Source organism: Streptomyces sp. NPDC001868 (assembly GCF_040297125.1).
Lineage (GTDB): Bacteria > Actinomycetota > Actinomycetes > Streptomycetales > Streptomycetaceae > Streptomyces.
Genome location: NZ_JBEOYO010000070.1, coordinates 1 through 44,072 on the forward strand (window position 1 = coordinate 1; position 44,072 = coordinate 44,072).

Genomic DNA, 44,072 nt, shown 5'->3' on the forward strand with positions numbered 1-44,072 from the left:
GGAGCGGGATATGCCCCGGCAAGCCGGGGCATAGAGCACGAATTGCGCAAGCGCAATTCAAATTCCGGCGCAAGCGCCGGAATAGAATTCCGTAAACGGAATTCTGAAAGGAATTAAATTCGCGCAAGCGCGAATTGGGGGCACCCGCGCAAGCGCGGTCGCCGGGGCTGGCAGTAAGGGGAGGTGCATCGCGCTCGCGCCTGTGTAGGGCTTGGGATTCCCAGCCAGCACCCCCGCAACGGAGGTGACGGATCGTCGGCCTGACAGGGTGCCGGCCCGCCGCAGTGACGGGCTCCGCTGCGCTCCACCCGAACCCCTCCCCCATCCTCGAAATCGTCCACTCACGTTCACCAATACCCCGCCAACATACCCTATGAACCGTGCGCGCGGGGCGAGATTCAGCCAAGTGTCAGCCTACAGGGGGAAGCTATCGTATGGATGATGCATCACTGGTGTTGACTGTGTAGAGTCTGGGATCAGACACCACCACCCGGCTCGCCACTCACCGCGCCGGACTCTCATTCCTATTACGCGCCGCATTCCGCGAAAAGGAGAACACGGGAATGGCCGTGAAACTGCGTGAACACCAGATTGAGGCCGTAGCCGCCATTGTGCGCGGCCTCGATATCCCGCCGGGCGGCATTCCCTGGAATGGTCTGCGCGGGCAGGTGCACGCCGCGTGCGGAACGGGAAAGACCATCATCGCGGCGGCCTCCGCGAAAAGGATCGTGCTCAAGGGCCGCATTCTCGTAGTGGTGCCGACCCTGGATCTCCTGGCGCAGACCGTGAAGGCGTGGAGCGGCGCCGGGCACAAGGGGCCGGCGGTCATGGTGTGCTCGCCGCTGGACGATCCGGAGCTGTGGCACCTGGGCGTCCGGAGCACCACCAACCCCGTGCAGCTGGCGCTGTGGCACTCGACAGGGCCGGTCACCATCTACGCCACCTACGCGTCGCTGGGCGTGCTCACGGAGGCGTTCGAGGGCGCCTACGGCCAGAAGCTCGCCCCGGTGGACCTGGCGGTGGTCGATGAGGCGCACCGGACGTCCGGCTCGATGGGTAAGGCGTGGGCGGATATCCACGACCAGACGAAGATCCCGGCGCACCGCCGGCTGTACCTGACGGCGACGCCGCGGATCTGGGAGGAGCGGCTGAACCGCGAGGTCGCCGAGGGGGTGCGCGACCCGCTGCCGCGTGAGATGGCGGCCTCCATGGACGACGAGAAGGTCTTCGGGCCTGTCCTGTACAAGCTCTCGCTCGCGTCGGCCGTGTCGCGCAAGTTGCTGGCGCGGTATCAGATCATCGTCCTGGAGCTCCAGGACCCGGTCGTGACGCCCGAGCGGCTGATGGGCGAGGAGCGGCACACCGAGGAGGTCCGCGGGCAGCGCCTGGGCGCCCTCCAGGCCGCGTTGCTGCACACGATGGAGCAGCACAACCTCCAGACCTGCATCACCTTCCACCACCGGACCATAGAGGCCGCGGCGTACGCGGAGGGCCTGGAGCGTGTGGCCAAGCGGCTGCACGCTGACCAGCCGGAGAAGTACCCGGCGGAGATCTGGGCGGACTGGCTGTGCGGCGAGCACGTCCCGGAGCGCCGGCGGGACGTGCTGGGCAAGTTCGGCTCCACCGCCCGGCGGGCCGTGCTCTCGAACTGCCGCGTCCTGGGGGAGGGCGTGGACATCCGGGCCGTGGACTCGGTGGCCCTGCTGGCCCCCAAGGGCGCGCCGCACGACATCGTGCAGGCGATCGGCCGTGCGCTGCGTCAGAAGCCCGGAGAGGGAAAGCTCGCCTCTCTGATCGTGCCGGTATTCCTCCAGCCCGATGAATCGCCGGAGGATATGTTCACCTCGGGTTCGTACCGGCCTTTGGTGAAGGTATTGGAAGGTCTGCGGGCTCACGATGAAGAGGCCGTGGAATTGCTGGCGATCCCGCAGGAGCCTCAGAAGGACGTCGCGCAGCCCTCCGAATACATCGGTGCAGCGCCCGGTGGTAACGAGGAAGAAACCCGTCTGCTGCTCCGTTTTGCGGCTCCGCGTGATCCGGTGATGGTCGCGAACTGGGTCAGCTTCAACGTGATCGATACGGAGCGGCAGGACTGGGCGAGGGGCTGGGCGAAGCTCAAGGAGTTCACGGAGCGTGAGGGCCACGCGCGGGTGCCGTACGAGCACAAGGAGGGCGCGTTCCCGCTGGGGACCTGGGTCGCGGAGCAGCGCCGCGCGTACGGGGCCGGGCAGATGAACGGCCGGCGCGCGGCCCGGCTGGAGAAGCTGGGCATGGCCTGGTCCGCGACCGATGCACGGTTCCAGGAGAACCTGGCGGCGGCCCGCGTGTACTACCAGGAGCACTGGACGCTGTGCGCTCCCCGGTCGGCGGCGGCGCTGGACAAGCCGGTGGGGCAGTGGCTGTCCAACCTGCGTCGTCCCGGCGCGCTGGCCGAACACCCGGAGTGGGAGGCCGCGTTGAAGGCGATCGACGAGGACTGGAACCCGTCGTGGCCAGCTGAATGGCAGCGCCACTATGCCGCGCTGCGCGAGCTGCTGCGTGACGAGGAAGGCCCGGCGGAGGTCCTGCCCGGCTTCACCGTGCACGGCATGGACGTAGGGAAGTGGCTGGCCCGGCAGCGGAAGCCCGAGGCGTGGGCGGCCCTGGCCGACGGGCAGCGCGAGCGCCTGGAGGCCGTCGGCGTCACCCCGCTCGCCGCTCCGGCCCTGGTGGAGCCGGAGGTGTCCGCGGAGCCGTCCATGACACCCGTGAGCGCCTTCGAGAGGGGCGTTGCGGCCCTGGCGCAGTACAAGGCCCGCGAGGGCTCCGTGAAGGTCCCCAGGGGCCACGTAGAGCGGATGGAGGATGGAGCGGAGGTCAAGCTCGGAGTGTGGATCATGAACCAGAAAGGACGCCGAGCCAAACTGACCGCCGACAAACTGCAGGCGCTCGCCGCACTCGGACTCGAATGGGCAGCGGCGTAGTGCCACGGGGTGGGCCGCAAGAGGAAACTCTTGCGGCCCACCCCGTGGTCAAGCTGGGTTGCGGTCTTACGCGGGAGGCAGGCCTGGAAGCACCGTGCCGGTGTACGCGGCGAGCACGCTTCCTAGGGCTCCACTGACGACGGGAGAGTTGAGGATGCCGACGATGGATCCGCCCCAGCGCTGAAGCCTGCTGGGGTCAGGAGAGCCGTTGGCGGCCTCGGTTTCGAGACGCGTGGCGAGCTGAGTGAATTCGAGAGCGTCGTCTTCCGGCAGTTCCAGAGCAGGCGCAGCCTGGCGCAGTGCGCGGGCGAGCATGACGACCGCGGCGGGGTCGATCCCGTCCTTGTTGGTCGTGGCGTTCATGGTGAAGTCACGGCTGTTCGCGGCGATGTTGCCCGTGTTCTCCCCGATGTTGAACGTCGTGTTGCCGATGCTGTTTCGACGCTCGTACGCGCTCACGTCGCCATCGAAGTGCTCCACGCAGTCCTGCCCTTCTGCCGTGATTTCAGCCCGTACGGGCCCTGCGGTCTGACCCGTCTTGATTCCTGTGATCAGTGCCTTGGCATGGAGATAGTCGCTGGCACGGTCGATCTCCTCCGGCGTCAGTCGCCCTCCCTCGTGGAGCGAGTGCGGGGACTGAAGGACGTTCTCCACGACGGGATAGCCCGCGCCATCATTCTTCTGCTCCCACAACCAGGTCAGCAGGCCCTTGCGAGCAGTGACACTGCGCGCTCGGGGATCAGCGCGCCGGCGTTGGCGTTCTTGTACCCATTGCATTCCCCGTGGCGTCAGGTTGGCTGCTGGATCACCCATCGTGGCCCAACGATCGCTCAGCAGGCCCCAGTCCTTGCATGTCAGCAGGAGGCGGAAGGTCTGTTGCTCGTCGAGACCATGCTGTTCGCCGAAGGCGGTGATCGTCACGTACTCCGTCGAATTCGCGGCCGTCTGTTCGTGGACCCACTCCACAAGCGGCTCATGTAGGGCAACAAAGTCGATCGCCATGGACCCGCTCCTTGCTCGGTGCTGCAGAGCCCATAAGCGTAGAAGCACCCACTGACAACAGGAGCCTCATGACGGACGGGCACTGCTCCCCGTCGGCCGACGGGAGGACGCGCATCGCGGGCAGTCAGCGCGGGCTCGGGCTCACCTCCAGCCGTTCCAGAACCGCTACGACCAGGCAATGCGCGACGGCGACGCGGCCCGGTTCGCCGGGATCTGCCAGGGCAAGCACGGCCGCTGAGGACAGATCTGCGTCTTGCCCGACGGTCATGAGGGCGCGATGGAAGCACCGGACCCAGGCCCTACACGCACTGAGGTGCGATGCCCGGGGTTCTGAGCATGCGGCATGTGCGTGTAGGGCCTGGGATCTTGGGGCGCTCCCCCGGTGAACTACGTGGTGGCCGGGGCGGGTTCGGTGAGGCGGTCCAGTTGGGTCGGCGCAGACTGAGAAATCGAGCCGCGCGGTGACGGTATCTGGCGCTACGGTCCAGAAATAACGACCACACGCTGGCAGCCCGCTCTCCGACCGCGAGGCCGGGCTTCCCGTCGACCGAACAGTCCATGAAGGAGTTCCCGAGCACCTGGAACCGGGACTGCGATCATGGGTGCGGGACTCGGTGGTGACGGAGTCCCTTGTCCACCGCCTTCTATCTCCTGGCACTCCGGCTGCCCTGTTTGAGGTAACCGCGGACGATGGCCTCCTGGCCGCTGCGAGGTCGGAGGTAGACGCGCTGCTCCGCTGCCTCGATCTGAAGCCGGTTGAGGAAGCCAACCGTCTCCTCGGTGGCAATACTTATACCGGTTCGGGGCGTCCTGCCGACCAAGAGATGCTTGGGGCCGAAAGGCAACACGATCGCGGTTGAGTCGCCAATCGCAACGTTAAAGGTGGTTCTGGTTTCACTTTGCTGAATCGCCAGGGCCGGGGTGTCGCCCAGGAGGAACTCCCCGGCGGCGGGCACCAGGATCTCCAACCCTGCGCTGCTGATCATCTCCTTCGCCTTGTCGAAGGTGACCTCGATACGCGCCCGGAAGTCCGCACCGTTCTCAAAGTTCTCCAGGTGCGGGCTCAAGATCTGGTCCGCCGCCGCGGCCAGGCCCTGCGGTCCGGAAAGGTGAAGTCCGCTGCGTTGCAGTACCGCAAGGCGCAGCAGGTCGGACTTGTCTGTAAGCAGGGCGGTGCGGTGCTCGGTGTAGACCTTGGCGAAGGTGCGCTCATGGACGTAGCGGTAGTTCAGCGAGCGGACCAGGTGCAGGGCGATCAGGTCCTTCAGAGTCTGCACATGCTGCTCATGCTGGAAGACGTCGCCCCGTTCAACCGCGCGCGCGGCGTCGGGTATCTGTGTCTCGAGCTTGCCCCACACCTGTTCCAGAGAGGCGGAAGCGAAGCGTGCGAAGTACTTGACCTTGCCGCACTCGCGCGGGCTCGCCATCTTGTGCAAACGGTCGGGGTGGTCAAGGTTGAAGGGCACGAGCTTGAGCCCATGACTGCCAAAGGGAGTGGCGAAGCGCTTGAGTAGCACTTTGGAGATCACGTGCTGACCAACCACATGGCGATCGGCCTCGGGCCGGAGTTCCTCGATCCGGGCATCGATCTGCTGCGCCGCCACCAGCCACGGATTGGATGATCCCTCGTTCATACGCCCAGTGTGGCAATCAGGTCCGACAGGCGAGACGCATTTTCCGTCTGCCCTCAGCGCGTGATCGCCCGACAGCCGTAGTCGGCAACCGCGCGACGCCAGGTTCGTCCTTGATTCACGCTCAGCATCGGATCACCTCCGGCGGCTGGCGAGCGATGTAGCGGACTGCCTGCTCAGGGGTCCGCACGCTGTCCGTCAACGGTCGATCGAACTCATCTGGTCCAGGCCGCTCTCGCGCATGATCTGCCGGACGGTGTCATCCAGAGTGCTGGCCGCGCCGATCACGGTCTCCACGGCGTCGGGCAGCAGGTCCATCTCCCGGTACCAGGCGCACAGATGGTCCTCGGTGACGTGCTGGAGGTACTCGGCATCGGATTTCGTCGCGTGCCGGAGCACTGTCTCCTCGAAGGGCACGTGGAGGTAGTAGCACCGTGTGACGCCCTGGTGGGCGCGGACCAGGTCCTGGAGCATCGTGCCGTAGCGGTCGGCGTACAGGATGCCCTCCAGGACGACGTGGAAGCCGTGGTTCAGGGCGTAGCGGGCGGTGAGGTCGATCAGGCCGATGTTGGCGCCGCCGGGCCGGTCGCGTTCGCGCAGCACGATCCGGCGGAGGTTGTCCTGGGCGACGATGGCGAGGTTACGGCCGAACTTCTCGCGCAGGCCCGCCGCGACGGACGACTTGCCCGAGGCGCTGTTGCCTCGGAGCACGATCAGGCGCGTGTCGCTAATCCCCACGGTGCCGTGCGCGGTCTCAGTCACCCGCGGCTCACCTGGATGCGGTTCTCGTGGAAGTGCTCCCAGTCCATGACCAGGCGGAAGCGGCGGTGGGCCTCCAGGCGCTCCGCGTCGGCCGGCTCCTCGCCGCGCTGGACACCGGCGTCGCCGGACTTCACGAGTTCCGCGACAGCGAGCCGGACGTCGTCGACGTCCTGGCTTGTGGCTGCCGCAAACCGGTCCAGGGAGGTGAGGGTCTCTGCCGGTTCACCCAGATCGCCGACCATGAGGTCGATGAGGGTGTCAAGGAGCGGGCCGGTGCGCATCGTCCAGCGGATCCCATCGAGGCGCTCGGTGAGTTCTGGGTCCAGGGGCAGCAGGTCGCCGGGCAGCGGCAGCGCAGCGGGTATCGACCACCGGGTGCCGTCCGGCATCTCCTCACGGCGGGCCAGGCCCCACGTCAGGTACAGCTCGGACAGGCCCCGCACGGTGGTGGGCACCGGGAAGCTGGCGGTCGTCAGCATGGCGCTGAACTGCTCCCAGCGGGCCGCCTCGCATGCCTCACGGCCCTCCGGCGCGGCCTCACGCTGTCCCGGGTCGGCGGCATCGCACTGGAGTGTGTGAAGGCCCTGGGATCTCGGGGGCGTCCGACCGGTCATTTCCTCCAGGAGCCTTGGGGGTTGCGCTCGGGCATGTGGCTAGGGTGAGCGAGTCGGCTGTTCGCTGCTTGGGCGAGCCAGGTGGCCCATCGGTCGATGAACTCGTCCAGGTCCCCGATGACGAGGGGAGTGAACGGCCAGGCCACCTGGTGCATGCCAAGAGTGGGGCTGATAGCGGTACGTGACTCGTGGTGGGGATCGAGTGCGAAAGGCTTCGTGGTCTCCGCGACGGGGCGGAACGGCGTGCTCATGAAGGCCGTCTCGAACCACTGGTACTGGTCCTCCGTCTGCGCGTCGGCGTACCAGAGGGAGTGGCTCCGTCCGCCGTACCCGTGATGGTTGGCGGGGACCTTCAGCGAGAGGGTCGCGGAGGCGATGACGTCGAACGGCACTGGCGTCTCAGTAGTACGCCAGACCTCAGGGGCGGTCTCCCTCGGTCCGGACAGGGTCAGCTGGGCGTCGTTGATACGGACGGTCCACCCTCCCTGCTCGCCCTTGCGGACCTCCGCGCTCGGGGCAGCGTTCGTGAGCGTCGTGAGGAAGCTGTCGGCAATGAAGGCGAAGGAGGTCGTGGCGGCCTCGACCAGGGCCTTGCGGCGGTCGGCCTCGGTGGCATGGGCCGAAGCCCGGCGGTCGGTTTCGGCTTGGCGTGCGACCGCGCCCTGGTTGGCCTCCGCGAGCGCGGCCAGCCCGCCGGAGAGTGCGGCGGCGGGGATCTGGCCCAACCGGGCGAGCACGTTGCCGGCCGCAGGGCGCGCCTCGGGCGCCTTGTAGAGGCATTCCGTGATCAGCGCGGCCAGGAGCGGGGGTGCGGTAGTGAGCGGTGGCGGGGTTCCGTGCAGGTGCTGCTCCTGGTAGTCATGCTCGGCCGGTCCGGTGAAGGGTCTCGTGCCCTCCAAGAGCTCGTAGGCCAGAACGCCCAAGGCGTAGATGTCGGTCGCACCGGTGGCCCGTTGGAACTTCCAGACCTCGGGTGCCATGTACGGCAGGCTTCCCGCGCCCTTGTAGGTGTGCTGGGCGGTGGTCGCTTCGGCGTAGCGGGCGATGCCGAAGTCGGCCAGGCACCAGCGGCCACCGAGCAGCAGGATGTTCTCCGGCTTGAGGTCGCGGTGGACGACCTCGCGGTCCTTGAGGTCGGCGAGTGCTTCGGCGACGTCGGACAGGACGGCGACCGCCTCGTTGAGGGGCAGCTGGCCGTACTCCTGGAGGTGGGCGCGCAGGGACTTCTCGGCGCGGGGCATCACCAGCACCCACTGATCTTCGTGCTCACCGCTGTCGATGGCCGGCACCACGTTGCGGACGCCGTCCAGGTTGGTGAACAGCATCTCGCGCTCGGTACCCGGCGCCTTGGGCACGAGCTTCACCGCTGCCTTGTCGCCGGCGGTGTTCTCCGCCTCGAACACGGCGCCGAAGCCGCCATCCCCGATGCGGGCGCCGACGGCCCATTCCTCATTCAGTACCAGTCTCATGGTGCGCGTTGTCTCCATCGTCAACTGCTGTCCCGTGAGTACGGTTTCGCCCCGATTCTATAGTCTCAGCCCCCGCTGACATCGGTGATCCGTGTTGTCCCGCACGCCCCGAGTCGAGGAGCGGGATGACGCCGTGATCGCCTTGCCCACCGGGCGGGGTCCGTCAGCCAACCGATGGGCCCGGTGACGGTGTGATCGAGGCAAGACCTCAACTCTCCCTCTGAACTGCCCCGTTCACCGCGTGCCCCACCCACACCATGGACATCATGCCGACATGAACCCCGCACTCGCCGTCGACTGGACCCAGACGCGGCACCTCCCCGCCGCCGGACTCGTCCTCGCAGCCCTCGTGCTCGCCGGCGTCATCTGGTCCACCCTCTATGGCCGCGTCAAGTCAGACCGCCGACAAACCGCACGCGCAGCACTCGGCGGCGTTGCCGGCGCCACCATCTTCGTCCTCCTCTTCTGGCAAGGACCCTGGTGGTTCGATGGCCTGCACATCCGCAAGGTCGACCTCCAACCCGCCGACGGCGTAGTCATCACCGGCTTTCGCACAGGACTCGTAGCACTCGCCGCCGGACTCATCGCCAGCGTCACCCTCTACTACACCCATAAGAAACACCAGCTCGAACAACAGCAGTTCGAGCAAGCACAGAAGCAGTTTGCTGAGAACCAGGAGCAGTTCGAGACGACGCTGCGAGAGGCCCAGGAGCGTGATCAGCGGCAGGCCGAATTGACGCGAGAAGGACAAGTCACCGGACGCTACGTCGAGGCGATCAAGCTGCTGGCGGCTGAAGGAACCCACGAAAAGCTGGGCGGCATCTACAGCCTCGAACGGATCATGAACGACTCGGAGAAAGACCGAGGCACCATCGTTGAGGTACTGGCCGCCTACATCCGACAGCGGCTGGACGGAACTGCGCCCGAGAGTAACTCCATCCGGCTCATGGCCGAGGATGCTGCGGCCGCAGAGGAACGAGACGAGGTCATCGACCCCGACCAACCACCCCTACCCCTAGTGCCGCTCCCGGAAGACGTTCGAGCAGCACTCAGTGTCCTCAGCCGCAACTGGACAAAGACGGTTCCTCGCCCAGACCTGCGCAGTCTCGACTTCGCCCACTGGGACGCCAGCGAAGCGCAGCTAAGAGGAGCCCACATGCCGGGCGCCGAACTCTCCGGTGCGCAGCTAGAAGCCGCTTCACTCAACGATGCTGCCCTTCAAGGCGCGATGCTGTTCAGGACCAAGCTGATGAAAGCAGACCTCTCCGGCACCCGCCTCGATGAGGCCACCCTGTCAGAGAGCAACCTTCATAAGGCCCGGCTAGTCGGCGCGACACTCGTCGATGCCAACCTTGATGGCGCCCAGGCGGACGAAGCAGATTTCGAACGCGCTGACCTCACGGACGCCTGCCTCCGTCGCGCTTCGCTGAAAGGAGCAACGTTCCGCTTCGCAACGCTCACCGAGGCACGCCTGAGAGCAGCCCACCTGTGGAATGCCGACCTCACCTCAGCCATCGGCGCAACACTCGAACAGGTATGCGAGGCCTACATCTACAGCAGCACCAAACTGCCCGCAGACATCGCCAATCACCCCTCTGTGCAAGCCCGCATCTTGGAGTGCGAAGAAGCCAAAGCCAACCGCGAGATCCCACCAGCTTGGAAGCCACCGACCTCCACTACCAGCACGGACTGACCCCCGTACCAGGCAGCGGCTCCCGCGCAACGACGAAGGGGCGCGTCGGCGCGGCCAGGTGATTACACCGGGTGTTGCGCATCAGCGCAACACCCGCTGACCTGGGGGTATCAGGCTCCGGTCGGCGAACGATGGACATGGCCTCCATGCTGATCGCCGCATACTGCCAGCGCACCGGCATGGCCGTGGACACCCTCGCGTCGTACCTCCAGACCCGGCAGCAGCGCAGCCGGGCGGCCGGCCCAAGGGATGCGGACCGGCATGAAGTCGCCGGGATGCTCGGCACGCCGCTTCCCCCCGAAGACGACCAGGACGCGCGGAGGCGGTTCTCGTGCGGCCAGGGGTATGCGGAAGGCGGGCTGATGGCTGAGGCCGATGAGCAGCGACTGTTCACCGAGGCGTGTCTGCACGGGCTGCGGGCCCGGCTGTGTGATGACGTCGACGCACTGGACGGCTATCTGCCGCCGCACGTCGCGGAGCTGGCGCGGAAGGTCGCTGGGGTACTGGAGGTGCCGCAGCCGGCACCGGTGTGACGAACGGGGTCGCGGCGTCGTTGGACGGTGCGACCGGGCCCCGGGGATGTCATGGCTGATTCCCCCGGGGTCCGTGGTGTCGCGGCTGCGGGTCAGGGCGCGCGGTCGGCCGTGAGCCACGGACGGTGGAGTCGGAGTCGTTCGTTGAAACGCACCGCCGTCGGCCAGCCCAGCCAAACCCCTCACACGGTGGGTCCTACGGGCTGCTGGCGCTGCGGAATTCCCCCACGGTACGCCGTAGCTCTTGCGCGACCTCGAAACGGTTCAGGCCCTTGGCTCGGGCGTAGCGAGTGACGGCGTCCTGGGCTGCGGCTGCCGCGTCGCACCAGACCCGGCGCTGATGAGTGCGTTCGTCGTGGCGGTCGAGCAGTTGCAGTTTCCGGCGTTCGAGGTCGGCGGCCCGCTGCAGGGCAATCAGGGATGCGGGCAGGCCGGTTCGGCTTGTGCTGGCCCCGGGGTCGGGCGCTGGCACGTCTGCTGAGCCGGGCTCGACCGTTTCGGCCGCTGGTGCGGGCGGCTGGGCGGGAATCAGGGGTGCGACGTGGGTGCCGGCGTAGCTGGGCCGGTCCGGTGTGTGGGTGGGTTCGTACTCGCGGGGGTTGGTGCGGGGCTTTCTTCGTCGGGCGCGGGAAACCGGCCGTCTGGTCGAGGTCGCGGAATATGCGGGGCTGCGGAGCGTAGGACTGCACGGGACTCGTCGGTGAGTGTCACCCGTCGACGGGTTCCCTGGGAGGGGCAGCACGCGTTGATGACGGGGCGGATGCCGGTCGGGGTGGGCCAGTTCACGAAGACCACTCCCTACTGCGGCCAGCCCGGGGACAGAGTCCCTGGCAGGTCGCATTCAAGACGCCTGCCCCCACCACTCGAACACACCGGGTCCCGGCCGCGCCGAATCCCACCAGGCGAGAAAAACCCCGGCCACCTCGTGAGACATAGACAGACATATCGTCCGAATACTGGCAGCCTGTGTGTCCGTCACTCACCACGCTGAGGACCCCACCGCATGGCTCCCGACACGACCCCCGGCGTGCCGAAGACGGCGGTACGGATGAGGCGCCTGTCCATCGTGCTCCTGTTGCTCCAGGTGAGTGAACCTCCCCATTGTGCTCCCGGGCACTGACAACGGGCCCCCAACACAAAGCAGCGCTCCACTGCCCGGCACGCGGCCGGCCCCCACGGTGCGGCCCCCAGTCGGGCCCCGAGGACGTCATGAGTGATCCACGGGGCCCTGAGCGTCTCCGGGCGCGGACTAGTTCTCTTCGGCCGCCGTGGCGGCGAGCCAGCCAGCGGCTTCGGCGTCGGTCAGGAGGAGCGCCTGCGTCTGGTGGGCGGTGCAGTCCTGGACGACGTGGACGCGGCCCGGGTGCGTGCTGGGCTTCGGGGCGGGGCCGTCTATCGGGGCGAGCCGCTGCCAGGTATTGGCTGTGACCCGCGCGAGGATCACGGTGGCGAACTGCTCGCGGGCGGAAGGGGTAAGGCCGCCTCCGTCGGCCCGGCCGTTGTACAGGACGTGGATGCGGGCCTGGCGTCCCTCATGCTGCGCGGGATCGGCATCATCCGCTCCGAGCACACCCTCAAGGACGCGGTCCGCTACGGGCAGCGCCCGACCGCCGAGTTAATCGACGCCTACGACATCCAATCCACCGCGATCCGTAACGAGCTGAATGGATCGTCCTTACGTCGTGTCCGGCAAAGGAGACCACGTTCGGCGGGTACCTCAGCGGTTTTCGGCCGGGGAAACGTACAACGTCAACCCTGGCTTTCCGCATCGCTGGCTGAGCACGTTTGCCCTCGGCAGGACGCCGGACGTCATCCGTTCCCCTGTCCAGGCCCGAAAAGCGGACAGCGTCTCTTGGCTGTTGAGGAACGACCCCAAGTGCGCCGCGACTTCGGCGAAGCCCACTCCCAGCCGTCGCAGCGAAATCTCCACCTTGACGGCGTGCGGCGCAGCGTGGTTCCCCGTCAGGAGAAGGCTTCCCGCAGGCAGCGAGGGCCTCCCCAGCAGTCGCGTCAGGGAGTCGAACCGTTCCCCGGCGCACTCAGTCACCGTCCTCAGGCAGGTGTCCGCCCGCACTGCGAAGTACATCCGCCGCTCCACCGACTTTCTGCCGCATACCAGCCCCGCGAAGACGGGCACGAGCGCGTCGCCGTAGGCCGCGCAGAAGGAGTCCGGCAACCAGTCCCGCGCCCGGATCGGGTCCGCCGCGTCCACCTCCGGGTACACCTTGACCTGCGACAGTCCTTCGTCATCGGCCGCCAGGCCCAGGAAGGCCCCGAAGCGGCGTGGTCCCTGCATGTGGCAGCCGCCCCAACGGAGGAGTACGCGCGTGAACTCCTCTGCCGTCGCACTGGGGAGGCACCGTTTCGCCAGCCGTTCGGCGTCCGTCAGGCTGCGCGCCAGGCGTTCGACAGGCGGGCAATTTCGGTCGTATCCCTCCATCGCGACCCGCAGTGTGCGCGGGGCCTGCGTGTCGAACGACCACTCCACTGGCGGCGCTCCCGGTGCTAGCGTGTTCTCCGTCCAGCCAAGATCGGGCACCGACGCCAGCAACGCGGCGGCGTCAACCGGCCAGCGAATCTGCCACCACCTCCGCCACCTCGTCGCCCACCTCCGGCGTCAGGACGGTGAGCATGCTGACGAGTTCCAGGTGGTCGGCGCTGGTGAACTCGGCACCGGTGAAGACTTCGAGCAGCACCCCGGCCGCCTCGTGCTCGGGCGTCGTGGGATGGGTCGCCAGGTCCAGCAGCACGTCCCACAGCGGCCCGAAGTCGACGTTCCGCGAGACCATCGCGTCCCGGCGGCAGCGGCGCGTCAGTGCGAAGTCGCGGCAGCGCGAGGCGGCAGCGGCGAGCGTGATCGAGGCGGACGCGTGGAGGTCGGTGTGCTTAATCTCCTCGATAAGGTCTTCGGCCTCCGCCAGTCGCGCGGCTGCCTGGGTCGTGTCGCCCGCTCGCCGGAAGGCCGCGGCGGCCTGGCCAACCAGTCCCGCCAGGCGGGCGTCCACCTTGTACCGCTCGAAAGCCATCTCCTCGCGCGACCGCATGTAGCCGCGGAACGCGTCCCAGCCCATGCTGGCCTCACCCTCCATGAACTCGCGGTAGCGGTGAAGTTGCACTGCCTTCTCGAACGCCGGTACGTCGCCGAACTCCGCGCTCGCGACGGCGAGCAGCGCCGCCCGCTCCCTGCCTGCCTCGTGGAACGAGTACACCGCTCTTGGCCTCATCGAGCGGTTCCGGCCCTGCAGCGACTCAACTTCTGTTTCGATCTCAACGTTGATCCTTCGCCCGGCCACCGCGCGCAACGCCCTGAGCCCGGCCTCGTCACCCGTTTCGCGCGCCAGGTGGGCGAGCGCGGGCAGCAGGTGTCCGATCGGCTCGGACCGCCAGCGCCGCAGCGTCTGCACGGTGAGGGGCACCGCCCTGCGCCCCCGCCGCCGCTGCTCGCCCCAGTGCGCCACGGCCTCGGCGAGCGAGGGCCAGGTGCGCTCGGCCAGCGCCATGGCCAGATCGCAGCGTCCTCCGGCGGCGACCTCGAAGAACAGGTCCGGGTCTCGGATGACGACGGCAGCCTCGTCCGGGAGGCCCGCGAAGAGCAGGTGACGGGCGGCCCGCTGGCGAATCTTGGACGGCCACTTGTCGGACTGGTCGGGCGGTGGGTCGCCGCCGAGCGCCTTCACCACGGCGGCGGCATGGGCCCGCGCCTGTTCGCCATCGCCGCGTCTGGCCGCCCCTCGCGCCAGCACCGCCCTGATGACCGGCTCGTGCAGGTCCCGGGCCGTCTCCTGGCGGCTGAGTGCAGGGGCGATCGTGTGCTTCAGCACCGCCGGGTCGCCAGTGTCCAACGCGATGATCGTCTTGCCGGTGACCCGGAAGAACGGGTCCTCCAGCCGTTCGGCGAGCGCCGCACCGGTCGCCAGGGTGCGGGCGCGCTCGTCCCCGTCCTGCCAGGCGGCGATCTCGGAGTAGGCCCGGACCGTCTCCATCGGCGACACCCTTTGCAGCAGGTCGCACACCGACAGCGCTAGGTCGACCTGGGCCAGCTGGCAGCAGGTGCGGACCAGCGCCAGCGCCAGGCCGATCCCGCAGCTTCCGTGGAAGGCGTCGATGTGCTCGCCGACGTAGTCGAACTCGTCCTCCAGGCTGTTGCCCAGCCTGATGATGAGCGGTTCGACGATCTCCAGGGCCTGGTCGCAGTCCCCCTGGTAGGCCAGGTAGTTCGCGTAGTGCAGGCACACCCACATGTCCGGGTCGTCCTGCCACAGCGCCCGGACCACGTGGTCGCCCAGCGAGCGGGCGAACCGGTCCGGGTGGGCGATCGCCGCCAGGGTGTGCGCGTGCAGGAGCGCGGCCGAGGTGGTCCGTATCGAGTGGGGTCCGGTCGTCAGCAGTTGCTTGGCCGCTGCGAGGTCGCCGAGCAGCGCCTTGGCGATCAGGTACGCCTCCGGGACGTCCGGCAGGAGGAAGGAGACGTTGAAGGTGTCGCGCTCGCCAGGCTCCCGGCCGAGCGCCCGGTCGGCTGCCGCCCAGTCCCGTTCGAACACTCGCAGTACTAGGTCGGCCAGCAGCCGGACGTCGCCGAGGCTTACCAACCGTTCCCGCGTCAGCCACGACAGCAGCTCCGACACCGCGCGGGCCCGGCGGTACTCGTCGTCGATCCACAGCGCCGTCAGCACCGCCGCGTACGGCACGGGCCCCATGGCTTGGTGCAGGGCGATCCAGCCGAGCATCGAGTGGTCGGCGAGCCGGCACAGCCGGGCCGCCTCCGTGCGGTCGGCCGCCGGTCCGATCCGTGCGAGCAGCAGCCCGGCCAGCTCGGACCAGCCTTCGGAGAACTTGCCGTCCTCCACCCGGGCCAGCTCGTCCAGACCCTGCCGAAGGCCGTCTGCATCGCCGCGCACCGCCGCGCCGAACGCGATGAGCAGGAGCCACATCAACGAGTCGTCGCGCGTGTAGGTGCGGGCCCTCGCGAGGCCGGCCTCCACCCCGCGCGTGGCCGCCAGTTCTGTCGGCGTCACGGTGTCGGCCCGCGCCCGCTCCTCGCTCAGCCGCAGCGCCAGCACCGCGAGCCTGCCGTGGTCGCGCCGCTCGATCGCCGTCCGCACGCCGAACACGATCGTGGAGAGGGCGAGCGCATGCCCGTCACCGGCCGAGACCAGCCCGGACTGCGCCGCGAGGAAGCTCCCCGACAGCGCCAGCCGGTACACCTCCGCCGTCAGCGCCTCCCGCTCCCCGCGCGTCAGGGACGGGCAGCGCAGCGCGAGCGCGAGGTGGTGGGCGACATTACGCAGGAAGTACTCGTCCTCGCACCTGGCCCAGTTGTCGCCCCAGGCGTCCACGGCGTAGCGGACGATGCGCCGGTGCCCTTCCGCGCAGTCCAGATAGGGGTCGTTGCCGTGGACGAGGAAGTCGCCGAACGAGGGGTGGAACAGCCGCCACAGGCCGTCCGGGCCGACCGCCAGGTACTGGCCCATCAGCCGGAAGAAGTCGTGGATCTCGGTACGTGGCAGGTCGAGGATGTCGGCGAGCTGCGCCGGTGCCAGGCCGTTCTCCTGGGCGGCAGTGACGACCGCCAGGCAGGGCCGGACCCGGTCGCGCCAGTACCTTTCGCCTCCCGCCTGGCCGGGCGGCCGGACCTCCCTGCTCATGAACTGCCGGTACAGGCCGATAAGGCCGGATGGCAGGTCCTGCCCCGCCAGGACGTCGTCGGCGGACCGGCGGCCCTGGCGAAGCTCCTCGGTGACGTGCCGCGCGTAGAGGAAGTTCGCCCCGCTAGCCTCGGAGATGCGCCGCGCGAGCCCGGCGCGGTCCTGCCCGGCCAGCGCCGACAACCGCTCGAACGCGTACTTCCGCACGTCGTCCTGGTCGGGCGGCTCGTCCTCGACCAGGTCCACCACTGGGCCGTGACCGGCCAGCGGCTGGCGCGGGATGCGTGGGTCGGGCCGGGTGGTGACCAGGAACCGCAGCGGCAGGTCCGGCAGGTGGCCGAGGATCAGCCGGGGGATCGTGGTGGCGCTGTCGTAGGCGACCGCCTCGTCCAGGGCGTCCACGACGACCAGCGGCTCGCCGGGCAGCGTCACCTGCTCCAGCGGGCGGCGCACCAGCAGGTCCAGCGCCTCGTCGGCGCTGCTCTTCTGGATGGTGATCCGCACCAGGCTGACCTCGGCCCCCGGCTCCACCACCTGGGCGGTGACCTCGCCGCGCACGATCTGGACCTCGACCGGCGTGCCGGTGAGCTGGGCGTGGATGCGGGTGAGGGCGTGGAGGAACTCCGGCGACCAGGCGGCGAGCGCCTCCGACAGCCTCTCCACGAACCGGACGGGGTCACAGGTCGCGCGCCGTTCGGCCCTGCAGTGGTGGGCGATGAGCCGCACGTCCGGCGGCAGCGCGCCGGACCGCGCGGCCAGGTCGTCCACGAACGCGGTCTTGCCGGTGCCGGGCGACCCGGTCACGGTGAACATCGAGGTGCCGTCCTCCCACCAGGCGGCCAGCCGCTCGCGTAGCCAGCGCCGCCCGATGTAGGGGTCGGTCACGGCCGGTCCCCGAACAGCTCCAGCCCGGTCACGCTCCCGCCGGACTCCACCACCGTGACGTCCTGCCTGATGGTGGCGACCAGGCTCGCCGCGCGGGGGGCGCGGACGCCGGTGAGCCGCCCGCGCACCCGCCGCACCGTCTGCTCGACCTTCGCCTCGGTGACGGCACCGGCGCGGTCCTCGCCGGGGGCGCGGAGCGGTTCGCGCAGCAGCGCTTCGAGGATGTCCCGCAACGCCCCAAAGAGCAGCCGCAGATCGTGCGCGTCCTGCGCCCGGTCGTCGAGCAGGGGCAGGATGCCCTCCCGCAGCACGCGGACGGGTTCGCGGACGGCGTCGATGTCAGCGCGCGGAGACCGGACGGAGGCCGCCGCCAGCCCCAGCGCCGCGCCGCCCGGCACGGTGATCTCGTCGCCCTCGGCCGTCACCACGGCCTGGGCCAGCGCCGCCAGGTCCTCTGCGCCGGACCGCAGCGGAGCCCAGGGGAGTTCCTCCAGCCGCATCAGCCGCTCCTGCCCGAGCCGTCCTCGTAGCCGACCGCCTCGCCGCCCTCTCGGACGGTGTCGATCCGCTGGTCGACGTGCGCGCCACCGCCGGACGGGGGCGCGCCGCGCACGCCGACGACGCGGCCGAGGACCTCGCGCACCCGCTGGGACACCGAGACGTCGCCCGCCGGAGCGGCCGTCTCCCGCGCCGCCCGCCAGACCTCCAGCCCGATCCAGCAGCCGAGCGCGACGGCCAGGCCGCCCGCGACCGTCAGGCTCCAGCGCCCGGTGAGGATGTTGGTGAGCAGACCGACCGTCGCGCCGCAGAGCGTCGAGCCGCCCGCCATGAGGCCGCGTGTCCGGCGCTCGTTCATCGCGACTCCAGGGCCGTGGACGAGGGGAGTTCGATTCTACGCGCGGGGCCGCGAATTTCGGTGGGGAACGCGTGCCCTAACGGCTACCGGCGGGAACGCGTGCCTCGGCGACGACGGCCGGGGCGTCCTGCTGGGGCACTTAGTTAGCGTGCGGGCCATGGAATCCACCCCTATGCCCGAACCGCTGAGGCTGGCGATCCACCACCTGGTCTCCGAGTCGGTCCAGAACTGCCAGGAGGTGCTGCGGTACACCGAGCCCGACCAGGCGCACACATGGAAGCGGATGACGCTGTACCGATCCACTGACACGGCGGACACCATGAACATGGTGACCATGCTGATCGCCGCGTACTGCGAGCGCACCGGCATGGCCCCCGATACGCTGCAGAGCTACCTCCAGGTCGAGCAGCAGGAGATCCGGACCGCCGGCCCCGCAGGACGACGACCGAGCGCACCTGGCGGGCCTGCTGGGCGAGACACTGCCGTACGGGATGGGGCGGGCCCCGCAGAACCGGATGCTGCACGGCCATGGCCAGCGCCAGGCAGAGCAGGCGCAGCGGCCCGAGGGCGACCCACAGAAGCTGTTCACCGAGGCGTGCCTGCACGGGCTGAAGGCGAAACTGTGTGACGACGTCGACGCGCTGGACAGCTACCTGCGTCCACAGGTGGCGCAGTTGGCCCGCAAGGTGGCCGAAGCTCTCGAAGTGCCGGAGCTGGCCACGACGTAACGCCGGGGGCCGCGCCGTCGTTGGACAGCGCGACTCCATAACGTCGGGCCCCGGGGTGCTTGTCCCCCCGGGGCCCGTGGTGGTGCTGGGCGATTACTACATCAGCGCGGCGAGTGCCTGCTCAGCCATCTGGATGCCCTGCGTTGCCGCCATGGTGGTGGCGCTCTCCAGGAGCTTGTCCTTGAGCTGGGTGGCGAACTGGCGCAGGCGGCCCGGCTCGGGGTTGCCGGAGGTCGCCTCGGTGTGGAGGTCCTGGGCGACGCGCTCCAGTTCCACGCGGTCCTCGTCGGACAGACCCAGGATGGGGCTGACCTGACCGACGTACCCGGCGAGCTGGACGAACAGCGTCGGGTCGACGCCGTCGGTGTTGTTCTGCGTGAAGTTCTGCTGCTCGCCGATGATGACGCCCTTGGCGTTCGGCAGATAGGTGTTGTACGTGGTGCCGGGGCGGGGCTGGTTGACGTGGTCCTGCACGCTTCCTCCTGCCAGGGCGCAGCGGGTGCCCTGGGGTGTGATGGCGACCGTGGCCGGGTCGGTGTCGATGTGTTCGATGAGGTTGTGCTCTGCGAGGTAGGCGAGCGCCTGGTGCAGATCGGTCCCGCTGATCTCGGTTCCGGCGAAGTAGGAGCCGGGTGTCGCGAGGAACAGGGCCGGGTTGACGGGTGTCTGGTCGCTGGCGGTGTCGAAGAGCCACCGCAGCAGGGCGTCGATCGTGTGGCGGATCCGGGCGGCGCGGTCCTTCTGCAGGTCCTTCAGTTCGTGCACCGCGACGCGGCCGGCGTCGGTGAGACGGACATGGTTCTGGGGCCCCATGTTGCGGAGGATCTGCACCAGGTCGTGCTGGTCGAGCTGGAGAGCCAGGATGGCCGGGTCCTCGTCCTTCAGCCGGAGCTCTTCGGGGAAGGCGGCGACGTTGATGTACCCGCCCGGGTTCTGCTTCTCGCGATCGTCCAGCCACAGCAGCAGGCGGGCTAGGTAGCCGGTCACCTCACCGGGCACCGGGCTGGAGGTGGCTTCGATCTGTGCGGAGACGCGAGGAGGGTTCCGTCGTTGAGCCCGTTCCAGGCTCTTGTTGGTCTCCTTGACAAGGTTCTTTGCCCACTTGTCGATCTCACGCTTGTTGATGCCGCTGCGGGCCACGTTGCCCTCCTGTCTCAGGTACCTCAGCCAAGGGTACGGAGGGGGTCCGACAACGGGCCTTCCGTTTATCGGGCCTCCGAGGGGGCCCGCCGTGCTGGCGGGCGCCCCTTCGTCGGGGGCCGGGGCCCTGCTCGGGGTTAGCTCTCGGGGTCCTCCGGGTCGGTGAGCCAGTTGACGACGTCGGCGTCGGTCATCAGGACCGCCTGTGTCTCGTGGGTGCTGTCTTGCTGGACGACGTGGAAGCGGCCCGGGTGCGGGTTCTGCTTCTTCGGGGCGGGGCCGGCCATCGGGGCGAGGCACCGCCAGGTATTGGCCGTGAACCGAGACAGGATGACCGTGGCGAACAGCTCGTGGGCCGCGGACGTCCTTGCGAGGGCGGTGGTGTGGGGCCGTCCGTCGAAGATGACGTGGACGCGTGCAGCGCGTCCTGCCCAGAGGGCTTCCTCGAGCGCGGCGATGGCCGGGGACGTCTTCGGGTCGTCCTTCTGCCGGAAGGTCTCCCAGTAGCGGGCGAGCTGGCGCAGCGTGGTGTTGGCCGCGTCGATCGCGACGATCAGGCGCGGTACGTCGTCCAGGTCGCCGTCGAGGTCGACGCGGCGCTCCAGTTCGGCGGCGAGGTGGACCAGGGCGTCGTGGATGCCGGCGATGTTGCCGCGGCGGGTCACCGTCGGCAGGGCCTTCGCCCACAGGTGGGAGATCCGCTTGGGGTCGAGGACCAGGGCGTGGGCGCCCTGGTGGAGGAACTGGGCGGTCAGGGAGCGCAGCATCGTGGTGCTGCCGCCGCCGCTGGCGGTGCAGACCAGTGTCGCCGTACGGGAGCCTGGATGAGGCCCGTACGCGGCTCGTCATGCGGGATGTTCGGGGGCTGGTGCGCGGTCACCCTGATGGGTGGATTGGCCGACGCACATCTTGATCCCGGCCGGTGGTCGCGGGTGAGGATGCGCGCCATGTCTTCGCCCACGCGCCACCACGCCTCATCTGATCGCGGCCATCCTCTCTGCCGTGCGCGCCGGCAAGGACGACGATCTTGGTCGGCTGATCGCCACTTTCGCCAGCAGCGCCGATGCTTCAGCGGCGTTCGCCCGGCCGCGGCGCGTGACTTCGGGACCTCGCTCCAGCGCGTGCTGGAGACCTGCGAGCCCGATGTGGTGGCACCGAGGCGCTTCGACATTCCCCTCGCCGGCCGGCCCGGCGAGGTCGAGGAGCGATGGTGGTGCGGTATGTCCAGCCCCGTTCTTGGGCCGGACGGCACGGTGCAATGGATCATCGCGCGGGCCGACGACGTCACCGAGTTCATGCGTTCCCCCGTCATCCACGAGATCACCCAGCCGCTGAGCAACGAGGCGACAGGAATCGCGGCCCAGGTCTATGCCCGCTCACGTGATCTGGAACGGCTGAACGGCCAGCTGCGCCAGGCGAACGCCCGCGAACGCTGCGCCGTGCCCTACTCAACGATCTGGGGGACGCCGACCAGCCTGCGGGCCGACCGGCGGCCCCGCGCGAGAGCCGGAGCAGGGCGGCTCGGTGAACCCGAGCGCGGCGGGCGCCTGGCCCCACCGCCCCGTGGCGACGCGATCGGCTCGTGGGGTCCACTGCTTCCGTCTGGTCCCGTGCCACGGGGGCTTATGGGAGGTATGCGCCTGAGATGGCAGCAGCTGCGAACGATGTTCCCCAGATCTTCGCCCCCGATCCAGTGCGCCTGTTCTTGATCCGCAGGCGCGTGTAATCACCCAGCGGGTCGGACTTTGTGCCTCCATAGGCCGCTGCGGTCAACGAATTCGGCGGCGGCGTGGAATTGTACGTTGCGTGCTGCGAATTCTTGTCCAGGGCAAGGGCGACGACGGCGCCGTGAAGTCGAGCCGGATAGCCGCTCGGTACGCCCTTCTCATTGCCGGCGGCCGCGACGAGAACTGGGACCTTTTCCCACATACTGCGGCCGTACGCCAGCAGGTAGTCGATGCTCCTACCGAACGCGGAGTCGCAGGCTCCTGAGATCGGACTCGACAGACTGCCGTTGATCAGATCGTACTTTCCGGAGAAGATTGCCCAGATCATCCCGGCGAGCACTTCGTAGGAATGCCCTTCGCAGTTCTCGTTCAGCACCCGGATGGGGTGGATTTCGGCATTCCCGTTGACCGCTCGGATGGCGTGGGCCACCGCAGTACCGTGTCCGTGCCGATCGTCCGCGGCCGTTGTCTGGGGATCCTGTTTGTCGCATCCGACGAAGTCGACCATGGTGGCGGTGTCATGGAGCAGGCCGGTGTCCAGTACCGCGACCCGGGATCCCGCCGCTTTGCTGTCGGCAGGGATGTCCGGGACGCTCTCAACGAGTTGTCTGAGTCTGCCCGGCTCGAACACATCCCGCCGCTTGCCGATAAGGCTGCGCCACGTGTTCAGGACGGCATCATAGCCGTCCGGCTCGGCGGGAGGGGGGTCTTCTCCTGGAAGGTGAGACCCTTTGGCCGCTGCCGTGAACTTGTATCCGGACTCCCACATGAGCTGCGGGAGCGCGGGAATTTCCTGCCTTGAATTTCCTGCCGTCAGTTCGGCCTGCAAGGCCGCTGTGATGTGGATTCCCATCCGCTCCTGATGGTGGACAACGGAGATGTTCGGGATTTTCTCATTGTCGAATTGGCGTTCGGCGTCACGGCTGATCTGCCAGAACTGGACCGGGTCGGGGCGGCTTAGGTCGAACCGGCGCGGCGTCTCCAGCCGCTCCCAGATCTCCATCAACTGCCACATCGCCCGCCGTGGGCCCACCACCGTGGAATACGCCGCGCTGGCATCACACATCGGTACCTCCTGAACGTCACGGTAGGAGCACACCGGCATGCGGGGCGCGTGGGCGTCGGCCAGCCGGACGAGCTGCGGTAGCCGAAGGGCGTACCGGCCCCGACTCTCGAACCATGGCAGAGCGGAGTATTTGGAAGCCGAGCACATGGTCCAAGGCGACGCCCCCGACGGTGACGTACCTGCAGGGCAGACATGCGGTAACCGACGCTGAACTCGCTGGCTGGACGGTCGAGCGCGTCGCTCCGGACGTCGTCACCAGAGTCTCAGGGCCGTGCCCGGTCTGCGGCCACCACACGGGCCAGAGGGTGGAGCGAACGAGTCTGGGAAGAGGCGCGGCAGGAGCACCCGAGGCCCTTTTGAAGAAGGACCGGCTGACGGTGGCGTGTGAATGCACGTGCGGGATCGGCCACCCCGATGGGGCCACCCCGCCGAGTCATTGGCAGAGCTGTGGACGATGGTGGCTGGCCACGGTCAGACTCGCTGCCGATGGTGAAGGCCAAGCCGTGCGTGCTGCCACAGACGATTCGATGCTCGAAGCCGCCCAGGCGGCGCGCAAGGCCATGGCGAACGACGAAAGCACCATTCGCTCCGCAGCGGAGAAGTGGATCGCGGCCATCACCGCCCTCCTGGGGCTCTTCGGCCTGGCGGGACTGGTAGCCGGCAAGGACAGCTTCGTGGGCCTGCCCAAGGGAGTACTGTGGGTTGCGGCCCTCGCGGCGCTCGCGGCGGTAGTCGCTGCGGCCTGCGCCATCGTGCTGGCCAACCGCGCAGCGTACGGGTGGCCCACGGTGGTCGACGTCAGCAACGACGAGGCGCTGGAACGCTGGTACGTCAACCAGCGCACCCTCGTCGAAGAAGCCGCTGGGCGGCTGCGCACTGCAGTCCGCTGCGCGCTGGTGTCCCTGGCGGCCCTGATGGTGGTGGTGGGGTGTAACGCCCTCTGGCCACGAGGAGTTGCCGTCCAGATCACCCGGGTCGACGGTTCGGGAGTCTGCGGCACCCTCATTGACACCAAGACACCCACCGAGCTGCGTATCAAGCGCCCCAATGGCGAGGTCACGTCGGTTCGCGCGGCAACCATCAAGTCCGCTGTGGCCTCTCCCGGCTGCTCGTGATTCCGCCGTCGAGGCGCGACGTATGGTGCTGGGGGCGGAGCGAGTGGGTGCGGCGGGCGCCAGCGGGCTACTGGAGTACCGGTTCAGCCTCGGGGCAGTGCCTAAGCAAGTCGGCGACGAAGATCGGGCAGGGCTGGGCACAAAGCCAGGGCGGGTTACCCCGCGATGGCCACTCACCGTGACGTCGGCATGCCAACAGCTCTGCGGCAACCCTGCCAACCACTTTGCGTCATGACGCGTTGACCACCACACACCGACTCCTTCGGAAGTGTCCCGCGGGTTCTTGGCCGTGGCCGCGCCGGAGGGCGAGGACGCGGTGGACGCGGTATTGCTGGTGGTGTCGGAGCTGTTCACCAACGCGGTGCGGCATGCCGGCGGGGTGACCGGGTTCCGGCTGGAGGCTGGGCCGGGAACGGTGACCGTGGCGGTCCACGACGCCAGCACCGTTTGTCCGCGGATCCATCCCTTGGATGCCACCAGGCCCGTCGGGTTCGGCTGGCATCTGGTGCAGGAGCTGTCGGTGGACGTGCGGGTCGAGGTCCAAGCGACGGGCAAGACGGTGACCGCCGTCGTGTCGTGCCCCACCGGTGTCGTCAACCACGTTGCTGACGGAGGTAGTTGACGCTCGCGTAACCACGTCCGGTGGTGCTGCGTTGGTCTCGGTGACACGCGTGCATCGGAGTGTTCAAGCAATCTTCGGCTCTGCCGACGTTGGGGCTGAGGACCGCATAGGCCCCTCCGGGCTGTCCTGTCATGGCAGGTGGCCCCTGGTCTCCCCCCTCGGAGACCGGGGTATCAGCTGGGCTCGCTGGGTCTCGTTCTGAACGCCGTGGTGCTCTGGACGACGCGGTACATCGACGCGGCCGTCGCCCAGCTCCGCGCCAAGGGCCACGAGATCAAGGACGAGGACGTGGCCCGGTTGTCCCCGCTCAAGCACAAGAACTTGAACGTCCTGGGCCGCTACAGCTTCACCTCCTCCTCGCCAGTCAACGGCTTGCGGCCATTACGCGATCCGGACGCCAGCGATCTCGACGACGATGACGACGGCATCGTCGAGTGAGCCCGGCACAGGGCGGCTTCGCATTCTTGGGTCCGTTGGGTGGTGTGAGCGGGGCCGATACGGGCTTGCCGTCTTCTTCCTCCGTCCTGGGCACCGGGCCGGTGCGTCGGCGGGTCCGGCGGGTTGTGCTGGCGCTGTTTGGCCAGTCGGTTTACGGGTGAGGGAACTGGTGGATCCGTGCCCGGGCGGTGCCCGGGTGCCAAGAAGGGGGAGGACGATGTCCGACACGCACGGTACGGATGGGCAGTGGATGGACCTGGCGGATGCGGTCACGCTGCTGCGGGAGCAGATCGCCGAGGCCCAGAGCCGACTCGCGGACCCCGTGGAGGGCGGCGACAAGGGGGTGTTGTTCACGCTGGGGGAGATCACGGTGGAGCTCGGGCTGGAGCTGACTGGAACCAAGGGTGTCAACGGCGGGCTGAGGTGGAGCGTGATCAGCCTTGGCGGGAAGAAGGAGAGCGGCGCGAAGGACACCCACAAGTTGACGGTGAAGCTAGCCCCGCACCGGCCGGGCGGCGGAGACGTGGACATCAGCGGCGAGGAGTAGCCCTTCCGGGTGCGTACGGGAGGGGGCGACGGGGAGTGGGGGAGTGCTGGTGGAGTTCGACCGCCGGGTACAGATCCGGGTGGACCGGCTGAAGGAGGGGAAGAGGACGAGGGGGTTCGGGTCGGGGTACCTGGTCGCACCGCGCTTGGTGCTGACCGCCGCCCATGTCCTGGACGGCCTGGATCCGGCCGCCGGGGATCCGGTGCGGGTGAGCGTGCCCGATGCCGACGAGCAGGAGTTCTCCGCGACTGTGCGCTGGCAGCGCAAGGACGGCACTGTGGACGCCGCGCTGATCGAAGTCCGGGACGGTCACGGCTGGCAGGTACCGCAGTCCCTCGGTGACCTGCTCACCCGGCCGCCCCAGCGGTACGGCCTGATCATCGGCACCCGCCCCCACCCGGTTACCGCGACGGGCTTCCCCCGCCTGCAGAAAGACGCCGAGGACGGCCGACGCCTGGACGAACAGCTCACCGGCCACATCGCGCCGGGCACGGGCTCCCTGGCCAGCCGCTACGAAATCATGGGCACCGGCCCTACTCCCGGCGTAGGAACATCAGGCGACAGCCAGTGGTCGGGCATGTCGGGAGCCGCCGTCCTGACCGACGACGGCTTCGGCGGTGACCTGCTGTGTGGCGTCGTACGCCGAGACCGCCGCGCCGACGGTGGTACCCGCCTGACCGCCACGACCAGCGCCGGCCTCCTCGCCGACCCCGGCTTCCGCTCCCTCATCACGGAGCACACCGGCAGGGCACCCGTTCTGGAACCCGTGGAACCGGCGTCATTGCTCACCGCCGCCGCACTCGACCGCACCTTTCGTTCCCCCGCCGCGCTGCTGCGCGCGGACACTGAGGCTGTTTCCTTCCACGGTCGCGACGCCGAACTCGCCTACCTGCGTGCCTGGTGCGAGAACAAACCCGACGCTATTTCGATACGGGTCATGACCGGGCCTGGTGGTCAGGGCAAGACCCGCCTCGCCCGCCGCCTCACCGACACCCTCGGCTGGGCGGGCTGGGTCACCGGACACCTGCGCTCCGACCTCACCGACGATCCCGCCATCGACGGCACACCACCCGACTTCACCACCCTCAACACCGCCCTGCCCCTGCTCCTGGTCGTCGACTACGCCGAGACACGCCCCCGCCTGCTCCGCCGCCTCATCACCCACCTGCACCGCTCGCGCCACCGCGTACGGCTGTTGCTGTTGGCCCGCTCCGACGGCGAGTGGCGCACTGGATCCTTCCAGGCCGTCCCCGACGTCCGCGACCTGCTCGAAGAAGCCCTGGTCAGGCCGCTCGGCCCACTCGTCCCCGCCGGCGAATCTGCTCAGGACAGGCGGAGCGCCTTCCGACGGGCCACCAGCGACCTCGCCCGCCTGCTGCCCGAGGTCCCCACCCTGCCCACGCACGACTGGCGGACTCTCGCCACCTCGCTGCAGCCCCCCACAGACCTGAGCGACCCCCGCTACGACAACATCCTCACCTTGCAGATGACCGCCCTGGTCGCTCTCCTTCAGCGCGGACCCAGGCCCGTCGGCGAATCCCCCGGCACACCGCCGGAACGCACACTCCTCAAACACGAGGAACGCTTCTGGGAAGCCAGCGCGAAGACCTCCACGTACAGACTCGACCTGCCCGTTCCCACTCTGGGTGCCGCCGTCGCCGCGGCTGCCCTGTGCGGGGCCGACAGTCGGGACGAAGCCCTGAGCGTCATCACCACCCTGCCCGGCCTGTCCGCACGCGAGACCCCGTCCGTCACGGCCTGGCTGGCCTCCCTGTACCCCGCCGAGAAGAACCGCTACTGGGGGTCCCTGCAACCTGACCGCGTCGCTGAGTACCACGTCTCCCAGACCCTCGAAGACAGCGGCATCGCACTGCCCGCCCTCCTTGCCGCAGGCACCCCCGCCCAACAGACCCAGACGATCACTGTCCTGGCCCGCGCCGCCATCGCCCACTACAACACCAATCGCACCGACGACAGCGAAAACGTCCTCCGTGCCCTCGACACCGCACTCGACTCCACCCCCCTCACCCGCTCCGTCCTCCAGAACACCACGTCTGTGCTCCCTTTCCCGTCCCCGGTCACCGCCCCCCTCGCTCTCCGGCTGTCCACCGCCCTCACCCAGGCCGACCGGCGGCAGGCGAACCGCATCCTGGTGGTCTCCGAACCCGGCGACCTCGGCATTCGTCTGGTGATGCCCAACGAGGCCGAACGCGCCGCCGCTCTGAGTCACCACGGCGCCCGGTTGAGGGCAGTGGGGCGGTGGGAAGAGGCCCTGGCCGCCGCCGAGCAGGCAGTGACCATCTATCGTCCGCTGGCGGCCGAAGACCCCGCTCACGAATCCGAGCTTGCCGCCTCACTGTCCGGCCTCGGAATGCACTTGTCACAAATGGGGCGGCGGGAAGAGGCTCTGGCCGCCGCCGAGCAGGCAATGGTCATCTATCGTCGGCTGGCAGCCGAAGACCTCGCCGCCCACGCACCCGCGCGCGCCGCCACTCTGACCACCCTGGGAATGCACTTGTCGCAGATGGGGCGGCAGGAGGAGGCCTTGGCCGCCATCGGACAGGCCCTGGACATCCAGCAGCGGCTGGCGGCCGACAACCCCACCGACTACGAACCCGTGCTGGCCACATTGCTGTCCACCCTGGGAATGCACTTGTCGCAGGCGGGGCGGCAGGAGGAGGCCTTGGCCGCCATCGGACAGGCCCTGGACATCCAGCAGCGGCTGGCGGCCGACAACCCGACCGCCCACGAAGCGGGGCTTGGCGAAACCCTCTTCAACCTCGGGAAGTACCTATCGCAGGCGGGTCGGCGGGACGAAGCCGTGGCTGCTACCGAGCAGGCAGTGGCCATCTACCAGCGGCTGGCAGTCGGCAACCCAGCCGTCTATGAACCCGACCTCGCCACACTGCTGACCGGCTTCGGCACCTGGCTGTTGGAAACGGAGCGGTGGGAGGAGGCTCTGGCCGCCGCTGAGCAGGCAGTGGACATCTACCACCGGCTGGCGGCCGACAATCCAGCCGACTACGAACCCGACCTCGCCACATTGCTGTCCAGCCTCGGCGGGCATCTGTCGCAAGCGGGACGGCGGGAAGAGGCACTAGCCGCTACGCAACGTGCAGTGGCCGTGTATCACCGGCTGGCGGCCTACTACCCGCTCGCCTACGCGCCCGGTCTCGCCACCTCGCTGTCCGACCTCGGGGTGCACTTGTCGCACATGGGGCGATGGGACGAGGCTCTGGCCGCCGCCGAGCAGGCGCTGGAGATCCGGCAGCGGCTGGCGGCCGGCAATCCGGCCGACTACGAACCCGACCTCGCGACGTCGTTGGCCAACCTCGGCGGGCACCTGTCGCAGGTGGGGCGGCAGGAGGAGGCCCTGGCCGCCGTCGAGCAGGCAGTGGACATTCGGCAGCGGCTGGCGGCCGACAACCCAGCCGCCTACGAACCCGACCTCGCGCACTCGCTGCCCAACCTCGGAATGTACCTGTCACAAGCGGGGCGGCGGGAAGAGGCTCTGGCCGCCGCCGAGCAGGCAGTGGCCATCTACCAGCGGCTGGCGGCCGACAACCCAGCCGCCTACGAACCCGACCTCGCACGTTCCCTGACCTCCTCAGCCCTCCTCCTGGCACGGGAGGGCGCTCTTCCCGAGGCGCTACGCGCGACGCAGGAGGCCGATGAACTGTACCGCCGTCACGCTGACACACTGCCGATGGTCATCCCGCTGCTTCATGCAACGCTGGGCCTGCAGGTGGATCTGCTCGAAGGACTCGGGCGCGTGGAAGAGGCGAATGCGGTCCGTCGCTGGCTCGCCGAGAATGCACTTCCACCCGATTCTCACAATTGACCATCTGTGAGAGTTCTGAGAACGGCCCCCGGGTGATCACGTTTCCGCAGGTCGCCGTTCGCAAAAGTCCTCTCGAAACCCGCACGTTGTGCGAAGCTCTTCTGAAAGATTTTTCGGATGGATCTCACGCCCGGTCAGGCAGCACTTGCGGTAGAACATCACGACTGCTCGAACTGTGACGCGCCCGCCGGCTGCGCCTGCCGCACCCGCGGCGGAAAGACCGCCGCGAAGTACCGCACCCCCCGCTTCGTCCTCGTCCCCGCGCTCCGCGAAGAGCTGGAGATCCCCGGCCGCGCGTGGCAGCAGGGCCCAGCGCTCGCGATCGTGCCCGCGCCCCGCACCGAGCGGCCGGTACGGATCGGGTACGCGAGGACGTCGACCGCCCGGCAGGAGCTGGCGAGCCAGCTCGAAGCCCTCCACCGGGCGGAGTGCCACAAGGTCTTCAAGGAGCAGATCAGCACCCGCGTGAAGGTCCGGCCCGAACTGGAGAAGGCGCTCGCGCTGGCCCGCCAGTTCAAGGAGGCCTCACCCGAGACGCCGGTCATCTTCACCGTGCACGAGCTCAAGAGGCTGGCGCGAAACGCGGCCGAGCTGATGAGCCTGTCCGCCGAGCTCCAAGCCCGCGGCATCCAGCTCGAACTCCTTACCGGGCCGCTCACCGGGATCTACGACCCCAACGGCATGGGCGCGATGTTCTTCGCCGTGCTCGCCGTCGCCGGGCAGATCGAGCGCAACTACATCCGGGAGAAGACCCTCGAAGGCCAGGTCATCGCCGCGTCCAAGGGCAACCGTGGCGGGCGCCCGAAGGTCATCGACGACGACATGCTCACCTTCGCGGTCGCGCTTAAGAACAAGGGCGTCCCCGTACCGGAGATCGCGAAGAAGCTCACCATCAAGACCGGCAAGAACGCGGGCAAGCACCCCTCTGTCGCCTCGCTCTACCGGGCACTCGCTGAGACCGAAGACGCCGGGTCGGACGACGACCTGCCGCTCCGGCCTAAGCCCGTCCGCATCCGCCGGCCCGTGGACTCGCTCACCCTCGAAGAGATCGACCTCCGCCAGCGCCTCCAGACCCAGCCCCACCCAAACGCCGGAGACCCCCGTGGATGACCTCGCGACCGTACGCGCGCAGGAGTACGCGAAGGTGTTCGACGAACTTCTCGGTGCCGCAGCCCGGCTCGACATGCTGCGACGCCTGGAAGGCGGGGGCGTCGACCCCCACGCGACCGCGGCCATGCACGCGCTCCGGTTCGCCGCCACCATCCTCTGGCCAGCAGTCCCGAACACCCCGCCACCCGGCTACCGCCATGACAGCGAACGCCTGCTTCAGCTCGCCGCCGACTGGCGCGAGGCAGCACTGGAACTCGGCGAGTTCGCCCCACCGCCTCCCGTCCTGCGGCTCGTCAGCGACACGGCGCCGCCCTCGTAGCTCACCGATCGGACATCAAGATCAACGTCACCGATACTGGCTGTTCCGTTGGCCCCCAGCGCTGGCTCCAGGAACCCGACAAGACATGACCCGAATGCCGCAGCCTCGGTTCCGCAGGAACACGCGGTCCGGCCCCTAACCTGCGCGTTTCACTTGCTGTCGTGTCCGGATCTTGAGCGGAAACACGAAAGTGCCTTGTGAGCTGGGACGTTGAGGCTTGCCTAGAGGCTTCTGTCACCACAGCAGGAAGGCACTTTCTGCGTGCACACTACCCGCGTCCCAAGCTCGTCGTCTCGGCCGACGGTCACGGAGTGGTCAGCCACGCGGGATCACGCCTGCTGGCCGATCTCGCCGACGCCACCGGTCTGACCGGCTCCTTCGCCAATGCGCTGCACCGGTTGCGGCCGTGCGGCACCTGCTCGTCGACGGCGGCGAGGCAATAGCCGACCTGGCCCTCCTGCGCGACCAGCGCGAGGTATACGGTCCGGTCGCCTCCACCCTCACCGCATGGCGCCGGATCTTAGGCGAACCCTGCGGGCCCAGGCTGGCCATAGAGCTCCACGAGGCCCTGGACCCGCTGGCGCCCCATCTGGCCCCCAGCCGGCCGGGAGGCCATCCTTCTCCAGGGCGCTCGTATCGCTCTCGCCGACGGGCCGTACACGCCTGCCGAACGGGAGACCCTCGCTGCAGTGGGCGCTGCGCTGACGATCTGTGCGGATGATGTGACGCGATTGCTCACGGCGGCGCGGACGCCGTCGTGAGCCCCGGGTGGGCCCGGGCCCCTCGCGCCCTCCCGGCGGGGGGCTGATTCTGCTGCGGGTCGGTGAGGGCTGGTCGCGCGGTTCCCCGCGTCTCTTCCGGGGCGGCGTGCCGTCCGCCGCTTACTCCCGAGGGAGTAATCCGCAGCCGCCGTCACCCCCGGCAGTACGCGTCACCTCGCCCTCCCGCCCGACGAAAGCCGTGGTTCTCACCGGAAGTCTGGGGACCGAAGTAGACGTCACCCGGAGGGAGATCGGTCGATGAGGGCTGGAGAGACAACCACGACGAGGACGGGGCGCGGGCGAGCCGTTCCATGGGCAATGCTCGGGCTGTGGATTGCCGTGATCGCGCTCGTTGGGCCGTTCGCGGCGAAGCTCGGCAGCGTGCAGCACGACAAGGTCACCGACTACCTGCCGGCGAGTGCGGACTCGACGCAAGTAGCGAAGATCGAGGAGAAGTTGCCCGGTGGCGAGGCCACCGAGATGTTGCTCGTCTACCACCGGGACGGCGGGCTCAGCGCCGCCGACCGGGAGACCGCGGCCGGGCAGGTCGCGGAGATCAGCCGGCAGCACAAGCTGATCGGCGGTACTCCCGAGGGGATTCCGTCCAAGGACGGCACGACCCTGATGTACCCGGTCACCAGCAACGAGCCCGGGGCGGACGAGGAGCAGCAGGACAAGCTCGTAACCGACGTTCGCAAAGTCGCCCAGGACGAAGGCGGGCTGAGCGTCGATGTGGGCGGCACTGGCGCGCTGTCCACCGACTCCGGCGCGGTCTACGACTCGCTCGGCGGACCGCTGCTCTACACCACCGTCGCCGTCGTCGCCATACTGCTGATCCTGATCTACCGCAGCCCCGTGCTGTGGCTCGTGCCCCTCGTCGTCGCCGGGATCGCCGACTTCATGTCGATGGGTGTCTCCTACGGCCTCAATCAGGCGTTCGGCACCCCCGTCTCGGGGCAGAGTTCGGGCGTGATGACGATCCTCGTGTTCGGGGCGGGCACGGACTACGCGCTGCTGCTCGTCTCGCGCTACCGGGAGGAGCTGCGGCGCATCGAGCGACCGTACGAGGCCATGGTCGCCGCCCTGCGCGGCTGCGGGCCCGCCGTGCTCGCCTCCTCCGGCACCGTCGCCGCCGGACTGCTGTGCCTGCTCGCCGCCGACCTCAACAGCAGCAAGGGCATGGGCCCGCTCGGCGCCGTCGGTGTGATGTGCGCGCTGATCGCGATGATGACCCTGCTCCCCGCCGTCCTCGTGCTGGCCGGACGGCGGGTGTTCTGGCCGCTCGTGCCCGCCTTCGGGAGCACGCCCAAGCAGCGGCGCAGTCTGTTCTCGGCGATGGGCAGCTCTGCCGGACGCAGGCCGCTGACCGTACTCGCGAGCGGTGCCGTACTGCTCGGCGCACTCGCCCTCGGCTCACTCAACCTGCCGGGACCGCTCAAGCAGGAGGACTCCTTCGTCAAGAAGCCGGAGGCCATCGTCGCGATGGAGACCCTCGCCAAGGCCTATCCCGGGCAGGGCAGCCAGCCCATCGACGTGATCACCCCGCAGGGGCACGCCGACGAGACCCTCGCGACCGTCCGCGGCACACCAGGCGTCGGCAGCGCGGAGAAGGGGCGTACGGGAGACGGCTGGACCGAGATCTCCGTCTTCGCGAAGAGCGCACCCCAGTCGGCGGAGGAGACCGTCACCATCAAGTCCCTGCGGAACGAACTGAAGGGCTCCTACGTCGGCGGGGACAGCGCCCAGCAGATCGACCTGGAGGTCACCAACGCCCGGGACACGAAGATCGTCGTACCACTCGTCCTCGTCTTCGTGATGCTCATCCTGATCGGACTGCTGCGGAGTCTGGTCGCACCGCTGCTCCTGGTGGTCGCGGTCGTCGCGGTGTGGGGCGCCTCCCTCGGGATCGGCGGACTGGTCTTCGAACCGCTCCTCGGCCTCAAGGGCACCGATCCGGGGCTCGGACTGCTGTCCTTCGTGTTCCTGGTCGCACTCGGCGTCGACTACGGCATCTTCCTCATGCACCGGATGAGGGAGGAGTCCCTGGCGGGAGCGGAACCGGCAACGGCGGCACTCACCGCACTGCGCACCACCGGCGGCGTCATCGCCTCCGCCGGACTCGTCCTCGCCGCGACTTTCGCCGTGCTGACGAACATGGGCCTGGTGCAGCTGGTCCAGCTCGGCTTCGTGATCGCCGTCGGCGTCCTGCTCGACACCTTCCTCGTACGGACGTATCTGGTGACCAGTGCCAGCGTCGCCCTGGGCCGGAAGGTGTGGTGGCCGGGCGTGCTCTCACGGCAGCCCGGGCCGGCCGAACGGACCGGGTCGGCCGGACCGACCGAGCCGCCGCGGCAGGCGGAAACCGTCGGCGCACCCTGAGCACGCTGATCGAACGCTCTGATCCAGCACGCTGATCCGCAGGCCCGCCCGGGTGCCTCTCCTTCCGTAGGGGCGCCCAGGTTCCCGCACGAGTACCGGAAGATGGAGCCGTGGAAGAACGGGGAACGACCACAGAGGTACGCGACCGGTCGGCGGCGGAGACGGCGGCCGGTGGCGGCGGACGGTCCCGTCACGTCGAGCGCATCATGTCCGCCATCAACCGCGAACCGCTGACCGCACCGCACCGCACCCGCAACGACGCGGTCCTCGCGCTGGGCGTCGCCGTGCTCGCCTTGGCCATCACCCTGACGGGCGGCGAAGGGACACGGCCCGACCATCTCAGCTGGATGCTGCTGCTCGCCGGGCACATGCCCCTCGTATGGCGGCGCCGCCGTCCGTTGGTGGCCCTGCTCGGGGTGGTGGCCTGCATGGCTCCGTACTACGCCTTCGACTACAACCCTGCCCTGCCAGCCCCAGCGATCGTCCTGGCGCTCTACACCGTGGCGGCGACCGGCACCGTACGCCGCACGCTGCTCACCGGTGTCGCCGTCCTCGGCCCGACAGCCATCAGCAACGGCCTCACGAACCAGGACGAGGCGCTGGAGTCCCTGGAGATCTCCGGCTGGATCATCGCGGTCCTGTTCATCGGTATCGCCGTCCGCTACTACCGCTTGTACGCCGCCTCCATCGTCGAGCGGGCCGAACGGGCGGAGCGCACCCGGGAGGAGGAGGCCAGGCGCCGCGTCGCCGAGGAACGGCTGCGGATCGCCCGTGACCTGCACGACCTGCTCGCCCACAGCATCACGCTCATCGGCGTGCAGACGTCCGTGGCGGCCCACGTCCTCACCGCCGACCCCGAGCGCCTCGACCGCAAGGCCGTCGCCCAGGCACTGGACGACATCGCGGGGACCTGCCGGACCGCCCGGGGGGAACTGCGTACGACGCTGGAGGTGCTGCGGGCGCAGGACACGGTCGTGGGAGTGGGCGCGGATCCGGGGCCCGGTCCCGTGTCCGGTTCTGTTTCCGGGGCCGAGGACATGCGGGGGCCGCTGCCCGGGATCGACGGACTGACCGACCTCGCGGAGAGCGGCCGGGTGGCCGGGGCCAAGGTCGAACTGTCCGTCCGCGCGGACGACATCCCGCCCTCCGTGGGCGCCGCCGCGTACCGGATCGTGCAGGAGGCGCTCACCAACGCCGTACGTCACGGCGGCCACGAGGACCTCACCGTGCGAGTGGGTCTGTGGACCGCGGACGGCGCACTGCGGGTGAGTGTCAGGGACGACGGGACGAGCGGGGACGACGGCCCGGGCGGCGGAGCGGGCCCGTCCGACGGCACGCCGGGGTTCGGGCTCATCGGAATGCGGGAGCGGGCCCGAAGCGTGGGCGGCACACTGGACGCCGGCCCGGGGCCCGCCGAGGGCTTCGAGGTGACCGCCACACTGCCGCTGTCCCGGGAGGACGAGGTTCGATGACCATCCGCGTACTGCTGGCCGACGACCAGAACCTCGTACGGGCCTCCTTCGCGATGCTCGTCTCGTCGGCAGGCGACATGGAGGTCGTCGGCGAGGCGGGCACCGGCCGGGAGGCCGTGGCGCTGGCCCGGTCGGCGCGGGCCGATCTCATCGTGATGGACATCCGCATGCCCGACCTCGACGGGATCGAGGCGACCAGGCTCATCGCCGCCGACGAGGATCTCGCGGGGGTGAAGGTGCTCGTCCTGACGACGTACGAGACCGACGAGAACATCGTCGAGGCACTGCGGGCCGGGGCGTCCGGCTTCCTCGTGAAGGACATCAGGCCGGCCGAACTCCTCGACGCCATCCGGACGGTGGCCGCGGGGGAATCCCTCCTCTCGCCCGGCCCCACCTCGCGGCTGATCGCCCGCTTTCTGCGCGCGCCGAACACCGGGACGCCATCCGCGGTGGGCGGGCCGAGCGAGCTGTCCGACCGGGAACGGCAGGTGCTCGCGCTGGTCGCACGCGGTCTCAACAACCCCGAGATCGCCGACGCGTTGGGACTCAGCCCGCTGACCGCGAAGACCCATGTCAGCCGGATCATGGGCAAGTTGGGGGCGCGGGACCGGGCGCAACTGGTGATCGTGGCGTACGAGTCGGGGCTTGTGATACCTGGGACTGTCTGAGTTCAGACCGACTTCGGGGCGGGTTCAGGTTGCGTTCCGGGGGTCGGTTGTACGGTCCCTCAAGTCCCTGTGGTTGCACGGGCATTGCACCCTGGTCACCTCCCACCCGAAAAGGAGCAGGCAGCGGCGACCTACAAGCGCGGCTTCGGCTACCACCCGCTGCTGTGCTCCGGTGGACGACACCGGCGAAGCCCTGGCCGGAGTTCTTACTGATCGTTGCAAATGAGGTCGCGGTGTCGGCTGGTGATCTGCCGCGATCCGAGAGGGAGGGCAGAAAGTCGGAAGTGTTCGGTCCGCGTTCGTCCCGGCTCACTCAACCTGCGCAAGCGCCGGGCAGTCCTACCGGATGCCGAGATCGGTACAACGGTCTTGCCGATGTGCGGGCGCATGGGCGAAAAACAGGCATCCGAACGCTTGACTGAGGAGAGGGATGGCGAATCTGAACACCCAGACGACCTGGATCGACGCACGTGAAAGGCTACCGCAGGACGGTGTACCGGTGGCAGCGGCGGTCACGGGCCGGTACCCAGCTGACAGCGCCGAGTCCGAGAACCCGGTGAAGGAGGCGTTCTGGCTGGTAAGGCCGATGTACTTCACGACTCGGCACTTCAGTGAGGACGGAACGGAACACAGGGACTGCTTCGTCGACTCTGACGGATATGTCCGTCTGTCCTACGGTCTTGCCGACGATGACACGGTGACTCATTGGGCTGAGCTGCCCACCCTGCCGGGCAGGACGACACACCTCGTTCTCGGGGAAGACGTGCAGCCGGCGCTCCAGGAAGCGTGGCGTGCTCGCCCTGGCACCTGACACACATCCCGCGGTCGGCCAGGACCAGTTGACCGGCGTCGCAGGAGCGGGGCAGGCGGCCCACCAGGGTGACTTCCCCGGTGCGGCAGCCGGCCAGCTCGGCGTCCAGCACGAGGTGCGTGCCCACCTCGATCAGGCAGGCCATCCGCACTTGGGGAAGGGAACTCTTGTCGTGGCCGCGGGCGTTGTCGGGGCGGCCGAAGGCGGCCTCGCTGGCGGGACTGTCGGCAACATCCCAGCAGGTCCCGTCCACCGCCAGTAGCCGCAGCCCCCGCCAGAACGCCCCCGGAGTGGCCTCGGTGCCCATCGGTTTCGCGGTCGTGGTGAACAGCACTCGCAGCGGCTCCGGGCCGAGCCGCTGCCGGGCCCGAAACAGTGACGACTTCGCCGGGATGTGCCAGTCGCCCAGCAGGCCCTGACCCCGAAGGCCCTCGACCAAATGCCGCATCACGTCCAGATACGGCGCCGGCGAGAACAGGGCCAGCCCGAGCACGAAATACATCACCAGCCGGACCAGCAGCAGGCGTCTGCGTTGTTCCGTCCGACTGCACGCGGCCACCGCACCATCCACCAGACCTGACGGATACACCCACCCGTGAGGGCTGAGCCTGTCAAGGGCGTAGTGCACCCTCTGGGCGGAGGAATGCTGGCCCGCCCGGAGGGCCGAACTCGTAGTGCGTGCAGGGTGGTTCGAGACGCCTTTCGTCCCCGGGATGTGGTCGTGCGGAGAAGACTCGCATCCACCCATTCGGCATCGGCGGGCGGCCTGCGACATGACCCCGGGTTCCGGGGACCGGGCTGCTCATTCAGGTCATCGAGCGCGGCGCTGCCGTCTCATGGGTAGATGCGAGCTCACCCGGGGTCGGTGTCCCTCCCTGCGGATATGTCCGGTCGGCGGTCATGGCCATCACGCTGCCCGTTGACGGTCTTCCGCCTCGTGCAGCAGGTGCCAGGCGCGGGCGAGGAGTTTGCGGGCGATCGCCGTGGTGGCGATCTTCTTGCCCCGGCGGTGCGCGATCCGTTGGTAGCAGTCGGCGAACTCCGCAGACCGCTTGGCGGTCTGAGCGATCTGGTCGCGGCGGGGTGTGGGGCCGGCCGCACGAGGCGGTGCTGCACCGAATCGATGACGCCGGCCTCATCGACGTTTCGCGCGTGGTCCTCGACTCCGCTCACGTGGGGGCTAGAAATGGGGGCGAACTCAAGGTCCGGGACCCCCTTTTTCGTGTCGATGTGGCTGCGTCGATTGCCGCGTTCAGCTGGGCAAGCAGGATCCGATACAGATCGTCGAACACCCCGGCGTTGATCCACCGCTTGATCCGCCGCCAGCACGTCATGCCTGACCTGAAGCCGAGTTCCTGCGGAAGGTCTTCCCAGCCGATCCGGTATGCAGCACGTACAAGATGCCCTGCAGGCACTGCCGATCCGGCACCGGCCGCGGACCGGGCGCCTTCATCGGGCCACGGCGGAAGCAACGGCGCGAGAAGCTCCCACGACTGATCATTTACCAGAGCGCGTGAGCAGCTCTTTAACGTTCGTCTCAGGTTCGCTCGGTGGGAAGTAGGCATGCGGATAAACGATGCAACCCGTATGTAGAAGGCTAGTGATGGCAGTCGACGCAGCACCATCGGGGAAAGCGCAGGGCACCCGCACCACAAACCTCATAGAGTCACGACCGTCTCACTGGACTTGAAATCTTCCGGCAGCCCCTGGACTTCGGGCCCAGTTGCGACGGGCCTTGATTGTCGTGCGGGTGTCGAATGGCGCTCCGGAGAGTACTCCCGTCGGAGTAACGTCGTACCGCCTGTCTCCCGAGGGATGACGACCGCAGTATGACGAAACAGAACGGAATCGGGCCTAGCGTTGAGGCCATGCAGAAACCTGATAGTCCACTGCGGAGGTTCGGGGTGGCCACCAGGGCGCTGGCGACGGCGTTCCCTGTCGCCGCATGCGGGGTCACACGCCGACAACAGTGCGGGGCCCGCCGCGGCCGGCCCGCACAGCGCGCACGCGGGCGGTCGTCAGCTCCACCACAGCCGCTGCGCACCGGCGAGCGGTTCCTCGACCTGAGCGCTGCCGCGGTGCGCGAGCAGGACGCGAAGACCCCCTGAAGCATCTCGCAGACGGATGCCGTACGGATACCTCACCACACAAACGCCTGAAGAGAGGGACTGACATGAAGCCCATGGGACGCCGCAGCTTTCTCGCCGCCAGCACGGCACTTGGCGTTGGTGCCGGCTTGTCCACGCACGCCATTGCCTCGGAAGTGAGCGAGAACGAGACTTCGGACAAGACTTCGGACATTTCACGGCGGGACCAGGACCTGCCCTTCATCGGCACGGAGGAGACCTTTTCGACTCCCACGTTATTGAAGCTGAACTCCATCAATCAGGATCACATAGCGTTCCTTGAGGAAATTGGTCTTTCGGATCTAGGCCAACGCCGCATCGGCGATATGGATAAGGGGGGACTCAACGTTCAAATCCTCTCTGCTCATACACCCTCCGTACAAAATGTCCCTGGGCAGAGGGGTATCGACCTTGCCTATCGTCTTAACCGGCAACTTGTAGACGGGCCAATCGCCAAATATCCGGGTCGCTTCAAGGCTTTCGCCACCTTGCCCTTGCAGAGCCCGGAGGCGGCGGCGGACGAACTGGAACGCTCGGTTCGGGAAGATGGCTTCTTGGGCGCACTGACCAACGGACACATCACGAAGAAGTATCTCGATCATCCCGATTTCGAGCCTGTGCTGGCACGTGCCGTTGCTCTCGATGTGCCGATCTACCTGCATCCCGGCTATCCAGCTGACGAGGTCTTCAAGATCTACTACAGCACCACACGGTCTAAATACACGGAAGAGTTCCAAGACTACATTCTTAGTGGGTCTGGATATGGCTGGCACCAGGAGGTGCTGACCCAATGCATTCGGATGATCACGTACGGGGTTTTCGACAGGTTCCCCAAACTGAAAATCATCATCGGCCACATGGGCGAAGGTCTTCCCTTCTACTACGAGCGGATCGTCAATGACATGGGCGAGCCGACCAAAGAATCGCTCGAGAGGCCCATCGCGCAATACTTCCAGGACAACTTCTGGGTCACAACCAGCGCATTCCCCCAGACCGAACTGCTCGATCTCCTGCTGAAGTACATAAGTGTGGATCGAGTGATGTTCGCAACCGACTACCCGTTCGCGGACATAAAGGAGCAGACCGACTGGTTCCGCGGAGTCGATTTGCCACGCGAAGACAAGGAAAAGATTGCGTTCCGAAATGCGGAGAAACTGTTCAGAATGAAAGTGTCCGTGAAGTGATACGCCAGCGGCGGCCGGAGTGAAAGAATGCTTTGCGCGAATCTTCGTCCGTTCGGGCAGCAGTTGGTGATCTTGAGGCTCATGGTTGTTCGCGAGAAGTAGCAGCATGGCGGCCTACGCTCGTGAGGGCGGGGACGTGGCGGCGACATGTGGGGATCAGTCGGTCTTGTCAGTGAGCCGGTGGGGTGAGGGTGGTGCGGTCGAATGGGCCACCACGTGAGGCGGCGTACGTGACGGCCTCGTTGACGGCGTTGAGGCCGAACGACCGGACCCGTTCGGTGGCGAGGTCCAGGGTGCCCGAGGCGAGGAGCCGGATGATGCCGACGTTCGCTGTACGCGGGTACATCCACTGGCCGCGCACGGTGATCGAGTTGCGCATGATCCATGGGTACGGGAGGGCGAGGTTGTCGCCGCCGAGCATGCCGACGCCGCCCATGAGAACGACGCGGCCGTATTCGCGCACGGTCATGGCTGCCGTGCGCGCTGCCGAGCTGGGTGCGCTCGGCGGTAGCAGGTCGATCACCATGTCGATCGGGCCGTCGGCCGCCGCGGACATCGCCGCGCGGTCGCCGGCCTCGTCCCCGGTGAGCGGAACCGGGCGCACGAGCGGACCGAACCGATCGGCGAGGAGGTCGAGCGCGGCCTGGTTGCGGCCTGGGGCGACCACGCGGCCCGCCCCCATGGCAAGTGCCACCGCAACCGCACTGCTGCCGAGGTTGCCGGTGGCCCCGTTGACGAGCAGCGTCTCACCGGCTGCGAGCCCGCCGGCCAGCAGCCCGCCGTAAGGGATGACGTGCACGCCGAGCGCGGCCCAGCGGGCCGGGTCGTCCCCCGCCGCTGCGGGGAGCGGGAAGACGTTCTCCGTCGGGACCCGCATGAGCTCGGCGAACGACCCGTCGTGCAGGTACCGGGCGAGGCGCGCGCCGCCCTCGCCGCGGGAACTCCAGCCCTGGAGCGTGATGTCGGGCGTCAGGGCGTCATCCCGCGAGCGCACCGTCGAGTCGCACCACACCAGGTCGCCGGGGCGCAGCCGGGTGGCGTCGGGGCCCACGTGGACGACCCGTCCCACGCCGCCGACCCCAGGCACGACGGGAGGAACGGCTCCGCGTGACCTTCCCGACCATCTCCACCATTGGGGCCATGGCGCACCACCCGGCGCGGGCCGAAGCGTCGGCGTCCTGCGTCGGCTGCGGAACCCCGGCCCGGCGATGCGCCCAGACTCCACCTCACACCACCAACATCACCAGATTCCGAGCCAACATGGCCAATTCTGGCCCCTATCGCGGCCTGCGGCGCCCGGCATCACCGACAGGTTCACCAGTCACAGAACGTCACAGACCACCGGTTCTGACGCAGCTTCTCTAGTCCCAAGGCCAGGAGTTGAGGATGGAGCCGGGGTCGAGTTCTTGTGTCTTGACCTTCCCCCAGGAGAAGCCGTACTTGACCTCGAAGGTGGACGCGTTGATGATCCAGCGGTAGCCGTCGCGGCCCCAGTCGTAGATGTAGATCTTGGGGCTGCTGCTGGTCTTCACCAGGTACGCGTTGGTGAGTGGGTACTGCCCCGGATCGGCGTACGGCCAGCAGTTGTAGAGCTCGCTGTCACTGATCGTTGTGTAGCTCCAGTTGTTATACAGCTGGAGGTAGACCGTCGAGCTGGGGATGTGGCGCAGGAAGCCTTCCGGGTCGACGAGGTAGACGTCCGGTGCCGTGGATGTCTTGACACGCGCGCCCGGTCCCGGGCAGGCAGCGGCTTCCACAGCTCCCGCATCCAAGACGGCGGCGGCGGGAGTGGCGGCCGCAGTGTGGGCTGTGACCAGGGACAGCAAGAGTCCTGTGGTCAGGGCGATGGTGCGGCGGGCGATGGCATTCATGGTTGAGGACGCCCCGATTCTGTTGTTGGCGATATGTCTGCGCAGGCGGTTCAGTGCGGTGTGGAACGCCGACTGCGCTGTTTTTGAGCATGTCGGTGATGCGCGGGAGGCGTCGTTGTCTCTCAGGGCCCTGAGGTTGACGATGCGTGACTTGTTGGTCCGGTGAGTTCGCGGCGGTACTCGCTGGGCGACACGCCGTAGGCGGAGTGGAAAACCCGGCTGAAGTGGGCCTTGTCGGGAAAGCCCCAGCGGGCGGCAACAGCGTGGATCGGGCGGTTGGCATGGCGGGGGTCCGCGAGGTCTCTGGAGCAGTTCTCCAGGCGCCGACGGCGTATCCAGCCGGCCACCGTCATGCCTGTCGTGTGGAAGATGCGGTGCAGGTGGCGGGTGGAGATGTTGTGCGCTGCGGCGATGACAGTCGGGGTCAGGTCGACGTCGGACAGGTGCTCCTCGATGAACGCGTGGATTCGTAAGGACAGGACGTGGTGGTGTGTCTCAGGGGGCAGCCGCTGTTCCGCTTCGAAGTGGTGGGCGCAGGCAGCGGCCATCAGATCGATAGTGATCTTCGCCAGTCGTGAGGTGTCGGCAGGGGTATAGGAGGCGGCATCGGTGACGATCTGTCTGAGAAAGCTGTTCAGCAGACCAGCGACTCCCCTATCGCCGGGAAGACACACAGCGGCCAGGGACTTGATTGTGGCCTGCGGAAGCGGCAGGAGCCGACGGGGAAACTGCACCGTGATGCCCCGAACGGCAGTGGAGTCGGCCGCTGCCCAGCCGTGCCAGGGCCGCGATGTGTCATAGAGGAGCAGATCGTTCGCCGTGCTCGTTGTGTCGCGGCCTGCCTGGATGATCCGATGGCGGCCGCTCACGGTGAGCGTGAGCTGGTAATTCTCGGGATCGGACTGTCTGATCAGCCGGTTGGTCCGGCGGGTCTGCAGTGAGGGGTAGGTCAGTGCGCCGACGCGCACCGCACCCAGCAACAGCAACCGCAGCTCTGCACGAAAGTCCGATGTGTGATCACTGCTCTGCGCGTCGGGGGTCAGCGTGTCCGCTGTCATGGCGCGCCAGTAGTCGAACCTCTCCGCTGCTGGCAATCGGCTTGTGGAAATCTCCGTCACGAGCACGTGCTGCTCCCTCCCTAGGACGGACATCAACGCCGTTCACAGGCAACGGCCATCGGGGTCCAGCAGCGAGTGCGATCCGCGCCTGCGGCGGCCTGCCGGCAAGCAGCGTGTTTCGGGACGCAGTACGACCCTGTGCACACCTGTCCCCCCGGCCATTCGGCTGTGAACGCTGGCACGCGACGTCACTCCCACTGCCGAACGTTGCCCTGTCTCACTCGGCTCCCACCACGGTAGGCCGAACGGCTTGCCCTCTTCGCCGAAGGCTTCCTCGTACCCCTCGTCGAACTCGTCGTCGTCGAGCCCGGCCTGCTCGAACCGGGCCTCGTTCACGTTCTCCCCGGCCTTGGTATCGCGCATGGCCTTGAACGCCACACCTCCGGCCGGCGCAGGAAGTCGGTGGCCACCTGCGCCGCCACCGCCTCGTCATCGCGCGCCAGTTCACGGATCGCCTCGACCTTCTCCTGGGGGCGATGGCACATCACCCGGCGCGTGCCGAAGCGTCGGCGTCCTGCGTCGGCTGCGGAACCCCTGCCCGGCGATGCAACCCAGACTCCACCCCACACCACCAACATCACCAGACAACGAGCCAACATGGCCGGTTCCGGTTCACTGTTGCGGCTCGCAGCGCCCGGATCCACCGACTGGTATCAGTCACAGAAAGTCACTGATCGCCGGTTCCGACACAGCTTCTCACACTGCCCTACTCCAGCGGCATCGTCGAAGGCCACGTGAACCGGGTCAAATTCCTCAAGCGACAGGGCTATGGACGGGCCAACTTCGATCTTCTCCGACGCCGCATCCTGCTCACACCGTGAGCCGATCACGCTCGGTCATCCCGAAATGTTGATCAGAGCCGCTTGTCATGGCCGCCGTCAACCGCCGAGCCGAAGCCCGTGATCCGCCGCATGGCCGAGGAACTCGGTGTGCATCACGAGGCCCTGCGCAACTGGATCCGGCAGGCCGAGGCCGA

The 44,072-nt window shown here is 68.2% G+C and carries 36 protein-coding genes and 4 pseudogenes; 20 read left to right on the top strand and 20 right to left on the bottom strand.

Going from position 1 to position 44,072, the window contains the following annotated elements; translation table 11 throughout:
* The first annotated feature begins 563 nt into the window (after window positions 1-563).
* A complete protein-coding gene (locus tag ABT147_RS42105) occupies window positions 564-2,963 on the top strand; it encodes a DEAD/DEAH box helicase (RefSeq protein WP_351416671.1) in 2,400 nt (799 codons plus the stop codon).
* A 66-nt stretch (window positions 2,964-3,029) separates the two neighbouring features.
* Here ABT147_RS42105 and ABT147_RS42110 read toward each other — a convergent pair whose 3' ends face one another.
* The 5 genes from ABT147_RS42110 to ABT147_RS42130 form a co-directional block, all read right to left on the bottom strand.
* Window positions 3,030-3,965 (bottom strand): hypothetical protein, encoded by a 936-nt coding sequence (locus ABT147_RS42110; RefSeq protein ID WP_351416673.1) that lies wholly within the window; start codon window positions 3,963-3,965, stop codon window positions 3,030-3,032.
* 644 nt (window positions 3,966-4,609) lie between these two features.
* On the bottom strand, window positions 4,610-5,599 hold the full coding sequence (locus ABT147_RS42115; RefSeq protein WP_351416676.1) for a DUF4238 domain-containing protein: 990 nt from the start codon (window positions 5,597-5,599) through the stop codon (window positions 4,610-4,612).
* A gap of 195 nt (window positions 5,600-5,794) precedes the next feature.
* Window positions 5,795-6,358: an AAA family ATPase gene (locus tag ABT147_RS42120; RefSeq protein WP_351416678.1), complete on the bottom strand. Its 564-nt coding sequence runs from the start codon at window positions 6,356-6,358 to the stop codon at window positions 5,795-5,797.
* Window positions 6,355-6,972 carry a DUF6042 family protein gene (locus ABT147_RS42125; protein WP_351416680.1) on the bottom strand — a complete coding sequence of 206 codons (618 nt, stop codon included), beginning with the start codon at window positions 6,970-6,972 and terminating at the stop codon, window positions 6,355-6,357. Before ABT147_RS42125 ends, ABT147_RS42120 begins: the two co-directional genes overlap by 4 nt.
* Entirely contained in the window at window positions 6,969-8,441 is a 1,473-nt protein-coding gene (locus ABT147_RS42130; RefSeq protein ID WP_351416683.1) for a serine/threonine-protein kinase, read from the bottom strand. The genes ABT147_RS42125 and ABT147_RS42130 overlap by 4 nt, the downstream gene beginning before the upstream one ends.
* Window positions 8,442-8,715: 274 nt before the next feature.
* Here ABT147_RS42130 and ABT147_RS42135 point away from each other — a divergent pair, with 274 nt between their 5' ends.
* The 3 genes from ABT147_RS42135 to ABT147_RS42145 all read left to right on the top strand — a co-directional run bounded on the left by ABT147_RS42135 (window position 8,716) and on the right by ABT147_RS42145 (window position 11,148).
* Window positions 8,716-10,134, top strand: a complete 1,419-nt coding sequence (locus ABT147_RS42135) for a pentapeptide repeat-containing protein (protein ID WP_351416685.1) — start codon at window positions 8,716-8,718, stop codon at window positions 10,132-10,134.
* A 137-nt stretch (window positions 10,135-10,271) separates the two neighbouring features.
* A complete protein-coding gene (locus tag ABT147_RS42140) occupies window positions 10,272-10,667 on the top strand; it encodes a hypothetical protein (RefSeq protein WP_351416687.1) in 396 nt (131 codons plus the stop codon).
* Window positions 10,668-10,911: 244 nt separating this feature from the next.
* Window positions 10,912-11,148 carry a hypothetical protein gene (locus ABT147_RS42145; protein WP_351416690.1) on the top strand — a complete coding sequence of 79 codons (237 nt, stop codon included), beginning with the start codon at window positions 10,912-10,914 and terminating at the stop codon, window positions 11,146-11,148.
* Window positions 11,149-11,916: 768 nt separating this feature from the next.
* Here ABT147_RS42145 and ABT147_RS42150 read toward each other — a convergent pair.
* The 5 genes from ABT147_RS42150 to ABT147_RS42170 all read right to left on the bottom strand — a co-directional run bounded on the left by ABT147_RS42150 (window position 11,917) and on the right by ABT147_RS42170 (window position 18,053).
* Window positions 11,917-12,237 (bottom strand): hypothetical protein, encoded by a 321-nt coding sequence (locus tag ABT147_RS42150; RefSeq protein ID WP_351416692.1) that lies wholly within the window; start codon window positions 12,235-12,237, stop codon window positions 11,917-11,919.
* Window positions 12,238-12,384: 147 nt separating this feature from the next.
* On the bottom strand, window positions 12,385-13,107 hold the full coding sequence (locus tag ABT147_RS42155) for a hypothetical protein (protein WP_351416695.1): 723 nt from the start codon (window positions 13,105-13,107) through the stop codon (window positions 12,385-12,387).
* A gap of 121 nt (window positions 13,108-13,228) precedes the next feature.
* The gene (locus tag ABT147_RS42160; protein ID WP_351416697.1) at window positions 13,229-17,197 is read right to left on the bottom strand and encodes an NACHT domain-containing protein; all 3,969 of its coding nucleotides are present in this window, start codon (window positions 17,195-17,197) and stop codon (window positions 13,229-13,231) included.
* Complete coding sequence (locus tag ABT147_RS42165; RefSeq protein WP_351416699.1) at window positions 17,194-17,697, bottom strand: hypothetical protein; 504 nt, start codon at window positions 17,695-17,697, stop codon at window positions 17,194-17,196. Before ABT147_RS42165 ends, ABT147_RS42160 begins: the two co-directional genes overlap by 4 nt.
* Complete coding sequence (locus ABT147_RS42170) at window positions 17,697-18,053, bottom strand: hypothetical protein (RefSeq protein ID WP_351416701.1); 357 nt, start codon at window positions 18,051-18,053, stop codon at window positions 17,697-17,699. Before ABT147_RS42170 ends, ABT147_RS42165 begins: the two co-directional genes overlap by 1 nt.
* 491 nt (window positions 18,054-18,544) lie before the next feature.
* Between ABT147_RS42170 and ABT147_RS42175 the strand changes: the two genes are divergently transcribed.
* Complete coding sequence (locus ABT147_RS42175) at window positions 18,545-18,781, top strand: hypothetical protein (RefSeq protein WP_351416703.1); 237 nt, start codon at window positions 18,545-18,547, stop codon at window positions 18,779-18,781.
* A gap of 96 nt (window positions 18,782-18,877) precedes the next feature.
* Here ABT147_RS42175 and ABT147_RS42180 read toward each other — a convergent pair whose 3' ends face one another.
* The 3 genes from ABT147_RS42180 to ABT147_RS42190 form a co-directional block, all read right to left on the bottom strand.
* Entirely contained in the window at window positions 18,878-19,921 is a 1,044-nt protein-coding gene (locus tag ABT147_RS42180; protein ID WP_351416705.1) for a hypothetical protein, read from the bottom strand.
* Between the two features lie 137 nt (window positions 19,922-20,058).
* Entirely contained in the window at window positions 20,059-20,688 is a 630-nt protein-coding gene (locus ABT147_RS42185) for a hypothetical protein (RefSeq protein ID WP_351416708.1), read from the bottom strand.
* Between the two features lie 856 nt (window positions 20,689-21,544).
* Window positions 21,545-22,714, bottom strand: a complete 1,170-nt coding sequence (locus ABT147_RS42190) for a S8 family serine peptidase (RefSeq protein WP_351416710.1) — start codon at window positions 22,712-22,714, stop codon at window positions 21,545-21,547.
* A 527-nt stretch (window positions 22,715-23,241) separates the two neighbouring features.
* Between ABT147_RS42190 and ABT147_RS42195 the strand changes: the two genes are divergently transcribed.
* The 13 genes and pseudogenes from ABT147_RS42195 to ABT147_RS42255 all read left to right on the top strand — a co-directional run bounded on the left by ABT147_RS42195 (window position 23,242) and on the right by ABT147_RS42255 (window position 36,797).
* Window positions 23,242-23,829, top strand: a complete 588-nt coding sequence (locus tag ABT147_RS42195; protein WP_351416712.1) for a hypothetical protein — start codon at window positions 23,242-23,244, stop codon at window positions 23,827-23,829.
* A 289-nt stretch (window positions 23,830-24,118) separates the two neighbouring features.
* On the top strand, window positions 24,119-24,451 hold the full coding sequence (locus tag ABT147_RS42200; protein ID WP_351416714.1) for an ATP-binding protein: 333 nt from the start codon (window positions 24,119-24,121) through the stop codon (window positions 24,449-24,451).
* Window positions 24,452-24,625: 174 nt separating this feature from the next.
* Window positions 24,626-24,889, top strand: a pseudogene (locus ABT147_RS42205) (Tn3 family transposase); the annotation flags it as partial.
* 217 nt (window positions 24,890-25,106) lie between these two features.
* Entirely contained in the window at window positions 25,107-25,436 is a 330-nt protein-coding gene (locus ABT147_RS42210; protein WP_351416717.1) for a trypco2 family protein, read from the top strand.
* 49 nt (window positions 25,437-25,485) lie between these two features.
* Window positions 25,486-29,277, top strand: a complete 3,792-nt coding sequence (locus tag ABT147_RS42215; protein WP_351416719.1) for a tetratricopeptide repeat protein — start codon at window positions 25,486-25,488, stop codon at window positions 29,275-29,277.
* 117 nt (window positions 29,278-29,394) lie between these two features.
* Window positions 29,395-30,387 (top strand): recombinase family protein, encoded by a 993-nt coding sequence (locus ABT147_RS42220; RefSeq protein ID WP_351416721.1) that lies wholly within the window; start codon window positions 29,395-29,397, stop codon window positions 30,385-30,387.
* Complete coding sequence (locus tag ABT147_RS42225; protein ID WP_351416723.1) at window positions 30,380-30,706, top strand: hypothetical protein; 327 nt, start codon at window positions 30,380-30,382, stop codon at window positions 30,704-30,706. Before ABT147_RS42220 ends, ABT147_RS42225 begins: the two co-directional genes overlap by 8 nt.
* 311 nt (window positions 30,707-31,017) lie before the next feature.
* Window positions 31,018-31,149, top strand: a complete 132-nt coding sequence (locus ABT147_RS47500) for a hypothetical protein (RefSeq protein ID WP_351368731.1) — start codon at window positions 31,018-31,020, stop codon at window positions 31,147-31,149.
* A gap of 71 nt (window positions 31,150-31,220) precedes the next feature.
* Window positions 31,221-31,467 (top strand): annotated as a pseudogene (locus ABT147_RS42235) (TerB family tellurite resistance protein); the annotation flags it as partial.
* A 258-nt stretch (window positions 31,468-31,725) separates the two neighbouring features.
* A complete protein-coding gene (locus ABT147_RS42240) occupies window positions 31,726-33,846 on the top strand; it encodes an MMPL family transporter (RefSeq protein WP_351416725.1) in 2,121 nt (706 codons plus the stop codon).
* A gap of 110 nt (window positions 33,847-33,956) precedes the next feature.
* A complete protein-coding gene (locus ABT147_RS42245; RefSeq protein WP_502983258.1) occupies window positions 33,957-35,318 on the top strand; it encodes a sensor histidine kinase in 1,362 nt (453 codons plus the stop codon).
* Complete coding sequence (locus tag ABT147_RS42250) at window positions 35,315-35,986, top strand: response regulator (protein WP_351368707.1); 672 nt, start codon at window positions 35,315-35,317, stop codon at window positions 35,984-35,986. Before ABT147_RS42245 ends, ABT147_RS42250 begins: the two co-directional genes overlap by 4 nt.
* A gap of 430 nt (window positions 35,987-36,416) precedes the next feature.
* A complete protein-coding gene (locus ABT147_RS42255) occupies window positions 36,417-36,797 on the top strand; it encodes an AQJ64_40280 family protein (RefSeq protein WP_351368705.1) in 381 nt (126 codons plus the stop codon).
* Between the two features lie 25 nt (window positions 36,798-36,822).
* On the opposite strand, the pseudogene ABT147_RS42260 reads toward ABT147_RS42255, so the two are convergent.
* Together ABT147_RS42260 and ABT147_RS42270 are read right to left on the bottom strand one after the other, a co-directional pair.
* Window positions 36,823-37,572 (bottom strand): annotated as a pseudogene (locus tag ABT147_RS42260) (transposase domain-containing protein); the annotation flags it as partial.
* A gap of 394 nt (window positions 37,573-37,966) precedes the next feature.
* Window positions 37,967-38,422, bottom strand: a complete 456-nt coding sequence (locus ABT147_RS42270) for a transposase (RefSeq protein ID WP_351416728.1) — start codon at window positions 38,420-38,422, stop codon at window positions 37,967-37,969.
* Window positions 38,423-38,970: 548 nt separating this feature from the next.
* On the opposite strand from ABT147_RS42270, the gene ABT147_RS42275 reads away from it, so the two are divergent.
* Window positions 38,971-40,107 (top strand): amidohydrolase family protein, encoded by a 1,137-nt coding sequence (locus ABT147_RS42275; RefSeq protein ID WP_351416730.1) that lies wholly within the window; start codon window positions 38,971-38,973, stop codon window positions 40,105-40,107.
* 169 nt (window positions 40,108-40,276) lie between these two features.
* Here the strand turns inward: ABT147_RS42275 and ABT147_RS42280 are convergent.
* From ABT147_RS42280 to ABT147_RS42300, 5 genes and pseudogenes are all read right to left on the bottom strand, one after another.
* Window positions 40,277-41,221, bottom strand: a pseudogene (locus tag ABT147_RS42280) (alcohol dehydrogenase catalytic domain-containing protein); the annotation flags it as partial.
* A gap of 247 nt (window positions 41,222-41,468) precedes the next feature.
* A complete protein-coding gene (locus tag ABT147_RS42285; RefSeq protein ID WP_351416732.1) occupies window positions 41,469-41,978 on the bottom strand; it encodes a hypothetical protein in 510 nt (169 codons plus the stop codon).
* A 122-nt stretch (window positions 41,979-42,100) separates the two neighbouring features.
* Window positions 42,101-43,102: an AraC-like ligand-binding domain-containing protein gene (locus tag ABT147_RS42290; protein ID WP_351416735.1), complete on the bottom strand. Its 1,002-nt coding sequence runs from the start codon at window positions 43,100-43,102 to the stop codon at window positions 42,101-42,103.
* A 36-nt stretch (window positions 43,103-43,138) separates the two neighbouring features.
* Window positions 43,139-43,474 carry a hypothetical protein gene (locus ABT147_RS42295; RefSeq protein ID WP_351416743.1) on the bottom strand — a complete coding sequence of 112 codons (336 nt, stop codon included), beginning with the start codon at window positions 43,472-43,474 and terminating at the stop codon, window positions 43,139-43,141.
* Window positions 43,429-43,695 (bottom strand): DUF6192 family protein, encoded by a 267-nt coding sequence (locus ABT147_RS42300; protein WP_351416739.1) that lies wholly within the window; start codon window positions 43,693-43,695, stop codon window positions 43,429-43,431. The genes ABT147_RS42295 and ABT147_RS42300 overlap by 46 nt, the downstream gene beginning before the upstream one ends.
* A gap of 264 nt (window positions 43,696-43,959) precedes the next feature.
* Here ABT147_RS42300 and ABT147_RS42305 point away from each other — a divergent pair.
* Window positions 43,960-44,072: transposase (locus ABT147_RS42305; RefSeq protein ID WP_351416741.1), on the top strand; the 113-nt coding region annotated here is incomplete at its 3' end.

What these genes read in the sequence shown, in the direction of transcription:
- ABT147_RS42105 (WP_351416671.1), top strand. Translation starts at nt 564, where the DNA reads ATGGCCGTGAAACTGCGTGAACACCAGATTGAGGCCGTAGCCGCCATT.
- ABT147_RS42110 (WP_351416673.1), bottom strand. Translation starts at nt 3,965, where the DNA reads ATGGCGATCGACTTTGTTGCCCTACATGAGCCGCTTGTGGAGTGGGTC.
- ABT147_RS42115 (WP_351416676.1), bottom strand. Translation starts at nt 5,599, where the DNA reads ATGAACGAGGGATCATCCAATCCGTGGCTGGTGGCGGCGCAGCAGATC.
- ABT147_RS42125 (WP_351416680.1), bottom strand. Translation starts at nt 6,972, where the DNA reads ATGACCGGTCGGACGCCCCCGAGATCCCAGGGCCTTCACACACTCCAG.
- ABT147_RS42130 (WP_351416683.1), bottom strand. Translation starts at nt 8,441, where the DNA reads ATGAGACTGGTACTGAATGAGGAATGGGCCGTCGGCGCCCGCATCGGG.
- ABT147_RS42135 (WP_351416685.1), top strand. Translation starts at nt 8,716, where the DNA reads ATGAACCCCGCACTCGCCGTCGACTGGACCCAGACGCGGCACCTCCCC.
- ABT147_RS42140 (WP_351416687.1), top strand. Translation starts at nt 10,272, where the DNA reads ATGGCCTCCATGCTGATCGCCGCATACTGCCAGCGCACCGGCATGGCC.
- ABT147_RS42155 (WP_351416695.1), bottom strand. Translation starts at nt 13,107, where the DNA reads ATGGAGGGATACGACCGAAATTGCCCGCCTGTCGAACGCCTGGCGCGC.
- ABT147_RS42165 (WP_351416699.1), bottom strand. Translation starts at nt 17,697, where the DNA reads ATGCGGCTGGAGGAACTCCCCTGGGCTCCGCTGCGGTCCGGCGCAGAG.
- ABT147_RS42170 (WP_351416701.1), bottom strand. Translation starts at nt 18,053, where the DNA reads ATGAACGAGCGCCGGACACGCGGCCTCATGGCGGGCGGCTCGACGCTC.
- ABT147_RS42175 (WP_351416703.1), top strand. Translation starts at nt 18,545, where the DNA reads ATGGGGCGGGCCCCGCAGAACCGGATGCTGCACGGCCATGGCCAGCGC.
- ABT147_RS42185 (WP_351416708.1), bottom strand. Translation starts at nt 20,688, where the DNA reads ATGCTGCGCTCCCTGACCGCCCAGTTCCTCCACCAGGGCGCCCACGCC.
- ABT147_RS42190 (WP_351416710.1), bottom strand. Translation starts at nt 22,714, where the DNA reads ATGTGTGATGCCAGCGCGGCGTATTCCACGGTGGTGGGCCCACGGCGG.
- ABT147_RS42195 (WP_351416712.1), top strand. Translation starts at nt 23,242, where the DNA reads ATGCTCGAAGCCGCCCAGGCGGCGCGCAAGGCCATGGCGAACGACGAA.
- ABT147_RS42210 (WP_351416717.1), top strand. Translation starts at nt 25,107, where the DNA reads ATGTCCGACACGCACGGTACGGATGGGCAGTGGATGGACCTGGCGGAT.
- ABT147_RS42220 (WP_351416721.1), top strand. Translation starts at nt 29,395, where the DNA reads ATGGATCTCACGCCCGGTCAGGCAGCACTTGCGGTAGAACATCACGAC.
- ABT147_RS42240 (WP_351416725.1), top strand. Translation starts at nt 31,726, where the DNA reads ATGAGGGCTGGAGAGACAACCACGACGAGGACGGGGCGCGGGCGAGCC.
- ABT147_RS42250 (WP_351368707.1), top strand. Translation starts at nt 35,315, where the DNA reads ATGACCATCCGCGTACTGCTGGCCGACGACCAGAACCTCGTACGGGCC.
- ABT147_RS42255 (WP_351368705.1), top strand. Translation starts at nt 36,417, where the DNA reads ATGGCGAATCTGAACACCCAGACGACCTGGATCGACGCACGTGAAAGG.
- ABT147_RS42270 (WP_351416728.1), bottom strand. Translation starts at nt 38,422, where the DNA reads ATGGTGCTGCGTCGACTGCCATCACTAGCCTTCTACATACGGGTTGCA.
- ABT147_RS42275 (WP_351416730.1), top strand. Translation starts at nt 38,971, where the DNA reads ATGAAGCCCATGGGACGCCGCAGCTTTCTCGCCGCCAGCACGGCACTT.
- ABT147_RS42285 (WP_351416732.1), bottom strand. Translation starts at nt 41,978, where the DNA reads ATGAATGCCATCGCCCGCCGCACCATCGCCCTGACCACAGGACTCTTG.
- ABT147_RS42300 (WP_351416739.1), bottom strand. Translation starts at nt 43,695, where the DNA reads ATGTTGGCTCGTTGTCTGGTGATGTTGGTGGTGTGGGGTGGAGTCTGG.